Source organism: Pollutibacter soli (assembly GCA_029269725.1).
Lineage (GTDB): Bacteria > Bacteroidota > Bacteroidia > Chitinophagales > Chitinophagaceae > Pollutibacter > Pollutibacter soli.
In genome coordinates this window covers 350,279-407,949 of the sequence record JARJHS010000005.1, presented here as the reverse complement: position 1 = coordinate 407,949, position 57,671 = coordinate 350,279, and the positions used below count along the sequence as shown (strand labels likewise).

Below are 57,671 nucleotides of genomic sequence, written 5' to 3'. Positions count from 1 at the left end.
AATTCTGAGTTTTCAAAAAAATGACCGGCAACTTTACAGTGCCGGTCTGGAATCGAAGCTATTTTTCACAGCTCAATTCATTGTTAACTCTTCCTCATCTTCTTCAATATCATGGCCTTTTATACCTGCAGTCTTTATCACGATAGATCTGAATTCTTTGCGATATCCTTCTTTATCATTATTCATCACCCCTGATAAAATCTCCAGCACTTTACTATAACTGATATTTCCTTTGAATTCAGAATTCCGCAATAACATGCCATATCCTGCAACTGCAGATGCTAAACGAAAGTTTTCAGAAGTCTTTTTCCAATCGGTTCCTGAATACAATACCGGATGTACGAGCAATTTGCTTTGATCTTCATCGGGTTTCTTATACCTGATTTTGATATTCATCATCTCCTTCGCCCAGGTTGATTCCTGTTTTTTACTTTTATCTGTTTTTTGGTACTTCAGCGAATCAACACTCTCCAATTCACTTGCTTTTACTCCTGCCGGAATGATTTCATAAAGAGCTGTAACGGTATGACCGCTGCCCATATCGCCCGCATCTTTTTTATCATTATTGAAATCCTCTTTATTCAATAAGCGATTTTCATAACCGATAAGCCGATATGCCTGTACAAGGTTGGGATTGAATTCAATCTGGAGTTTCACATCTTTTGCAATCGTAAAAAGCGTACCACCGAATTCATTAACTAAAACTTTTTTTGCTTCGCTGAGCTGATCGATATAAGCATGATTACCGTTTCCTTTATCGGCAAGTTTTTGCATTTTGGCATCCTGGTAATTGCCCATTCCATAACCGAGCACAGTCAGAAATACGCCTGACTTTCTTTCCTTTTCAATCAATGTTTCTAGCGCATCATCACTGCTCTCGCCAACATTGAAGTCACCATCGGTACAGAGAATAACCCTGTTATTGCCGCCTTTTTTGAAATTCGCAAGTGCCGTATTATAGGCAAGCCTGATACCGGCACTACCAGCAGTTGATCCACCGGCTTCCAGTCTTTCAATTGCAGCCCTTATAGCTGCTTTGTTGGAGCCGGATGTAGAAGGAAGCACAAGTCCCGCAGCACCTGCATATACAACGATAGCCACATTATCCTGTTCGCGAAGCTGATCCACAAGCATCAGCAAACTCGATTTCACCAAAGGAAGTTTATTGAAATCCTGCATAGAACCTGAAACATCAATCAAAAAAACCAGGTTAGATGCAGGAAGATTTTCCACCGGGATCTTTTTCCCCTGTAGCCCGATCATCACCAGCTGATGATTTTTTTTCCATGGACTATTAGCAATCTCAGTATATATAGCAAACGGATCTTCGGTTACTGGTTGAGGGTAGTTATAATTAAAGTAATTGATCAGTTCCTCTATACGAACGGCTCCCGCAGGTGGAAGCGAACCATCATTGATAAACCTGCGTACATTGCTGTAAGACGCAGCATCAACATCAATCGAAAAAGTAGATAAAGGATTGTCAGTTACGCGCAGGTATCTGTTTTCAACTATATGATCATAACCTTCACGACTATATTCATCTTCAAAATATTTGTCTTGCTTTTGTTTCCTATGTGAACGGGTGACAGTCACTCCTGCTGCTCTACCCTGCAATTGGCTATGTAGAATAGGTTCAGCAATTAAAGTAGATACACTTCCTGTTACGTCGCTGACTTTTTTTGTCGCATAACCCGTCACCACAACTTCTTCCAGTTTCGTAGCAGATGGCTGAAGCATGATCCACTGCGTATTCTGATTTTTCACCATTACTTCCTGCGATGTATAGCCAACTCCGGAAACAATTAAAGTTGCCGGAAGCTGTGCAACAGTAATGGAAAAATTTCCATGAGCATCCGTCGTCACTGCATTCTTTGTTTTCTTTTGAACTACCTGAACGCCCGACAAAGGCGCACCTTTCTCATCAGTAACCATACCTTTTATCGTTACCGTTTCATTTTTGGCAAAGGAAAACGTGAGTCCTGCTGCGATGAGCAGGATAAATGTTATTATCCGCATAAAATTGATTTTAATAATCAGATGCCTGCCACGAATGCATTACATAATTCGACTGCATAATTTTTTTATATTAATTTTCCGGTCGTTTCTGCAATGAATTTTATTAGGAATATAGAAGCAAGCCAACTGACTGATGCTGAACTGGTGCACCTGTTTCAAAAAGAGCAGGACCTGAAAGTTCTGGCTCAATTGTATGAGCGCTATATGGACCTTGTATATGGTGTCTGTTTAAAATATCTAAAGGACACTGAAGAAAGTAAGGATGCGGTGATGCAGATTTTTGAATCATTGGTCGTCAAATTACCAAAACACGATGTAGAACAATTCCGCAGCTGGTTGTATGTACTTGCTAAGAATCATTGTCTTATGGCCTTGAGAGCCAGCAATAAACAAAAGACTTCAACAATTTCACCGGATCTTATGCAATCCGGGGAAAACGGGCATCTTAATGGTGCGCTGGAAAAAGAGGAGCAGCTGGAACAGATGGAAAAATGTATGGACTTACTGCCTGTCGATCAGAAAGAATCGGTGAAACTCTTTTACCTGGAGCAAAAAAGTTATAAAGAGATAGCAGATATCACTGGCAACGAATGGAACCGTGTACGCAGTTTGATCCAGAATGGCAGAAGGAATATGAAGATATGTATGGAGAAAAAACTAAAAGAGAAATCTGAACTTTAACAAAAAGACATAACATCGTAAATGTTCAATGGATAAGGACGAAACAAATAGCATCTCACAACAGGAACAGATCCGCAGATATCTTTCAGGAGAAATGACTGCAACTGAAATGTATGCGCTTGAAAAACAGGCGTTGCAGGATCCGTTTTTGGCTGATGCAATTGAAGGGATGGCTTCCATTGAAGAAAATAAGTTGAAGTCTGATCTCGTCGAATTGAGATCAAGACTTGCTGAAAAAACTGAAGGCAGGATTGTTCGGTTACCCCGCAGAGTAAGTTGGGGAAGAATTGCTGTTGCTGCAGCGATTTTTGCTATTGCAATTCTTTCCACAGTAGTATTAGTAAACCGGCAACTGGATTCAAATCAACTCGCAATAAATAAAGAAGAACAAGTCCGGAAATCTGATTCCGCTAAAAACCCTGAGGAGTCTGCAGTTGCTGATCGACAGGATACTGGAACAACGGCACCTGATGAATCTCTCAACAGGCAAATCGAAGACAGGCAGAAGAAATCATATGAAGAAACAAATAAGATAGCATTGACTTCTCCGGTTCCGGTAGAAAAGTCAAAAAAGGACAGATCCGATGAGAAGAAACCCGAAGCATTGGCCGAGGTTCAGAAAGCAGAAGCAAGCAAAATCGATATCAGCCATGATGTTTTGGAAAGCAAAGCAGCTGGAGTAGAAATAAAACCTTCCGTGGTAAAATCTACCTCTAATGAAGCTTTCCTGCGTCCTGCAAATGCAGACGAAAAGACTAATCCGAACAGGTTGTATTTTTTCACCGGCAAAGTAACCAATGCTGAGCAAAAGCCGGTTTCCTTTGCAAATATTGCGGTAAAAAATGCCAATAGTCTTACCTACACTGATGCCAAAGGTAATTTTCGGTTATTCTCTGCTGATAGCGTTCTTAATGTCGATATAAAATCGGTCGGGTACCTGACCAATTCTGTAGTGCTGAATTACAATCAGCCGCAACATCAACTGGTACTGAATTCACTGCCACCGAAAACCAAAAAATTTAAATCGTCCGACAAAAAAGTATCAGTCATTGATCATGAAAAGGAAGATTCTTTGCCGGTTGCAGACACTGGTTTTGTTTCTACTGAACCAGTAGCTGAGCCGGTTGATGGCTGGGGATTATATCACCTGTATCTGCTAAACAATGTTCGTCCTCAGCGAGGGACAGATGGGAAGAATATTGAAGGAAGCGTTGTACTTTCTTTTCTTGTAAACAATATGGGCTGGCTCTCCGATTTCAAAGTTGAAAAATCGCTCAGCACTGCCTGTGACCGTGAGGCCCTCCGGCTCGTTCGAGAAGGTCCGAAATGGGAACTGTATAATACGGAGAAGGCGATCCGGGTGAAGGTAACTGTCGTATTTTAAGGCTGAAAAAAAGCAGCTGGTCGCGGGCAGCAGATAAATTCGAATATCAAAGGAAATGGTATTGTGATTCATTGATTGAACCTTGAACAGCAAGGCCCAGGTTTCTGCATTCCTTCTATGGATATTGGCTTTTTACCAGAATTGCAGAGACGCCATGCCCTGGGCCTCAACAATTCTGACCATCAACGTTTCAATGTAACCGGTCTTTAAGCCGTTACCTATAGCTCATCGGATACTACCTCCTGGTAACGACCCGCTATCTACAGTCAGGTGTCTGCTGTCTGCCGTCTCCTTAATCGGCTGTTTCCTTTTGCCTTATGCCTCCTTAGTATTTCCTCGCCTTTTGCCTCTTTTCCCTACCTTCGCGGAAATTTACTTTCTTATGAAACGTATGCTATTGACTGTTGCCGTATGCAGTTTATTTTTCATCGCAGAAGCACAACTTAAAACGCCACAGGCTTCTGTCGGCCAGACCATCAAACAGGATTTTGCACTGACCAGTGTCGAAGTAAATTATTCAAGACCAAGTGCACGTGGTCGCAAAATTATGGGCGAATTGGTTCCTTACGGAAAAGTATGGCGTACAGGTGCCAACGCCGCAACTACAATTACCTTTAAAGATGATGTTATCATCAATGGTAAAAAAGTACCTGCCGGGAAATATGGTTTACTGACTATTCCTAATTCAGGCGATTGGACCATCATACTTAGCAAACAGACAGATGTTACGAGTCCTGCTGCTTATAAACAGGACCAGGATGTTCTGAGATTTACGGCCGCTGCTCAAAATCTTCCCGTAGCTGTTGAAACATTCATGATCACTTTTGACAATGCCAAAAACACTGGTATTGATTTAATGATGATCTGGGAAAACACACTCGTTGCATTTACAATTTCACAGGAAGTAGATGCGAAAGTGATGGCTGAAATTGATCAGCAGATGAAATCTGCCAAGCCGCCGTATTTTCAGGCAGCTATGTACTATATCGAATCTGGTAAGGATTTGAAAAAGGCGGAAGAGTGGTTAGGTAAAGCAGTAAAGGAAACTCCTGATGCTTTCTGGGTTTGGTATCAGCAGGCGAATCTCCAGGCCAAACTTGGCAAGAAAAACGAAGCTATCGCTTCAGCGAAAAAATCCATTGAGCTGGCAAAGGCACAGAAGAATGATGATTATGTAACGCTGAATAATAATCTTCTTGCAACACTGAACTAGTAAGAATTTTTATTTCGTGAAAAAGCCGTCGCATGACGGCTTTTTCTGTTTTTTGAATGTATTTCGCTACGAGACAAGAATTGATAGTTTCGTAATTTGAACAATCAACAGATAAGCATGGCGACCAATATCAAGTGCCCGAGTTGTTCTTTTGTTTTTCCGCTGGAAGAGTCTTTATCGGAAGATTATAAAAAGGACCTGAGGGAAAAAATGAATGAATACACTAGGAAAAAAGATGAAGAATATTCAAAAAGAGAGCAATTCCTAAAGCAGCAACTGGATGCAAAGGATCTGGAATATGGGAAACAGTTACAGATTGAAAAAAATAAAATACAGCAACAGCTCGAAGAGCAGATACGCAAGGCCGTAAGTTCCGATTATGAAACCCAGCTTTCCCTTTTGAAACAAAACAGTCGCGACCAGGAAGAAAAATTAAAACTTGCACGGGAAAAGGAACTGGAATTTCTTCAGAAAGAACAACAGCTGAAAAACAGGGAAGCTGAACTTGAACTCGATGTACATCGCAAACTCCAGGCGGAAAGAGAGAAACTTACAGAAGAACTAAGGAAGCAGGAAGAGGAAAAATCGCAGGTAAAAGAAACGGAGAACAAATTGCGGATGAAGGAGCTTGAAAAGCAGCTGGAAGATCAGAAGAAGCTGGTGGATGAAATGAAGCGAAAGGCGGAACAGGGGTCTATGCAGTTACAGGGCGAAGTACAGGAACTCGCGCTTGAAGAAATGCTGAAAAGTAGTTTTCCTTTCGATTTGGTAGAGGAAGTCGGCAAAGGTATTCGTGGTGCCGATTGTATTCTGGTAGTAAGAAATAGTATGGCTGTCGAATGCGGACGGATCATTTTTGAAAGCAAGCGTACAAAAGATTTCTCCAGGGACTGGGCAGAGAAACTGAAAACAGACATGCGTTCTCTGGGTGCAGACATCGCTGTGCTAGTTTCGGCTACAATGCCGAAGGATATGAACAGCTTTGGAGAAAAAGACGGTGTATGGATCTGTAATTTCGATGAGGTCCGGGCGTTGGTTCATGTGCTGCGCGACGGCATATTGCGTGTTGCAACTGTGCGTAAAGCCCAGGAAAACAAGGGGGATAAAATGGTGCTCTTATATAATTATCTCACCAGTAAAGAGTTTGGCGAACAATGGAAGGCGATCTATGAAGTGTTCATGAGTATCCGTGTTTCCATTCAGAAAGAACGTGACATGATGGAAAGGATCTGGAAAGCCCGTGAAAAACAATTGGAAAAAGCATTGTTAAATACGCAATATATCCGTGGATCGGTGGAAGGAATTGCAGGTCAGGACAGTATAAATCTAGAATTACCATGGGATTCGGAGGCAGATACTTTAACATCAGGTTAGAGCGTTATACCGAAAGGCTGCCTTCTGACCCTGATGGAAATAACCTGGCTGATCATATTAATCGCGGTGATCGTTTATACGATCTTCCGGGGAAAATCCCGGAAAAAAACTCTTTATTCAGATGACGCCGCCGGTGAATTACAATACAATAAAGAAGTCGGAGAAAATATTCACCTAAGCAGTCCGCTGGTTTACTATGGAGAGAATCTTGATTTCTCTGACGAAGTCATCAGGAAAGTTCTCATAAAATATTTCCCCTATTTCAACAGGCTGCTCCCACCCGACCAGGATAAATTTTTATCAAGGCTCAGGAAATTTATCAAAACGAAAATTTTCATCATTCATGACGTGAAAGGATACCGGGAGATGCCGATCCTGATCAGCGCGTCTTCGATACAACTTACGTTCGGTCTGGATAAATTTTTAATGCCGCATTTCAATATTATTCAGATTTATCCACAGGAATTTATTGCGCTGGAACCTATGCGCATTCTTATCGGGAATGTGAGTGGTAACACAATCAATATTGCATGGAAACAGTTCCTCGAAGGCTATAAAAACCGATTCGACAGCAGCAATGTCGGATTGCACGAAATGGCCCACGCTCTTTATTATCAAAATTTTGAAACTGAGGAGTATATCGACAGGAACTTCAAGAACTGCTTCCAGGTATTTACTGCGCTAGGCGACAGGATTTATTCCAAAGAAAAAGAGCGCAGCATTGGATTGTATTCTGATTATGCGATGAAGAATTTCCAGGAGTTCTGGGCAGAAAGTATTGAGCTCTTTTTCGAAAATCCTCAGCGGTTAAACTCACATTATCCGGAGCTGTACAATATTCTCTGCGACCTGCTTTGCCAGGACCCGCTTCGTTATCCTTATCACGATTATTCGGTGTAAGACCTGGCAGGTCTGATAAACCTCGCAGGTTTAAGACCTGGCAGGTTTTCTAAACCTGGGAGGTCTAAGACCTCCCAGGTCGCGTACATCATTCTCAAACCTTCCCGATATTAAACCTTTCAGTTTTGTATTTGAAGTAGTCTTGGGCAATCCTCATCGTCAGGTTTTGTGAAAGCTTTTCATTTAAACAAACCTCGCAGGTCTAAAACCTGCCAGGTCTTGTAAACCTCGCAGGTTTTTTATACCTGGGAGGTCTCAGACCTCCCAGGTTGGGTACGTCTATCTCACTTCTTCCTAATTAAACCTTTCAGTTTTGTATTTGAAGTATTCTTGGGCAATTCTCAATGTCTGGTTTTGTGAAAGTTTTTCATTTAAACAAACCTCGCAAGTCTAAAACCTGGCAGGTCTTTTAAACCTCGCAGGTTTTTTATACCTGGGAGGTCTTAGACCTCCCAGGTTGGGTCACATAAGAAAGACACAATGTTTCAAAAACCTGGAAATATACTACAAGACTCACCGGCTGACTTTTCAAAAACTGGCACCTTATCGTACCGTGCACGGTAGGGTCGATGGAAGAAAAAACAATATGATCACTGAAATCAATACCGCCGAGGCCATACCATTTGTACACCGATTCCTTTGCTGACCAGAATAAGGTCAATAGTATCCAGGGGGATTTCATTAGTGGATGCTGTGGATCGAGAGAACGGATAGTTTCCTCCACTAAGTCCTCTTCAGAAGTTTGCAGAAATTTACCTCTGATCCTTTGTATTTTGGGAGTGGATTCTTCAACATCAATTCCCACGCGATCAGTCCTGCTCACAATTGCAGCGGCATAATCTCCGCAGTGAGAGATTGAAAAGTGATAAGCTTCATTTTCCAGAAAAGGTTTTCGTGTATCGGCTATCCTGATGAGTTCATAGGGGAAATCAGGAAAAAGTATCCGAAGCAGAAATCTTCCGGCAAGATGTTGCAATCTTTTGTGCGGATGAGTTATTTCACGTTGCAGCGGAACTTCACGGAGAAAAAAATCTTCGGTCTCCGTGATCTTCCAGATACCCAGGCGGGTGGTCGCGTTAATATCTTGTTGATAAAACAGGGGCATAAGAAAAGTCTGATAGACGAATTTCGGGTTTTGTTTACCGGGAGATAACTACAGCAAAATATGATTTTATCCGACACACGAATTCTTGAAGAAATTACTAAAGGCACCATAAAAATTCAACCTTACGATCGCGAATGCCTCGGAAGTAATTCCTATGATGTTCACCTCGGTAGGACCCTCGCCACTTATCGCGAGCATATTCTCGACGCAAAAAAACACAACGAAATAGAGTATTTCGAGATCCCTGACGAGGGTTTCGTTCTTTATCCACATATATTTTACCTGGGTGTAACCCTTGAATATACCGAAACGCATGCCCACGTTCCATTCCTCGAGGGAAAGTCGAGTACAGGTCGGTTAGGCATTGATATTCACGCAACTGCGGGAAAAGGCGATGTGGGTTTTTGCGGCAACTGGACGCTTGAAATTTCCGTAAAACAGCCCGTGAAAGTATATTATGGCATGCCCGTCGGTCAACTTATTTATTTCCCGGTTGACGGTGAAATTGAAGTGAAATACAATCAGAAAAAGAATGCTAAATACGCGGGGCAGATCAGCAAGCCGGTGGAGAGCATGATGTGGAAGAATAAATTTTAGCCGGTAGACGTGAGACAATAGAGGAACTTGTAAGGATACAACAGGAACAGCCGGCTTATACCGGAATCGGTCTGTTTATCAGATTCGATGTGTTATCGTTTGGCCGCTGGTCCTGATTTTGATATTTTATCGTTGGCTTTAGCCAATAAACTTAACACCACTGACCGCTAAATTTTTCCCTCTTTCCGATAATAGGCTAGCAACCACATAATAACTCTACTGTAACTTTTCTCACCGGAAGGTTGCTGATTTAATTTCAGGTATCGATCATAAAACGCGGAAACTGCTTTATCCACCGGGCCTTCATATTTTATCCTGAAAGCTCTCAACTCCACCAGGTCAGCTTTTGCTTCAGGGGCAAGTGCGCGCATATTAGCACGGTAAGCGGCAGTATCAAAAAGATACAATTCCGAATTGGCATAAAGGAACATTTCGAAATAAGCGGAATACCTGAAAGCAGTCTGACCGGACTTCTCAGCAGCAAGAAACCCTACGAAATTGGCTTCATTTTCCTTTGCGTAACCCAGCTGGTGGGCAATTTCATGGCAGGTAACAAAGGGCAGCACAGCAATGGGAACGGTATGATTTACCTGGGCCTCACCTGTAAAAGGATTGAAGTATCCCGAGTAACCCATATAATTTCCAATCACTCCAAACAGCGATTTTTTTACAGATGCAGGCTGATATTTAAGAAAGGGATATTCCGGACTTACCTGTTGATAGGCCAGATCAGCGCCGGAGAAAATCTGCTTTGTTGTTAAATTTTTCTTCCATTCCGAGAAACCGCTGCAGGCATTTGTACTGTCCAGAAGCAATAGGGTAAGTTTCCGAAGCTGATCCACCGGCTCCTTTTTTACGTCGAGCGCCAACTGGTAAGCAATGCCAGGCCGATTATAATTCAGTCCCCAGAAGATGTTGAAAATAAGATAAATCCAAATGGCCAACCGGAAATAACGAAAGCCTCCCAGCAGAAAAGAAGCTCTACTGAACTTTTTCCTTGCGAGTATTTTTATGAATTTCAAAAGCTTCACTACCAACCAGATAAAAAGGCCTATATAAAGCAAATCTCCAATACTGAAAGGCACCCAGCCCCAGGTATACCTGAATATTACTGAAAGCCCCTGGTACAATCCAAAGGTATACCCTTCTTCCACCCAAAACCGGTTTGAAGCAATGATCCGGATGATAAAAACCCCAAGAAGAAGAACAGAAGTGAAAACAATTTCACCAGTAAATGACCGAGCTGGTTTCATTGCCGGAAATTAATAACTGTAAGCCGGTATGGCTAAAGGATTCACGAAATTTGTACTTAATAATTGTAAAGCAGGGGTGTTTGCAGTTTGATTGAATTGCATTACCTTTGCCAGCCTTTAAATTGCATAGTTATGGCTGGACGCAGGGAATACGAAATTGCGTTTGTTGGTCTGAAGCCGGGTGTTCACGAGTTCAACTATACAATTGATGACAAGTTCTTTGCAGATTTCAATTTTCCGCAACAGGAGTTCAGCAATTGCCACGCGAATGTAAAACTCCTGCTGGACAGACAAACTTCATTTTTGATGCTGAAGTTTGAAGTCGGTGGAACCTGTGATGTAACCTGTGACCGTTGCGGAAATCCGTTGACGGTTCAGCTCTGGGATGATTTTAGTATGCTTGTGAAGATGGTAGATAATCCCGATGAACTGAATGCCCAGGATGAAGACCCGGATGTATTTTATATCTCCAGAACGGAAAGTCATATTGACGTTGCCGGCTGGATATATGAATTTATCAACCTCAGTGTTCCTGTTCACAGGATGTGCGACGATAAAGACATTGATGAAACAAAATGTAATGTTGAAGTGCTGAAGATGCTGAGGGGAATGAACGATGAATCAAAAGAAAATCAAAATCCGATCTGGAAAGGGTTGGATAAATTCAGGAATATTTAAAATATAAGATATGCCAAATCCCAAACGGAGGCACTCCCAGCAACGCAGTGCAAAAAGAAGAACTCACTATAAAGTTGAGCCGGTAACGTTGAGTAAAGACAGCACGACTGGTGAATTGCATGTTCGTCATCGTGCACACGAAAGCGAAGGCAAACTTTATTATAAAGGAAAAGTTGTAGCAGAGAAATCTCCTATCGCATAAGGTTTTACATAGAACGCGTTCCGGACACATAGGTTTAACAATAAACCTGTGTCCGGAATTTATTTTTTGCATAATTCTCATCATTTTTGCTCCATGATTATCGGACTTGATATGATGGGCGGCGATTATGCGCCATTGGAAGCTGTAAAAGGAATTCATTTGTTTAAGGCTGAAACCAATTCAAACACCGCCCTGGTATTGATTGGTGACGAAGAACAGATTAAAATTCACCTCGCCGAGCAACAATTTGATCCTGCAACTTTCAAAATCGTTCATGCGCCACAGGTAATCGGCATGCATGAGCATCCCACCAAAGCACTCAAGGAAAAACAACAGTCATCCATAGCCGTAGGCTTTCATCTCCTCGCAACGGGAAAAATTGATGCTTTCATCAGTGCAGGAAATACCGGCGCAATGATGGTAGGCGCACTCTTCAGTATCAAAGCAATTCCTGGAATACAAAGACCGACCATCGGAACTTATATCCCCAGGGAAAACGGCACTCCCGGTTGGTTGCTGGACGCAGGCATCAATGCTGACTGCAAACCCGAAAATCTTGTACAGTTTGCTATTCTCGGTTCATTGTTTGTGCAGCACGTATGGAATATCAGCAACCCTCGCGTGGGATTGGTTAATATTGGTGAAGAAGAAGGAAAAGGCAACCTCCTCGCGCAAGCTGCCTATCCTCTGTTAAAAGAAAATTCAAAAATCAATTTTGTTGGAAATATCGAAGGACGGGATATCCTTGCCGACAAAGCAGATGTGATGGTCTGTGATGGATTCACAGGAAATGTAATTCTGAAATTTGCAGAAAGCATTCATGATTTTACTTCGAAGCGTGGGATACAGGATGCCTATTTTGACAAATTCGATTTTGAACAGTACGGCGGTGTTCCTGTATTAGGCGTTGCCAAACCTGTGATTATCGGTCACGGGATCTCACACGGTCCTGCTTTCAAAAACATGATACTGATTGCTGAAAAAATCATTGGGCAAAAGCTATTGGAAAAGATCAAAGAACAATTCAGTGAAAACGGAACGGTGAGCTGATCAAATAAACACACTCCATTTGCTTAATTTGCAACTGATGAACTCACTTTTGCCTGCACAATAACAGGTGCGTTGATCATCATGATACATAGACAGCGACCACAATGCAATTATTTTTTGACATTTCCTGAGACCCTGATTTCCACATCTGAACCGAATTTTTATTTATCCAGGAAATCCTGAACAAGTTTCACAACAAAATTTTCCTGGTAACTCGCTGGATTTTTTTCCATCACCTCACCCAGGTATGTACCATGTCCGGCAGGAATTACAGCAAGTTCGCATTGAGGAATGAGCCTGTACATAGCAACTGCATGTTCGACAGTATTTACATCCTTGTCACCGCAGATAATCAATGATTTTGCTTTAATAGACTTCAAAACTCCATCATCCCAATCCTTGAAATTCTGCATGCGGGTAGCATCGCGTTCATACATGGTATGTAATGCGTTCGTATCGGGGTTCACCTTCAGAAATGCTGTTTTCAGATCGGCAGGCATATCATCAAAAGTCGATTTGTTCATCCCTTCCCAGAATCCGGCAATCATGCCCTCTCTCTTATAAAATGAAGATGCAATGATAATTCTGTTTACAAGACCAGGATGACGAACTGCCATTTGCATGGTCGTGTTCCCTCCGTTACTAAATCCAAATATATCAGCCTTAGAAATATTCAGATTTTTCAGCAGGGCGGCAACATCATCAGCATCCTGTTCAAAAGAACTCGGCTTTCCGCGATCTGAAGTTCGCCCATGAGCCTGCAGTTCCACACCAATGATTTGCCTGCCTTCAAACAATGGGATGATTCTTCCAAATGTAGACTGTATGGTAGAGCCTCCGCCATGTATTAGTACTAACGGCTTACCATGACCGTAAATTTCATAGTACATCCTAATACCATCGATATCTGAATATCCCGTTTTTACTTCGGCAGTATCTTTCACATTTACTGATTCATTATTTTTTTCCATTGCAGCGTTATTACATGAACTAAAAATCAATCCACTTATAAATAAAATCCGGCAGTATGTGTATACGTATCTGACTCCGGGCCTAATGAGATTGTTGTACATAATGATCCAGTTTTTCAATAATCTGTTCAAGACCTTCATCCGCTTTAAAAGTTTTAACGGTCTGGATTAACTCTTCCCTGCTTTCAAATAACATATGCCAGCTGATCAGAGTAGTTTTGCCCCTGTCTTCGAACTCAATGGTTGCAAAAAATTTTGGTCCGCTGACATGCTCGTACACAATTTTCCTATGCTTTACAATTTCCCTGAAAATACTTTTATTCCTGTAATCCGTTCCATCGGGCCCATGCATCACGAGATCCCATTCACCACCAGGCCTCATATCCATTTTTGTAATTGTATTTGTGAATCCATCCGGACCCCACCAGTTTTTGAGATGCGCAGGATCTGTCCATACTTCCCACACGAGCTCAATTGGAGCTTTTAGTTCACGTGAAATTCTCAGTTCCCGGTCAGCGGTATTTACGGGATTGTTTTGCATTTCGTTTCGATTTTTGAATTTTTGCGAGGTAGTTTTCAAGATTATCGAGATGACTTTCCCAATGTTTTTTATAGCGACTCACCCATTGTTCTACTTCATCAAGTTTATCCAGTTGAGGTTTACAAAATCTTTCTCTCCCCTGTTGCTCGATTACAATCAACCCGCACTCCACCAGAATCTTTACATGTACAGAAATTGCCTGCCGGCTCACATCAAAATTCTCTGCAATTGAATTCAGATTGTACTCTTTTCCTGCTATAAGATCAATGATCTGCCGCCTGGTTGGATCGGCTATCGCCTGAAATACGTCTCTCCTGGTTTCCATGGAATATCAATTTATGCAATCACCTGATTGCAAATATATGCGCAATCAGGTAATTGCACAAAATGTTTCTTTTTACTGAAGGATAACAGCTGCATACAACTTTATTTTGTTAATATTTCTTAATACTGCTCACCCTGGAGAAAGCCTCTGAATAGTTACAGGCTGATAGGATTTGACTAAATTTGCGTCATAATTTTTAAACGGCTATTATGGAATTTGGTATAGGAATGTTCGGCGACCTTGGATTGGAATCTTCTACAAAAGAATTCAAATCTGCACAGCAACGTTTTGCAGAAATGACTGAAGAAATTAAACTGGCAGATGAACTTGGAATTGATGTTGTAGCAATGGGAGAGCATCATCGTGCTGACTATGCTGTAGCGTCTACAGAAGTTTACCTGGCTGCCCTTTCATCCGTTACCAGAAACATCAAACTCGCCAGTGGTGTAACTGTATTAAGCTCTGCTGATCCTGTGAAAGTTTTCCAGGATTATGCTACACTCGATTTATTATCAAATGGTCGCGCTGAGATCATTGCAGGTCGCGGAAGTTTTACAGAATCATTTCCCTTGTACGGTTATGATCTCTGGGATTATGACGAGTTGTTTGTTGAAAAACTTGACCTGTTATTGCAATTGAATAAAGAACCCAAAATCACTTGGGAGGGAAAGTTCCGTAAGCCATTAAAAAATCAACCCATATTTCCGCGTCCGGTCAATAATCGTGAACTGCCCGTATGGATAGCCGTTGGTGGCACGCCTGCTTCCGTACACCGGGCTGCTGTTCTTGGTGTTCCTTTGATGCTCGCAATTATCGGGGGAATGCCAGCGCAGTTTACGGATTTCGTGAAGTACTACAAGAGAGTCTACCAGGAAAGCGGCCATGATATTGCAAAAATGCAATTGGGTGTACACAGCCACACGTTTGTTGCGGATTCATCTAAAGCACTTATCGATTCTTATTTTCTCTACTACGCTGCACAGATGGATCGTGTAGGAAAACAACGCGGCTGGCCACCTTACACAAAAATGCAGTTTGAAGGTGGGATGAGTGAACAGGGTGCATTATTCATGGGCGAACCCAAAAAAGTAGCTGAGAAAATTACAGGACTCATCAAAATGTTTGGGCTTACACGATTCGTTGCTCACATGGATGTAGGTGATCCCGGGCACGAAGCAATTATGCGATCCATTGAATTGTTCGCGAAAGAAGTCATTCCGATGGTAAAAAAATCACTCGCAGAATAATTGCTTTTATTTCAACTGATCAAATTCGATAAATTCATATTCAGGAGAACTTTCCAGGAGTTGACGAAGAACTGCGGCATGTCCGTTACCAAAAACCATTAGAATTCGTTCAGTTGGATCTTTTGATAAGCGTTGAAGATTTCTGAAAATTCTAAGGTTTCGGTTATACCACCAAACAGATAATATATCAGCACCGCGTGTGTCGTCTAATTTATAGTCGCCGATCAGGTACGCACCATAACCTAACCGGTGGCTTTCTTTGGAATTTATTCTTTTGAAATAGTCCAGCAGCGTCATCTTTGATGGCAACTTGTCTTCATAGATGAGCCATTTTTTGTACATCGCGTTGTAGGGATCGCTATTATCAAAATCATAATCTGCAAACAACTTTGTAAAATAATTTGTATCAAGTTTGCTGAGTTCATTATCGAATGATTCCGCATCAATGCTATAGAGCGTATCCAATTTCAGTTCGCTTGCCAGTCTCACCGCGATCTGAATTCGCTCATCTCTCTTATCCCGCAATCCTCCCTGGTTGTACTCCCGCAATTTATTTGTTGCATTCCAACCGGGAAATGCTTCGATGGCAATTTTAGTGGGTTTGAATTTTTTTAAGTACTCAACCAGCGCCGTCACCTCTGCTTTCTTGGGATCTTTTAATACATCGATCTTATCCTGATCATCGGTTTTATGTGCATCCAGCCCGGGATAATCCAAATGAAAAGTTCCCACAACCAGTACTTTTATTCTTTCCTTAGGAAAAAATGACCCCGGCGATTGAATGGCTTCTTTTTTCTGAGCAAACAGAATACATCCATGTACTACTAAACTGAAGATAAAAAACAAGCGTTTCATTTTGCAACAAATTAAGATTGGGTAATCTTCAATGCCACTGAAAATACTAAATCGCCTTTGATTTAATCGATTTGAGTCATTAATGTTAAGCGGCAACCACTTAAATAATTCAACTTCATTCTTTGCCTCATTTTTGCCAATTTCAAGCACAAACGAAAATTCATGTCTGTACAGGCAGCAATTTTTATTTTTGCATTAGGCGGAATGCAGGGTTTGCTTTTTGTCCTTTTCCTGCTGCAAAGGAAGCTTTACCGAAGCGGATATATTTTTCTTCTCCTGTACCTCGCATCCCTTCTACTGGTGATGACATTGAAGCTGATGAATAAGCTTTGGTTGATGGATAACCTGTCCGCATACTACTCGATGACGCATTTTGTTCCATTATTCCTGGGTCCATTGATTTACCTGTTTGTAAAATCAATGATCAGGAATGAAAAATTCGAACCGGTACAGCTACTTCACTTTTTACCCGTAATTATTATCGCTGTTTTATTTTCAACCGGGCTGACAAATACCAATTCCCTTGCAGCAAAACTATTTGATCCTGGATTAAGATTGTTTCTTCTTCTTCTGAGTATTTCGGTGTACCACTATCTGGCAATTGAAATTTTCAGAAACCGATTTCAGTACAATGACGATTCAATTGCCCGAAATACATTTCTTCTCAACTGGTTCAAACCTTTTATCTGGATGTCGTTTGTTGTCAGCTTCCTCATTGTCATTGCTTTGTATCTGTTGTTCGTAAATTACCCGTACGGATATAAATACCGGTATGGCTTTGTTGCCATCACTATATTTATGTACTGGATCAGTTATTCAGCCCTGAAACAACCGGCCATCTTTTCTGTGATCCGGGGTGGTGCACTTCCTCCCGAGTCGGCCACACCTGTATTGCGTGTGCACCGACCAATAAAAAAGTACGCCAGTTCTAACCTCTCTCCGGATGAAAAGGAACGCATTTGCCAGTCGCTGGAAGCATTAATGACCCAAACAAAGCTATATCTCCATGCTGATGTAACTATTGATCAGCTGGCGGATAAGTTATCCTGCAGTCGGCATGTTTTATCGCAGGTGCTGAATGAATGTGTACAACAGACTTTTTACAATTATATCAACAGTTTTCGTATTGAACATGCCAAGCAAATGTTGAATAATGCCCGGTATAACGATAATAAAATTGCTTCGATAGCATACGATTCGGGATTCAATTCGCTATCTGCATTTAATGAAGTATTCAAAAAGATGACCGGTACAACACCTTCAAAGTTCCGCACTGAAAAATTACCATCGTCGCAACGCCAGCGCATCTGATCATTTTCGCATCGGGAATCTCATCTAATCCTGTAAAAAACAGTGAAAAAATCAAATTGTTCTCCGGAACTATCGGTCTGGTAGGAATTCGTTGCTGTGGTATTTATTTTCAGATCAAATACGAATATCATGAGACCAATCATCTCCATTGCGACTGTTTATCTTTTTTTGCAGGCTTCAGGTGGCTCAGCGCAAAGCCAGGTTTTTTATCAGCAACTTCCGACAGGCAAATATGCGGTCGGCTTCACTATAATCACCCTCACCGATGATACGAGGATTGAAAAACCGGAATACAATTACCTGGGCGAAAAAAACGAAGGAGACCGAAGGAAGAAAGTAACAATCCACCTATGGTATCCTGCGCAGGCGGGGACAGGCAGTAAGGGAATACTGTACCAGGATTATTGCTACAACAATCAGATTTCCTCTACAAAAGAAAACCTGGACACCAAAGAAAAGCAGGAACGGCTTGCAGACAAGCGAAGAACGATTGAAAACTGGTTTGGTAAAGTGACTGACAGTATATGGACCAACCTGTTGAATCAGCAAATGCTTGCAGTCGCTGATGCAAGCCCATTGAAACAACAATTTCCATTGCTGGTCGGGATGTTAAGGTCGCTGTCAACTTCTCTGACAAATGAAATGCTGGCCAGCAATGGTTATGTCGTAGCGATGGTCAGGGAAACCGGACAGGGCTCACTCGCAACATCAGGATCGGATAATTTAACCGACATGCGATTTGCGATGACATTTCTTTTGAACAAGGGAATGATTGATGGCAATCGCATAGGAACTTTTGGATTCAGTGGATCTGGTTTCGCGCAGGTTTTATTGGCAATGAACGACTATCGGATAAAAGCAGTAGCTGATATCGAAAGCGGAATCTATATGGATCGGCTATACCAAAGTCTGGCAGCATCCAACTTTTATCAACCAGCCAATCTCAGCGTACCTTTCCTTCACATTTTCAGCAAGGATCTTTCAAAACAGGAAATATTTCTTTCGGATTTCGAAAACAAAACAAAATTTACAACCCGCTACAGGCTTTTGTTGAATCAACCAGCATTACACCATTGGGATTTTGCAGTTGAAGGATATGCTTCCTGCCTGTTTTTGAATAACAGGGGCGATGCAAATCAGAATATCCGCAGGAGTTTTGAGATATCCAATCTTTATCTTCTGAATTTTTTCAATGCTGTTTTGAAAGATGATGCAAAGGCAAAAACATTTATGGAGACCAAGCCAACAATAAACAATACTTCGTCTGCTTTATGGGATATTTATACTTTTGAAAGAAGTAAACGCGCACCGGATGTGACCGAATTTGAATACATCATCAGGAACAAAGGCATTAATGAAGCTATCGCCATTGCAGAAAAAACTTTACCAGGTGATACATTGAGTAACATAAACGTCGGATTTACACTGAACAACCTGGGCTATAAATTTCTTAATGAGAAAAAATACGACTACGCTATCGCGATTTTCAAACTCAACAGCAAAATGCATCCGGAAGATCCAAATCTCATGGACAGTCTTGCCGAAGGCTATGAAGTTTCAGGCGATAAGGCTAATATGAAAAAAGTATCGCAATGGGTATTCGACATGTTAAACACGAAATCCTCTCCTACAGATTTTGAGAAAAGTTTGAAAGACAATGCAATGAAAAGACTTAAATAATATTGCGCAAAGTACATTTTCATAGATAACCGACATCTTATAAAACCGGAGCGTTCCGACGTATATATCTATTTACATTAAAACGAAGAATCAACGGGATGAATGATTATTTTTATGATCATGACGACATCTCTTGTATCAGTCAATCCATGCCTGATTTCTCTCAGTACAAACAATTAGTCAATGACGAGCAGAATTGTTTTGCTGAAAGCTTCATCCCGTTGGATTATTTTATTTCTTGCACTGCCTGTATTTGCTACTTCGGTTAAAGCTCAAATATGTACCGGAAGTCTTGGCGACCCTGTCGTCAATATCAATTTCGGTTATGGCTCTGGTACCAGCACCGGCTACACGCCTACCAATGCCTATATGCTGGTTTCGTCCAACTGTCCGAACGACGGCCAGTACACGATAACCAACGCTACTTCAGGGTGTTTTTCGAATGCCTGGCACACCGTTACAAATGATCATACCGGCGGTGGAGGATTTATGTTAGTGAATGCATCTTTTACCGCAGGAGATTTCTTTGTTGCAACGGTCGGTAATCTTTGCCCGAATACTACTTATGAATTTGCGGCCTGGATCATGAACGTTTTAAACAAGGCTGGTATAAGACCGAATATCACCTTCAGCATTGAAACTCCTGACGGAACTATTCTTCAGGATTTTTCTACCGGTGATATTCCTGAATCCAGCAGTCCTTCCTGGAAACAGTATGGCTTCTTTTTCAAAACACCTGCAGATAATCCGAACATCGTTTTACGCATGCGAAACAATGCTCCGGGTGGAAATGGGAATGATCTCGCTTTGGATGATATCACGTTCAGACCCTGCGGAGAAAAAGTAATTGCTGATATCGTCGGCTCCAACGATACAATCAACATCTGTGAAAATATCACTGCCAGTTATTATTTTTCAGGAAGCGCTTCATCTTCCTACAACTCCCCTGTTTTCCATTGGCAGGTAAGTAAAGATTCAGGTACCCATTGGGAAGACATTCCTGGTGCTACAAGTACAAGTTATACATGGAACTCGGGATTACCTGCTGGCATGTATTGGTACCGGCTCTCTGTGAGTGAAGGGTCCGTACAGGATCTTAAAGCCTGCCGCGTGGCATCAGAAAATCTTGTAGTTAATGTGAGGGCCAGACCGGAAACAGATGCCGGCCCGGATCGTGTGTCATATCTTGGAAAACCTGTTACACTTCTGGCTGTTCCTACAGGCACACAGGATGCATACAACTGGTCACCACCTGATTTCCTCGATAACACAACGATTATAAATCCACAGGCGAATCCCCCGGTAAACAAGACTTATGTACTGAAAGCCACAACGCCTTTCAGTTGCGAACGTTCGGATACTGTGAAAGTAACTGTTGTGGCAGGAATTTTTGTGCCGAATGCTTTTACACCAAACGGTGATGGCCTGAATGATCAATGGCGCGTACCTACAATCGACCCCTCGCTTGAAGCTGAAGCAACAGTTTATAACCGCTGGGGAAAAATAGTTTATCGTGCAAAACAAACCGAGATATCATGGGACGGAACTTACAGGGGAAATCCTCAACCCGCAGGAAATTATACCTGGTATATCCGGTTTAACTCCAAAGACTTTCCGTCAATGAAAGGAATATTGACCATCATCAGGTAGAAAATTTGTTCTCATGAAGACATTACCCGCCGGATAAAAAAGTGCCGACCTTGTGCCGCCACCAAACTGAAAACCTAACCATACTAAAACATCAGTCATATCTTCTCCCGCGTGTGTAGAGAAAATCACGATAACTTAAACCAAGTGTGATTTGAAAATAATTTTCTTTTATTAGTCCATTGGTTGTTGTACCGTGGCTCCCAAATTCAGTCGCAATCGTGTACAACAGTTTATCTTTATAAGAACCTCCATATCCAAACGTGAACGCGAGACCGCTGATTTGCTGACCCTTCACCTGGAGATATGATCTGTTGCTGATTACGCCGGCCTGCAGAAATCTTTTCTCGTACACCTGCCCTCCCCATGCTTTTGCAAACCAGGCATGTTGAATACCAGCTGTAAACCGATCACTGTTGACATATCTCCACCCGTTATTTACGACGTTGAGATCTCCCCAGTATTCATATTTATAATCGGCAGAAACCGTTGTTCTTTTATTATGAACGACGGTGATACCTGCTCCATAGCTCAACGGGATATATTCTGTTCTGTTGGAAATAAATTTGTCGGCGATAATGGCAACATTATTCTCCAGAATATTTAATGTACGTTCAGCATTTAGCTGAACCTCGGGCGAGAATATTGTACCAGGCGAAACTTCCATCTTCCTGCCAAGGTTCGTAGAAAATATTGCCCCGTATTCCAATTTGAATCCGCTGTAGTAATCCTGCTGTTTTGTTACCAGTGTTGTTGATGAAGATGGATTGTCAATGGTAGTATTCTGATTGATCGAGCCTCCGATATAGGAAGCTTTTACGCCGAAAGAAACATGCTTATTTACGACGATGGAATTCGTCCAGTAAAAATCATTGAGGCCACCATTGCCATCACATGTTGCGTCAAGCGAATTGTATGCTCCTTCAACATATGGCTTTCCGGTGTATTTATAATTGACATTGGTATACTGATTAAACCCGATACTGCTTCCCCAGAAATTGAACATTTTTATCGGCAATGCCAGTCCCTTCAACCAGGCATCCCTGTCGGCGCTATTGGTGCTGCTGATTGGTGTTCCCGAATAGGTGGAAGAACGCCTAGCGAGCGACGCGTTCACTGAATAATAATTTCGCTGCAGGCCACTGATTCCTGCAGGGTTATTTATTGAAACCTGCGTCATTCGAAAAAGTCTATTAATTCGGCTAACCGGGTCCGCGAGTTGATCGAACAAAAGCAAGTGAAACAACAAAAACCCAAAGACTATTTCTTCATCAATGTGGCCCACAAAATGCACAAGATATTCTACCAGGATATTCTATATTTCGAAGGCTACAAAGATTACACAAAACTATATCTGTCCACTTCAACTTCTCCCCTGCTGATCCTTCACAACCTGAAATATTTTGAAAGTATAATGGATGAGTCTGAATTCATCCGGATACATCGTTCTTATATCGTCTCTGTCAGGAAAACAAATACAATTTCGCGAAAATCCGTCACTATCGGAAACATCTCTCTTCCGGTAAGCGATAATTACAGGGATAGTCTTTTTAAGAAGATTGAAGGACCAGGTACTGACGTTTAACGTATAAAGTTGAACGTTAAACGTATCCCTATGCGGTTTCGAACATTCCGACGAAATGCGGGAATGATAGTAAGTGTGAGTCGTTCTGCAATAGCAGTTAATGTGGTTGAGCGTTGTTCGTGCAACAATGCAGATGTCAACTTCTAAAAAATCAGAAACCTGGCTTTTACAATTCGCACTGTATCCGCATCGTCTGACGTTGAACGTTATACGTTCTACGTTCAACGCTAAGCTGCAACTAATGCAGTTTTTGCTGATGTCTTACTATCGGCTTTCATCCAGCGTTTGTACCATTCAAGAAATACAAACACCAGCCAGCGTGTGCGCCACTCCACATTTTTCACTGAGATGGAAGAAATGATATTTTCCGGGAAGACACCATCTTTCACCAGTTCTGCCAATAATACATGATCAAATTTTTCTTCGACATGTTTGATCAACTGTAACGGTGGCGGAGAGAATCCACGCTTGGTATCATCGTAAAAATCTTTAGGAACATATTTAAAGAGTATCTGTTTACTGCTCCATTTCAGAATGCCATTATTGATCTTGAAATGATCAGGCAGCTGTGCAGTAAACTCCACCAGGTCCTTATCGAGGAAAGGCTCACGACCTTCAAGACTGTATTGCATTGTTGCCTTGTCCACTTTGAACAAAACCTCATTATTCATGAAAGTTTTGTAGCAGGCGCTAAGCAGGCTACTGAGATCATTTTTACGAAGTTTCACATATTCCTTCCCGAAAAGAGTTTCAGGTGTTAAACCAAAAACATCTTTTACAACCGGATTTAACTGAAATTTGAAAAGCGTTTCGTAGATATCAAGACTGTTATCTGCCTGTAAAAATTCCACCAGTTTATCTGCCTGGTATTTTTTATTACTGAACTGCGGTAGCATTCCACCGGCACCGATGGCGCTTAATTCCATTGCTCTTTTTACTGAAGATGGGAAACGCGAAAAACGACGATAATAAGCTAAAGTTTTTGGAAAGCCCGGATAGCCGCAAAGCAATTCATCACCACCATCAGCAGAAAGAGCAACAGTAACCTGCTGGCGCGCGAAACGCGACAACAACATGGAAGGAATTACCGAAGTGTCGCCGAAAGGCTCGTCAATCACATCCGGCAGGAGATGCAACATTTCATTGAACTCCTTACCGGAGCAATACAGTTCGTTATGTTCAGTTCCCAGGTGTTGTGCAATTCGTTTGGCCTTCGGGGCTTCATCATATTCATTCTCGTCAAAACCGATCGTGAATGTTTTTAATTTACTTCCATTGGTATGCTGAAGTATAGCTGCGACAATAGAACTGTCAATTCCAGCGGAAAGAAACATGCCTACCGGAACGTCAGCTACCATGCGATAATTAAATCCTTTAATCATCAGTCGTTCCATTTCTTCCAACCCTTCCTTTTCTCCTACTTTCAGTTTTGGTTTTGAATAGTAATCTTCAATATTCCAGTACTGATGTTTGGTGATATTGATCTTATCATTCAGATCAATTTCAAGATAATGACCAGCTTCAAGTTTGTATGTGTTCTTAAAAATCGTGTGCGGTTCGCGGATATAATTAAACTGGAAGAACAAAGCCATCGCGGCTTTATTAATTTCTTTTTTGAAGTTGGGATTCGGACTGAAAGCTTTCAACTCTGATCCAAACAGAAACCGATCGCCGTCGTAATACCATAACATCGGTTTCACACCGCTGCGATCCCGGCAAAGTATCATCTTCCTGGTATCTTCATCATAGATTGAAAACGCCCACATGCCGTTGAATTTTTCAAAGGCCGCAATGCCCCAGCAATCATATGCTTTCAGTATAACTTCGGTATCTGATGAAGAAGTGAAACTGTAACCTTTCTCTAAAAGTTCCTTCTGGATCTCTGCGTAGTTATAAACCTCTCCATTGTATATAATAGTCTTTGATTTATAAATCATGGGTTGATGCCCATTATAACTGGTATCGATAATCGAAAGACGACGTTGACCCAACGCAATTGTCATTTCACCATTCTGCAAAAGCCTTTCTCCACTATCATCCGGCCCTCTTTTTTCCAGCATGGTCAACATATTGGTCAACACCGGAGCTGCAGTTTCTTTACTGCCTTTTCTCTCGATAAATCCGCAGATTCCACACATACTTTTAATTTTTGTATTTGAATTCCGCCGAAACGGATTTTCTGTTTTTGTTTTTAGTTTAATACATCATCATATAACCTGCTGTACTCTTTTGTCATGTTTGCCAGGTTGAAATGTTCTATAGCATATGTCCTCGCATAATTTCCCATCTCTTCCCTTTCCTTCGGATGGTTCATGAGGTATACAATCTTTTCTTCCAATTGTTCTTTTGAAAAAGCATCCACCAACAATCCGTTTTTCCCATCGATCACTTCATCTGTACCGCCACCACGACTTGCTATTACCGGTTTTGATCCTGCCATATACTCGATGATCGAATTGGAAACACCTTCACCATGCACTGATGAATTTGTCATGAGTATTCCGATATCAAACAATTGAATCAATGATTCCACATCGGGACGCGCGCCGGTAAAAATGATCTTTTTGTTGAGCATTGCCGGAGGCACTTTTGCCATCATTGCTTCCATCAACTCACCTTTCCCAACCAACATAAAACTCATCTTTGGAAAACGACTGCACAATTCCACTGCAGCATTCACAACCGTTTCATAATCTTTCCTGCGCTGAAATGCAGCCACCATTCCCACCACAAATGGCTTTTCATCTGCTTGTCCGAAAATCTCTGCCGCCAGTTGTTCCCGGTCTTTCAGATTTTCAAACCTCCGGAAATCAATTCCGTTATATACGCAAACCGATTTCTTTGCCGGCGCCTTATATGACCTGATACCTGCTTTAGAGTTTGCAATAACAAGGTCTGAAAAAGGAAAACTCATCTGCGTACGGAGAAATTCTTTGTCACTATAACCAGCACGCAACGGCGCGTCAGCGATAATTCCGTTTACAAATTTAGTACGCTGCCCTACCAATGTTGGAATCAGGAAAAAGCTGGCAAGCGAACTCCACGAATGAATGATATCCGGCTTCTTTTCTTTTACCAGTTTGTATAATCTTCTGAAAGCAGACAGATCGTATTTTGATTGTCTTTCGATCAGTACGAGGTCAATCGGCAATTGATGTACGTAGTCATATTCGACAATATCATTCAGGATCACCAGAGTGATGGAATAATTTCCATCTTTCAGTAATCCCTTGATCAGTTCCAGCAACCTGCGTTCCCGGCCGCCCTTGATCAGGCTGTCATTTATCATCAAAACAGATCGCATATCGACAATTGGTTAATAAACCTGAATTTTTTGTTACTCAGTTTCAAACTGCTGACTTGTCCGCATTTTCCGGTACCGGCAGATTTTTATAGGCACGATACCATTTTACAAAACGCCCTAAACCATCAGTCAATGAGGTATGTTTCATTTTTCCGATGATGGACTCCAAAGCGGATACATCGGCATAAGTGGTTAACACATCCCCCGCCTGCATAGGCTTATTGATTCGTATTGCTTCCAGCTGCAATTGTTTTTCCAGTTCTCTTATGAATGTATCCAACACCACAGGATCAGAATGCCCGATGTTCAATATCCGGTACAAAGCTGACCCTTTCACACCGGGTTCTGCTTCTTTTTCCGTTTCGGGTTTATTCACCAGCCTTTCGATGGCATCCACGATGTCATCCACATAAGTAAAATCCCTTTGCAGGTTACCATTGTTGAAGATCGAAATCGGCTCTCCGTTCGTGATTTTTTCAGAGAAACTGAAGTAGGCCATATCAGGCCTTCCCCAGGGACCGTACACTGTGAAAAACCGCAATCCTGTCAGAGGCACACGATACAGATGGCTATAAGTATAGGCCATCAGTTCATTACTTTTTTTGGTTGCGGCATAGAGTGACACCGGTTTATCCACGGGGATATCTTCGCGGAAGGGAACTTCTGTGCGGTTGCCGTAAACACTGGAAGAACTTGCGAAGAGCAAATGTTTCACGGGCCAGTGCCTGCAACATTCCAGTATGTTGTAAAAACCTGTGATATTACAGGAAATATATTCATCGGGATGGGTGATGCTATAACGAACACCGGCCTGGGCCGCCAGGTGCAGCACATAATCAAACCCTTCTGTGTTGAAGAGTTTTTCAAGAGCAGATTTGTCCCGGATATCCAATTTTGCAAACCGATAGGAAGGGAATTTTGCACTGGTGACAAGTTCATTTTCCTTCAGTGGCCCGGCGTTAATACCTGATTCAGCGAGACGGCCTTTTTTCAGCTCAGGATCGTAATAACTATTCAGATTATCAATTCCAACTACCTGGTAACCAGATGCGCAGAGTTTTTTCACCATATGAAATCCTATAAATCCGGCGGCACCCGTTACCAATATTTTTGGCGTCATTCTTTTGTGGTTTTGGCTTTATCAGCACTTCTTTTAAAACAGATAAAAAACCAAAATATCATTGTTTTTGGTTTTCAATAATTTCAGTAGAATTCCGCAGAATCTACCGATCACTTAAAACTCAAATAAAGGGCGTTTTAGTATACTTTCAGGTATTAAATGCGGTAAAATTCAGGCATTTACGCATCTGATCGATTTCACCCATGGGTTTTGAGGATTTTTCGCATGGAGATTGGGCTTAACGCGGAAGATAAACCCAAAAATAAGCTTTAGTCGCGGTTGTTGCAATAGCCCGGACCGGTCATTTTGCCCCGATCGAATCGAGGATCTGCCGGAGGATCCGGTTAAAATCGCCCGGTTTTTCGATCATAGGGTAATGCCCGGTTGCGTGAATGGGGAAAACCTGGAAAGAAGCGCCAGTTGCCCTCGCTAAGGAAGCCGTGTCCGTCTTATTCGCATCGCTGTTTAATAGATTCAATCTCAGCTTTAACTGTCCTAACTTTTCGGTTTCTTTAGGAGAATAATCGATGATCGCTTTCATGGCTTCCACCGATGCGCGGCGATTACAATTCAGTATATCCTCCTTCACTCTTTTTCTTACAGATGAATCTGTTGATTTATGAAAAAGCGACTGTTCAGCATATGGGATGACTGTATTCTGGTAATCAGCATTCATTTTCTGCATAAAATCTTCTATTTCTTTTTTCTCTTCCGCTGAAAATTCTTTTCCAGGTTGATTGAAGTTATCAATACCAATTAAGCCGATAATTTTTTCAGGATATCGTATTGCAGCTTCGAGAATTACGTCACCGCTCATGCTGTGTCCGATCAGTACAACATGTTTTAATTGCAATTGACTGATTACCGAATCAACATCAGCAGCATAATTCTCAATAGAGTAGCTGGTTCTGCTGGTGTCAGAATTTCCAAAACCAGCCTGGTCAATGGCAACAACATTGTATTGTGGAGAAAAAAATGCCAGCTGACTATCCCAATATGTTTTATTTATTGCCCAGCCATGTAAAAACAACAAAGTAGTATCCTTATCTCCAGAAATTATATAACTCAGCTTAGTGCCGTCACCGGCAGTAACGACGGCCGGCAATGCTTTAACATCATCGTGTAATTCAGTCTTTTTCTCTGAAGTAGTGCAGGAAAAAATTGTCGCAACACAGGCAAGAAAGAACAATCTTCTGTTTCGCATTTTATTCATGGTTTTCAGAAATTGAAAATACCAAAAAGAAAAGCGTCTTCAGGGCAATTATTTTTTCCGGCTCTCTTTGACTTTACTATTTCCAGATTGAATCATTTTTAATGCGTAAACTATCATGCCAATGCCGAATAAGAATATACCAATCGATCCTGTGATCGGAGGATTATCTTCTTTTATCAGATTAATTCCGCTTAATATCCCAAGAGCTGCCAATGCGCATCCACCAACAAAAATAACCACGCCCCGCCTCCTTATTTTTCTACCTTCTTTCAGCAGTCCGGAACCTGGTGAATGCTTCTCAAAACGGATATTTCGATTCGAATCATTCGTCGAACGAGTAAAATCCTGCAGCGGATAAAATGGTTTACTGAACATCGCTATCGACGGCAAAAATGTGTTCTGGCTATGCACCAGTTGCATTAAGACTAAAGCACAAATCAAAAGCAATATATACTTCATATCAATAGTTAATGCTTCTTGCGCTTAAGCAATTCTGTGAGATTAAAATTTAATTTCAACGCCGGATAATTTTTGAATTCGCTTTTTGAAATTTCAGGCATCGGGTATTGCTCATCTTCAAAGCTTAACCTTATTGCCTTTTTCCTGTTTTCATGACTATTGCCTAGTTGTAATGCTCCGATATAGTTCAACAGTAAACCAGCCAGACCCATTGCAAGACCCAGATTGGCCTTAGCCTGATCAGCGTCACTATAATCACCATAGCTATAAAAGTCGGGATCATATTTGCTGGTAATTATTCCGACGGTAACCACGCCTGCAACCACGAACGCAGTTCCTGTTGTCAGGCAGACTATTCCACTTGTTTTTTGTTGTTTTGATTTCTTTAGTAAGGCAGACACTTCGTCGGTCAATGTTTCCTGGCAATACACAGAAAGAAACATTGAAGAAAAAGAAATAAACATAACGAGAAATTTGACTTTCATAAATGGTGTTTTGAAGGTTTATTAAAGTGCAAATGACAATCCCACAGAGGGAATGTATTTCGTAAATTGAGGTAGAGGTTGAATTGGTGTTGTTTTGAATGTGAGTCTTACCCTGCTCCTATTTATCTTATTGTGCGAACCAATAAGCACAGGAATGGACGCGATCATTGCTCCTGCGCCTGCAAAAAAGATGATCACACCGACATATAATGGAGCATCACTATAGCTATAAGCATATCCTAAAGCAGCTGTTACTAAACCCAATGTCACAGCGCCACCTCCTACTGTTAGTAATAATATGCCTTGTTTGTGCTGTTTTTTGCCTTTGAGGTACAAACTGGAGTCGACGATACTATATTTGGTATCGGCATCCCGAACCGATTTCTGCTGTGCAATTGTTTCAATTGAGTTGAATAAAATAATCAGGAGAAATAAACTCCATTTGAGCGGCTGTAATATTTGAAGAGAATGATTTGGTTCATGCATACAAAAAAGTTTTGATCCATTCGATTAATGGACTGTGTGAATAAAAATTGCAAATTTTTATTGATAGACTGAATTCAGAGTAGGATAGAAGCCGTTACTTATTTTTTCAAGCCCAGCTTCTGCATCACTTCTTCCTTCCTGGACTTAGACACAGGCAGTTGCTCTCCGGAACTAAGTTTAACATATCCTCCGTCAGTACGGATAAAATGTGTTACACAACGGATATTCACCAGGGTACTGTGATGTATCCTTTGAAATATTTCAGGCGCAAGTAATTCTTCAATATCGCCGAGCGATTTGGATACAAGGATATGTGTATTGTTATCGAGGTAAACTTTTGTATAAGCGCCTTCGGCACTACAGTAAATGATATGCTTAAAATCTACAAATTCATAGCCATCCCTGTTCGGTAAAGCAATTTTCTGATCTTCATCGCTTCGCCTGAAATTCTTCAATAAATTATCGATATGAATATTGTTGTTATCCTGGCTTTTTAGTTCTGCTTTTCTTACCGCTTCCTTCAGATCTTTTGAATCTATAGGTTTTAACAGATAATCGATAGCACTCAGGCGAAATGCACGGGCAGCGAACCGGTCGTGTGCTGTTGTAAAAATGATGCTGAAATCGACACGATCAATCATCTCCAGCATTTCAAAACCATTCATCCATGGCATCTCGATATCCAGGAAAACAAGATCTGGCTTTTCCTTTTTTATTGCCAGAATACCCTCCTTGCCAGAGGCACACATGCACATAACTTTCACGCCCGGGCAATGCTGCCTGATATCACTTAGAAGCATTTCTCTGCTCTGCAGCTCATCATCAATAATTAAGGCTTTCAACATAGTTCCTCATTGTTAAGCTACCAAATTACCAAACCGGTTGAAAAGGTATTTAGCTGGTGACCGGTTTGGCTTAACAGTTTGATCAACCAATCTGACAATATAATATTTCAATCCCGCAGAAAAGATGCCGACGTTTACCTGAGACTGAAAATAATTTTTACCGATGTTCCCCTCGCGTCAATCCCATCGTACTTATCCGTAATCTCAAGACTTGCTTCCGAATTTTTCAGTTTCTTTTCCAGTTCCAAACGGGCCTGGCTCAGACCGAGTCCGCGTGATTGGTGTGTAATATCATTTGCTGCTTTATTCTGCTTCGACATTTCTCTCCCGATGCCATCGTCATCGACTTCACAAACGACGGAATGCTGGTCACTGCTTACTTTCAATTCGAGCAACCCATGACCCTTGGGAGCGATTCCATGCCAAAGTGCATTTTCTATGAAGGGTTGAACGATAAGCGCTGGAACATAGATGGATTTAATATCGATATCAGTATTTATGTCAACAGAATATTTTAATCTCTCAGAAAAACGAAGTGCCTCGAGTTGCAAATACAATTTGCAGGTTTCTATTTCATCATGAAGGGAAATCTCTTTTTTGTCTGCATTGTTAAAAAGGTACCGGATAAGTTTCGAAAATGTTGTGAGGTAATCAGTAGCTTTTTCTGTTTCCTGTTGCGCAATTAAAGCTTTGATGGAATTGAGGCAGTTGAAAATAAAGTGCGGATTCATTTGTGCCCTCAATGCTTTTGCTTCCAGTTCCAGCAGATCTTTTTCATACTGAAGCCTTGTTTGGGCCGAGATTCGTACAGACGAAATGCGCCACTGTACAAATGCAAATACCACCAGAATAACTGCCAGTATACACGCCCATCGAAACCACAAAGTCTGCCACCAGGCGGGTAATATTTCAATTGAATAATCTACCGGTTGCTGATCCCACATTCCTCCCGTCATCTGTGCTTTTAAAAGGAAATGATAAGTGCCGGGAGAAAGGTGGTTATAGGTCACTTCCCTGTTGAAAAAATCGGCATACTTCCATCCCATATCAACGCCCGATAACTGGTACGCATACTCTATTCTTTCGGGGAAAACAAATTCCGATGTTGAAAAAGTCAGACTTATTGTTGACTCCGAATAAGGCAACACTATCTTTTTTGATACGTCCGGATTATTAAACCTCTGCGATGTGTCATATCTCATTGTGTTGAGAACCGGTGTATAATGAAATTCATTTCTATTAAATTCGCTATAGTCATAAAACTCAAAACGATTGGCGCCACCCAGCACCAATCGATGATTTGCATTAAGCATCGAAAACACCCTCGGATTTCCAAGTCCGTTATTCTTATCAAACATGAAAGATTTCTGCCCCTTATAGCTGTACGCCAGGATACCCCGTTCTCCTTCCAAAAACATCATCTCAAAATCACCACCGATAATATTTGTATAGTATCCGTTCATTAGACCACGCTCGCCCCATTTTATTGAATCAACACATTTTAACGAAACAGGATCGATGATGCGAAGGCCAGAATATCGTTTGATCAAAACGAGTTTACCGGAACTCATTAAAGCTACTTTGAGTATGTCCGTCTTTTTTGTTGTATCTCCTGTTATCTCCAACTCGGCAATTTCGTTTAGTTGCCCTTTGGTTAAATCATATTGAGCTATCCCGGCGTCTTTGACCAGGTAAACCAGGTTTCTGATACTATCATAAGCTAATGGTGAAAAGGTTATACGTACTTTCCGGTTTGCTGTAAAATCCGGGATAAACAAAGTATCTGCCCTCAGGTTTTTGTGACGTACAAAATAAACCCTTTGCCTTTCCGAGTGTTGTAACAGGATATCCCCTTCTTTGGTTGCAACGACATCATCAAATTCCCCTTGCGCATCCAACCATTTCAGTGAAGGAATAATTTTTCCGAGGGTAGCAAATTCATTTTGACCCGGCAATAGGATATTCATTTGCCATCCGGAAATCCACAATCTTCCCGAGCCATCTTTTGTAATTCTGTCGGTACAGGTTTCATTAAAAGCATAGGCTGTCCGGCAGAGATTACCATGAATCAGTTTTATGATCCTGAAAGTTGAATCAAGCACATATAAGCCCTGCGCAAATCTTACCGCGCAGTAGTACTGGGCCGAAGCCGGGTCAAAATAGATTCCACGAAGTTCGCGGGCATGCCTCAGCTCCTCATGGGTTTCATTGGGTACCATGGTCAGCTGAAGCCTGCTGAACAAGGGAATATTGATGTAAAGAAGACCATTGCGTAACACCCAGATATTTCCTTTCCTGTCAGTCTCAAAATAGCTGACCCTGTCAATTTCAGTTTCGTTGGAAGTGATGTGAAGGGGGATGAGTTTCTTCTCTGCCAGGTTAAACATTCCGCAACCGATGCTCCCATTCGATGCTCCCAGCAGATAGTTGTTCTGATCAAATTTTACAAAGGATGGAACAATGTATCCGGCAACCGGTTTTCCAGGATTTAGTTTTTCGTTTCTCAGGTATATCGTAGCGTCACCAGTGTTTGTATTGTATTTTGCAAATCCACCGTTCCAAATATTAAACCAGATTGTTGAATCGTCTGGTAAATCCATTTTCTGAACATCGTAGTATGTCTTATCTTCCCCAATAGCATTGTACAAAGGTGTTTGTACTGTAAACTTACGACTGATTGTTCCCGTGAGTTTATCAAATATCATGATTCCATTAAAGGTTCCCAGCCATAATTTTCCGTGATCTTTTTTATTCAACGCAATACACCTGACTGTATTCCGAAGCCGGTTATCCCAGTCAGGATTTTGCTTTTCTTCAAGGTTATAATGCTTAAGGTTTTTACTCCCGGGATCATATATAAAAAATCCCGCGGAAATGGCCCCGGCATAAACCACGCCATCGTCATCAATAAAGATAGAATTGATTGAACAAACCGGTGACCGTTTACCTTTCTCATCGAGGGGAATCGAAGTGAAATGTCCATTTTTCCGGTCGAAGTAAATCAATCCCGTAAATGTTCCGATATAGAGATTGTGTTGTTTGTCTTCAGCAATGGATATGATTGAACTCAGCTGGAATTTTCCAACCTCGCTTTCGTCAGAATACTGCACCGTCCCAGATCCGTCGAATGAGGTAAGTCCACGACTGGTCGAAAACCACATCAATCCATCTGACGTAAAATAGAAATAAGAAGAGGTGACGAGTGGAAGAAAGGGATAACTGATCTGCCGGAATGCGGGTGTCACAAAATCCTGTTGGGCAAAAACTTTGTTGACGATGATTAACAGGAAGACTCCGGTTATTCGAGGTATAAGTTTTAGAAGGAGGTCCATCCTTTTATACAGTCATTTTTGATCTCAAAAATTCAGTAACCAACTTTACAAATCAAATGTCAGTTTCACCAAAGTACCAGATGCAATTGTGCCATTATACTTATCTGTTATTTCCACCGCAGCAGTGCTGCTATTCAATATTTTCTCAAGTTCAAGGCGGGTTTGACATAGCTTCATACCCATCGATTCATGGATCTTCGCAGATTCTGGTTTATTCTGTCTCGATGTCACGCGTCCTATTCCATCATCCTCTATTTCACAAACGACATTCTTATTTTCTCCGTAAACTCTTACCCATAAGGTGCCAGATCCTTTTGGCATTATTCCATGCCAGATGGCATTCTCAATAAAGGGTTGGATAATCAAAGCAGGAACAAAAACAGATTTAAGGTCGATCCCTTCATCAATTAAAAAATGCCACCCGAGCTTCCCGTCCAGGCGCATTGATTCCAACTGAGTATATAAACGACAGGTTTCGATTTCATTAAACAACGTAATGTTCTTCTTATCGGAATTCTGGAAAACAACCCTGATAAGTTTTGAAAATGTGGTCAGATAGTCAACTGATTTCTGCTTATCTCCATTCAATATGTGAGCTTTTATAGAATTAAGACAATTGAAAATAAAATGCGGGTTCATCTGCGCACGAAGCGCTCTTGCTTCCATTTCAAGCAATTCCATTTCATATTTGGCTTTTGTTCGTTCCTGCTTACGAACAATTTTTACGCGCCATGTGACGATGATATAAATAATCAACGAGGCCCCGCCAATTATCAGAACCCAGAACCACCACTGCTTCCATAATTCTTTTCGTATCGTTATAGTTAGTTTTTCCTTGTGCTGAATCCATTGGCCACCCTCTTTTTTAACCCTGACGTACAAATGATATTCTCCGGGTTTTAAACTTAACGCGTTTACGAAATTCATTCGTTCATCGGCAAATGAAAAAGGCAAATCGTTCCATTCATCACTCAATCCTTCCAGTTTCCAGGAAAGAGTAATTTTATCCTCGTGCGAAAAACCCCGAACAACAAACATGAAACTCAGGTTATTTTCATTGCTTCGCAGATTGATATGGCCATTATCCCCAAGAGCGGGTGTGAAGCCATAAAGAGTTTCAAAACGTATGTTATTTACCATCAGATCCTCAAGCGCGACCTGCCTGAAATTGCTGTCTGGCTTTACCGATGCAAATGTTGGATTTGCTAAGGCCGATTTACTCCAATACATCCAACCTCCCTTAATCAGTATCAGATTCCCGGAAACATCAATTTTTATATCTGTTGTTTTATCAGGACTGTATTTGAAAGATGTATCATTGATAAGTTTATACTCGCCGCTATTGATATTAAAAATTGCGGGAAGCGACTCATTTAATGCAACAAAGAATTCATCATCAGATTTTCTCGCAAAGGCCGCGATCTGCTGTGTTCCGAATTCTTTATTTAATGGATAATATCGGATTTGATCGTTCATTTGATTAATACTTCCCATGCCGGATTCAAGTGTGCTAAACCAGGTCTTAATAGAATTCGGCCTCATTTCGATCTGGGTGACGGTAACATTTTGCTTATCACTGTTGGTGAATAAGGATATTGTTCGTCCGGTTGTTTTGTCATAAATAAAAATTCCATGATCGGTGCCCAACAAAATACTCTGTGGGTTGTGAGGGTCGTGCGCAAACGAATGAAAATGTATTCCCCGATCGATATGCAGTTTTTTAATTTTCTTTGCTCCTTCGGTGACAAACATATCAGCGGTGTCCAGCGATAGCTTGAAAGTATATTCTCTAAAAGGAATCCTGCCTCCTTCGATTTTTTTAGGAGGAGAAGGCGAAAAAATCTTTGTAGCTGATTCAACAATAAATAATGTATCATCAGAAGTGGTTACATATAAGTCTCCACCTGCATCCAACCAGATGTTGCGTACATTCTTTCCAGCGGGAAAATTAAATGGCGGTGGTTCGATTTGGTCATACGAAAATCTGGTATCGACAAAACCAAAATGATTTCCTTCTGACACTACATATAAAATGTTGTCGGGACCCTCAGCGACAGATTTTATACCGTTTTTATCCAGGTACAGATCTCTATTTATTCCCCTTAATCTTTGCCCCGGGATGGGTTTTCCAACACTATCATACACAGTCAGGGAGTGTCCGAATGTTACCTCCATATTATCAAGCACAACAAAAACAGGAGCAGAATGTGTTATTAATGCAGATCCTTTTGTAGTGGGAAAGATATTATAAAATCGAAGAGGTCGCTCTGTACTGTAAAGGCCTTCCGGAAATCTCGAGAATTGCTGCGCCGGACATATGAGGTGGCACACGATGTTAAGAAAAGTCAGCAAAGACAAATGCCTGGAGTTCATATACAAAACTATAGATACCATCAGGTGTGTCGCAGGGTATTTCACCCATCTCCATTTTCGATGTACAGGAAATAGATTTCATTTGGTACCTGGCCTTCGCTCAAAACACAGGATATTTCTAATGCGTTATAAATTAATGCTTTTTATCTGCTATCCCAAATCGGTCAACCGTAAAAACACTCTTTCATGGGTGATAGTCCTTATGTATTTTTATTCCTAGTCAAATAACAGAACTCTGGAATAAGTCGGTTATCCGGAACTGAAAGAAATAAAAGATGGTTCCATTCGTTCGAAAGGGCACTGATTTTGACTAAAATCCTGATTACAGGTAGTTCTGATGTAGCAACTGTTTTGTAGTTATTGAAAATCAATCCAGACTATGACGCTAACCCTAACCTCTAAACCAGTGACGGTGCTACATGTTTATATCTCCAATCTGAAAAATGCCAGGTTTCGAACATTGAGATTTTTTCTAGCGATGTGCCTGATCTCCCCTTTTAAAATGTTCGCTTCAGATACCGCAAATGTCAACCATACAAACAGCCACACTGAATCTGCAAAACCAAGAAGAATCAACCTGATCATTTCTCCTCGTGTCCGCAGGATCGATCCGGGAACAATCAGCTTACAGGTGCAGGCATTTATTCAGCGGGCGGTTCTGCGCAAGGAAACCAGGTTATTGGTAGTTGGCTCCAGTGAAGAGATGTATCAAAAAATCAAAAAGATCGCTGAAAAGGAAAAAGCGCTCATCGGTAACATCTGGTTCGATAGCCATGGACATTACAGTAAACGATACTCACTTTTTGAGATTGGCGATGAAGAGTTCAACTGGATGAACCTTACTGATGAATCAAAAATATACTGGTTACGCAGGGTCGCTGCTTACTGTGATCAAAAAACAAAAGCGGGTATTGGTGCCTGTTATAGTGGCGCCACCTATACCACACCAGCTATTGCTGACTACCCTCCTTCTGTTATGGGTGGCGATTCACTTATGGTGAGACTCAGCAGAATTTTAAATGATGCGGAAGTGTATGGCAGCGAAAGCTGGGTGATGACTAAACCCGGGTTATTTGATCGCAAGTATGGTCTATGTGGTTTCCCGCTAAATAAAAGATTCCAGGATGTTTTTCTTCGTCCTGCATGGGAACGTGTTGGCAGATGGAATGTGTACAAAGGAAGCACGGGCGAATTCAGGAGTGTTGAAGGAGTTTATCTTACTGGTGTTGGTGAAATCACAGTCATTGACAAAAGCTATCTCGACATCACCGGAAACCGGCAAAAAGTATCAAAGAAGATAAGGCATCTTAAAAAGGGAAATTTCAGTCTGGCTTACCTTCGACAGTGGGAGCAGTCTGGAGCCGGTAATCAATAGCTGGGAAAAGATAGCCGAATGTCCTGAGCCGGTGTCCTGACTTCAAGAGTCCTGAGCTGCGTTTTCTTACAAAACTTTAAACACATAACCGGCTGTTCAAACAGACCTGCCAACTGGCAGGCTCCGAACAATGAACCATGAAATGCCTTCGTTTTAACTTTTCTCCAACCCCCGCATTTATTAATTTTGCTCAACCATCATAACTGTGAAGAGATCATTCAATAAACTATATCTACCTGTTATGAAGCTCCGTTTCTTTTCACGTCCTGTCGTTTTTGTACTGGGTATTGTTCTTCTCCTGGTAGTTGCGTTGAACTCCTGTACGGCATCGAAAAAAATGGGAGGCTGCCCGATGTCAGGCAAAATGAGCGGATACCGTTGATCCGTTATCGTTGTATAAGTACAGCCGGGCCAACCAATCCTGAAGGTAATAATGTATTTTCCTTCCACCTGTATTGAACATAGTGCGGGTTCCCTTTTATTGCCTGACCGATAAACCCGTTTCTTCGTGTAGTCGCAACTGTGACCTCAATTTTATTCTGACCTTTTTTAAGCGCCCGGGTTATTTCTGTGGAATATGGCGCGAACAATCTGGTTTCGACCTTCTTATTATTCACACTAATTTCCGCGGTAAAATAAACTTCACCCAGGTCAAGGAAGTATTTTTTTGATTGATCGATATTGTCAAGGTTAAATGTTGTAGTATACAAAGCAGGTTCGCTGTTATACTTTAATGAATCGATTGTACGCCAATCGCCTGTCGTTGAATTGCCGAGCGTTACAGTGCCGGCTTCTATTTTCCAGTTTTTCAAAGTTTGCAGAACGGTTCCCGGTGATCTATTAATTTCTGTGATGGGTGAAAGCAAATTCTGCTGTATTTTTTTCGTAGAAGCATAAAATATCACTGAGCCATATGGCGGAAGTTCATAACTCAGGGTTGTCCCTTGCTGTTCTGCAATTTTGCCTGTCTCCGGATCAAGCCAGTAACTTCCGGCAAAAGATTTATTCAACTGTAATTTGATCGTCTGCCACTGCTCCGATTTATTCCAGATAAACCTGATCTGGCTGCTGTCGCTCATCTCACGACTGATCATCCGGGCAAAAGGCGCATGTTTTAAAAAGATAATTTTACGGTTGACAGTCGGAAGCATTTTAGGGTCAGAAACAATCCTGGAATTGATCATTTTCGTTGTTGCCTGGATTAACTCTGCCGTTACTTTGTCATTCTCTTTATAATTCAGGTATGAAGGTTGTTTTTGAGGAAGTCCGCCAATAAACCAGGTGTTCATGCCTGAACCTGCAAGTGAAAAAATTTTTTTCGCAGTTGATAACTGGATATAGGGAAGATTTGCGAGTACCAGGGTCTTGTAATTTTTCTCTTCAATCCTGATGAGTCCGTTTTCAATTTTTGCTTTCTGAAGAGCATCATCGTTAACAAATTCCCATGTAATTCCTTTAGCTTCCAGTTCGTTTACGATATCCCATAATTTGGTGTACCATGCATTGATCGGTGATTTCAAAGGTTCAAAAACGCCTGATCCTTTCAAGTCAGGTTCAACCCCGGTGAAATACCCACGATACAAAATCTCTTCAGGATTCAGCGCGATCTGGTTTTCCGTAAAGTCAATAAATGGCATGTAGATCAGCACATCCGTCTTCGGCTTTCCCGCTCGCAAAACATATTGACACCTGGTGAGGTATTTGTTCAATTGCCCGATATATTTCCAAAAGGGATCTGATTCATTCATCCCCGTAGAAAAATTTACGTATGGTTGATATGGAGAAGAGAAAGGATTCCATCCCTCTTTTCCATATTCACCATTATTGTAACGGTAAGGCGTACCATGGTAGATCAGCTGGTTGATTCCTGCCGCAAATGATTTATCCGCCCAGATCTTTATCTTTTGAGGCGTAGTCATTTCCGATCTGTGTATGGACACAAATGATTCCTGCGTAATTACCGGCCTGTTATTGAGATGCGCTCCCGAACTTACCAGTTTGAGATAGCCTTCGGAACCTTCAGCAAAAAGCTGCTCAGCTTCCGGTATATCCACCACACCTGCATTGCCGATCAGGTCAGTCGGAAACCCGTATGCCTGGTTCCGATGCATCATGCCTCTGCGTTGAAACCAGTTGTTGCTCGTCTGTATAAAATTTTTTCTGAATGCTTCGTTCAATGTACGGTCATAGTCATACATCATCCGCCACGCTTCCGGTTCGTCAATGGAAAATGGAGGCCTGGCATCCGGATACAATATGGCCAGGTAAGTCGGATGATTATACCCTTTTGTAAAAATCGTTGAAAGGTATGGGCTGATATCATATCCATTCTTCGATTTGAAATAATCGATAAAATCCGGTGAGATCAGTCTGTCTGTATGATATTCGTAACTATCATTAAACACTGCCCGAAGCGGCTGTTCATAATATTTGGTTAGCCCCGTACGTGCGCCGAAAAGATGATCGTAGGACTTTGTTACCATGGCAGGATCCATCGCATCAGTCACATACCCCGGATTTTTTGAAGCGACAAGTGAAGGCTTTTCTCCGGTAGGGATTGTCCATGATGCAATGATCACCCACTCCCCTTTTTCCGGTGCAGACCAGACAAGAAATTTTTGCCGGACTTTTAATGTGATATCAGTAATCGTCGACTTCTCAATAACGATCTGGTCTTTCTCTTTTTTCTTTACCCTCGCGGCGATAACATTTAAAAGCCGGGCATCTCCAATACCATTGTATTTTTTTGGTAACAGCATTGCCATCATTCCCTTGGCTGTTACGTCATGATTCTGCGGCATCGGCAGTTCACCAGAAAATTTCGCTCCTTCAGCAAGTAAGGTGTCGGAAATTGCCAGGGTCTTCATTCCTTCATTGATGTCGATGAATGATCCACCCATCGGCCATCCGCTGCCTGCATTGAGATCGACGGTTACTTTTTCCTGTTCGGCGGATTGCATCAGTGCTTCGAGATGTTTATAATACTCTGGTGAATCCCAGCTGTAAATCCGTTCCAGCTGTTCCGCTGGCGCATTTGGTTTCAGGCCCATGGTAAAAGGCTGCACTTCCACGCCAGCAAAACCGTTTTCGGCGAAAAGCGAGATCTCTCTTGAAATTTCTTTGTCGTTAATATCGTTACCTGGTAACCACCACCTGGTGAAGGGGCCATACTCACGCGGAGCTTCAGAAAATTTTGCGGGATTGAAATCGAAATAAGGAAACCATTCTGCAGGCGTTTTTACCGCATCCGGTTTTTTGTAGTGAGATACGCTCACAACAGCGATTGCTGCAACCAGCAGGGAAAGGTCAATGCGATACCGGGACCATTTCATATCAGCAGACAAACTTGAGGGTGCTAAAAATCAGGTGTAAGTCGTAAATATAGTGGCTAAAATTCAGTGTTACAAGCAATTCTGAATATTTGAACATTTAAAAAATCAGCAGGAAAAACAAGCCTTACAATAACATTCCCACTCCGGATAAAAATTCAAATCATATCTTACAAAACATTGGTATTCAATACATTGAATATTTAAGAAGCCGTCCCTTATGTTGGCGCTGATTTTTAATCATTGAAAAATTTATAATTGAAAAAATCAATCTTCCGACGATTGCGAATTTGATGGGTGTAAAGTTCCACCAGCAAACCATTCATAAAACTTAGGTTATCCGTGACTGATAGAAAAAAATCCGGGCAATAAATTTAAAAAAAATGCCCTGTACAAGGCATTTCAGAAGTAATTTTGTAAAGTCAACTCACTGTCTTTCTAAGGCAGGTTTTCATTTTCCGATTGCTGCCGTTTTCCAGTTCCTGCATTAAATCATTTGATATGGACGTGGAAATACTTTCCCGGATTCAGTTTGCTTTCACGATAGCATTTCATTATATCTATCCTCCTTTAAGTATTGGTCTTGGTTTGATACTCGTGATCATGGAAGGAATGTACCTTAAAACAGGTCAGAAGATTTACGAAGACATGACGCGTTTCTGGATAAAAATTTTCGCTTTGATTTTCGGCATTGGAGTGGCCACGGGGATCATAATGGAATTTGAGTTCGGTACTAACTGGGCCACCTACTCGAAATATGTGGGTGACATTTTCGGGAGTGCTTTGGCAGCGGAGGGAATTTTTGCATTTGCGGTAGAAAGTGGATTTCTTGGCATATTGTTATTTGGATGGAACAGGGTGAAACCGGGTGTTCATTTTTTTGCGACCATCATGGTATTTCTGGGTTCGATGTTCAGCGCGGTCTGGATAGTTGTCGCGAACAGCTGGCAACAGACACCAGCAGGTTTTCATATTGCAGGTGAAGGCATGAATGCGCGGGCGGAGATTACCGACTTCTGGGCAATGGTATTCAATCCGTCCAGCGTCGATCGTTTATCACATGTATGGATAGGCGCATTTCTTGCAGGTGCAACCCTCGTATTGAGTGTAAATGCGTGGTATATATTGAAAGGGCGGCATCTCAGTATTGCCAAACCTTCTTTTAAGATAGCCCTCGCTGTACTCACCATATCTTCCCTGCTGCAGTTGTTCACCGGGCATCAGAGCGCCGAAGGTGTGGCCGTGAATCAACCTGCGAAACTCGCCGCATTGGAAGGTCATTTTGATAGCAGTTCGGTGGCTCCTATGTACATTCTTGGCTGGGTCGACAAAAAAGATCAGAAGACAAGCGGTTTGAAAATTCCCGCAGGTTTGAGCCTGCTCGTTCACCGGGATCCCAACAAGCCCGTAACAGGTCTGAATGCTTTCCCGGAGGCAGACAGACCATCGCAGTTAAATGCCGTTTTTCAATTCTATCACATGATGATCGCTGTAGGATTATCGCTTATCGCTCTGAGCCTGTTTGCATGCTGGCATTGGAGAAAAGAAACATTATTTGATAAAAGATGGTTGATGTGGATTTTCGTTTGGTCGGTACTGTTACCGCAGATTGCCAACCAGGCCGGATGGTTTGCAGCTGAAATGGGAAGGCAGCCCTGGGTGGTATATAGATTACTCCGTACATCAGATGCATTATCGAAAGCAGTAAAGGCTGAGCAGGTGTTGATATCGTTATGCATGTTTGCGTTGGTCTACCTGATCCTCCTTATACTTTTTTTATATCTGCTGAATAAGAAAATTAAACATGGGCCGGTAATGTCTGTTCCTTTTGAAGAGGATGCTGAAGAGAAATACAGCATCAGGGAAAATCCTCTTATGAAATCATCTCCGGATAAAACAAATTAAATATGTTTCTCGGACTCGATTATAATACCCTCTGGTTCCTTGTTTTTGGCGGATTGATCAGTGGATACGCAATTCTCGACGGCTTTGATCTGGGTGCCGGGGCACTTCATCTTTTTCTGAAAAAAGAAAACAGCAGAAGGATTGCATTAAATGCAATCGGGCCGGTGTGGGATGGAAATGAAGTGTGGCTGGTAATTGCCGGCGGCGCTCTTTTTGCAGGTTTTCCTGTTGCATACGCAGCACTTTTCTCAGCATTTTATTTGCCGGTTTTTATCTTCCTGATCGGGTTAATCTGGCGCGCGGTAGCCATTGAATTCCGAAGCAAAGAGCCGGGCACTATATGGCGGTTAACATGGGATTTTATATATTCATTTGCATGCATCGTTGTTTCATTAATGCTGGGTCTGATGCTGGGGAATGTTGCGCTTGGCATCCCACTCGACGAGAATCATGAATTTACCGGTAATTTTCTTTCGTTTTTCAATCTGTTTTCAATACTGGTAGCTTTCACAACACTGGCCTTATTCATGATGCATGGTGCCATATACCTGGCAATGAAAACGGAGAACAGGTTATACACCAAGCTCACGATCCTTGCCAAAAACTTTACGATCTTCTTTCTTGTTGCATTCGGGATAACTACACTGTACACTTTGTTATATGTACCGCATCTGACTGATCGTATCCGAAGCAACCCTCAATATTTTATTTTTCCACTCATTATGTTTCTCGCCATCGCGAATATTCCGAGGCAACTGAAAAAGGGACAATACAGGTATGCATTTCTTTGTTCTGCTATTACAATTGCATCACTCTTAATCGCAGTTGCAGTTGAACTCTTTCCATATCTGTTATATGCCAGCAATAACGCAGCAAACAGCATCACCGTTGAAAATGCTGCATCTTCAAAAGCTACCTTGCGGATATTGTTGATTATAGCGCTGATCGGAACGCCATTGGTAGCAACTTATACCGGTTTTGTATTCTGGACATTTAAGGGAAAGGTGAAGCTGGATGAAAGCAGCTATTGACAGGAAGCAGGCAGCAGATATTTCGCAATAGGCACTTATTTTTCTTACTGCTTTCAGTTTTCAGTTTCAGATTTTCCTGTATTCTGTATCCATGTATTCCATATCCTGTATTCCGTAAACCGTATTCTGTATTCTGTATTCTGTATCCTGTATCCTGTATCCGGCCCCCAGGATAACTTAAAACCCATAACTTATCAACCTAAACCAAACTTTAAAATTTGAACCTTTACCTTTAACTCCTATGGCCAAATCTGCGAAACGCTCTCCTGCTGAACAGGTAACTCAACACATTAAAAACCTGGAACCAGGACTTGCAAAATCTGTACAGGCTTTGCGCGAAATAATTTTATCAACCGACAAAGAAATTGCGGAACAAATCAAATGGAACAATCCTGCATTTTATTTTGATGGAGAAATGGCGCCCTTCGACCCAAAAGAATACAAACGCGATATCGTAGTGATGAATCTTTTTAAAGGTCGAATCATGCTGGTGTTTCCTTCAGGCGCAAAAATTAAAAAGAATAAAAAATGGCTGGAGGGTGATTTCAAAGATGGAAGAAGAACAATCGTTTTTGCCGATATGGATGATATTAAATCAAAACAAAAAGACCTTCAAGCAATCCTCACAGAATGGCTGAGCCTGGTCGAAAAATAAAAAAGCGTAATTGCCGAAACAATTGCGCTTATACCCTTTGAACCAAACTACTATCCTCCTGAATATTTTCCTTTCTGACTGATTCTGACATTTTTATTCGGCAAGCCAGGCAGCTACGAATTTCCTTGCAGGTTCAACCACTTCTTTGCCAGCCCGATATGCCATCTTCCAACGATCGCTTTTCCTTTCATAAGCAGGGTTTACAAAAACCTTCATCCCATCCTTTTCTTTCAATTCCGCGCTGAAATCTATATCCTTTGTTTCATTCATAAATTCTTCCAGTCTTCTTTTGATATACACTTTTGCATCAGCAGGATATCTTTTTTCCCATTCTGCCAACTGATACTGATATCCAGTTTCCATACTCTTCATCATCCCTTCGTAATTCTTTGCATAATTAGCTATCTGTTTGTTGTTCGGATCCTCTGCATCTTTCAAAGCTTTCTTTGCATCCTCGAGTAATTTTTCAAACATGGGTTTCATATTTGCATCAGCAGTTTTGAGAGAAACTTCTGTTGCTTCGATGCTCTTTTTATATGCATCAACCATTGATTTACGCATTTCTTCCGCAGTCTGCACTTTTTGCATCTCGGGTTTATCATTCAGTTTCATTTCGGCATACTGTTTCAGGAATGCATCAGAGGAGAGATACTTCTTCGTATAATTGAGAAGATCATTTGTAACTGCCGTCCTGCTTGTTTTCACGATATTTTTTACATTTCGCAAGCCATAGGCATCGAGGCTTCCCCCTAATACACTGTTCGTTATTTTCTCGTCTGCAGCAGATTTATTTATTCCCAATTGCGCCAGGAAATCATCGGCCATTTTCTTTACCGTGAATGAGAAAAGGAAAAAGCTGGCGATAACAAGAATAAAAGTGACGATACAAATTCTGAGCATCACCATCTGCGATTTAAATGTTTTCGGTTTCATGATCCTGTCTGTTTTTCTGTTGATGACGTAAAGATGGATCAGAACTATTTTGGTGCAAAGGCAAGGATGTATGGAATGATTGAATCGCGGATGAATTGAGAAAACAAGGGGAATTCACTCTTAACCAACGGGGATTAATACATCCCCAAAAAAGAAAAAAACGGATTTTTGAATTGATCTGCCTGCGAAATTTGGCGAAAGTTCCCCGGTATCCGATACTTTCAAGTATCGGATACCGGGTGAAAAAATTTTCGGACAATGTTTTCCAGTTCATCCTTTTGTATCGGCTTCAGTAAATAGTGCTTGCTGCCAAGATCAAATGCTTTTATGGATGATTCATCATACGAAGTGGTGAAAACTACAGGTGAATCGATCTGTACGCGGCGGAAAATTTCAAAACTCTGACCATCGCTCAACTCAATATCCATGAAAATCAGATCCGGAACAGGATTTGATTTCAACCAGGCAACAGTTGAGACAATGCTGTCTGTAACGCCTGCGATATTCAGTCGCGGCTCAATAAGAGAGAGCATCTTCTGAAGTTTCCGTACGGCGAGATCCTCGTCTTCAACTATAAGTATTTGCATAAATTACTGAATCATTTTTTTTCGTTCGTCCGACTGAAAATTCCTGTTGCCGGAATCACTGGTGTTGTTCCAGATCAAAGGCAACACGACAGTAAAATTTCTTTCATCTTCCAGCACCTGAAAACCTTCCTGACCGAGCAATTCGTATTTTGCTTTAATATTTTCAAGGCCAACGTTATTACTGGGTGCCTTTACTGCTCTGCGCTGAAGGTTATTATTTACAACGAGCTTATTTCCTGCAGTAGTGAAAATATCTATCACCAATGGTTTATTTTTTGAAAGCGCATTGTGCTTTACCGCATTCTCTACCAGCAACTGTAAACTCAATGAAGGAAGAAGATAGGGCTTGTACATCCTGTCGATTTCCATGTTCAGCTGTACAGCGTCTCCATGCCTTGTCTGCAATAATCGAAAGTAAGAATCGATGAACCGGATCTCATTCTCGACGGTACTCAGTTCGCTCTGATTATTCCGCAGCAAGTAGCGATATACTTTACTGAGTTCATCCAGGAACTGCTCAGCTTTCTCTTTATCTTCCGAAATTAATGATGACAATGTATTAAAGCAATTGAAAAGGAAGTGCGGGTTCACCTGGTTTTTCAGCATATCAAATTCACGAAAAACAGACAGTTCCTGCATGACCCGTTTTTCTTCCACCGTTTCCTTGTACTTCCCGAGTGCATAATCGGCCTCAAACAAGGTTTCAAAAACAAGATTGATGGAGAACCCTACGAATATACCCTGCTTAATATCCTGTGCATTGATTTCGTAGCCGAGGATATGAAGGAAATCATAAAAAAAGAAAATGAGCAGAACAGATGCTGACATCGTAGGAATCACCAGCAATGCCATGATCATTATTCTGATACGTGTTTGTTCGAGTTTTGGATATCGATGCCTCACCCAGTTACCGATCGTTACATGCCCTCGCCAGAAAGCCAGGCAAAGTATAATGATCAACGGATACGAGATGATCCAGATATTGATATCGTCAAATATCCGGTTTCCATACAGAATATAGTTTGCCAGGAAAGCAACCACCGGTATGGAGTATACGAAAGAATAGATCTGGAGCCGTGTGGGTTTATACCATTCCTGCATCACTTCACCTCCGTTTTTTTAGGAATGAGTGGAATATGTATAATACGCTCTGTTGATGCATCTTCAATCACCAGTTGTCTGCTACCCAGCGCCTGGTATTTCTTCACAAGCAAATCAAGCCCCGCATCGAAATCGAGATTTTCAGTCAGCATTTTTGCCTTCACATTATTGCGGATCACCAGCGTTTGATCATCCTCTGCAAACAACGAAATCTCCAGCGGATCTTTTTTACTGATGGCATTGAGACTATATGCATTTTCAACGATCGTCTGAAGGGTCAATGGTGGGAGCAGCATTTCGCGTACCGGTTCTGAGAGTTCCACTTTCAGCTGCATACTATCACCATACCTGGCCTTTAATAAATGGAAATAGGAATGAAGAAAATCCAGCTCATCTTTTAATGGAACCAGATGATCAGTATCATTCCTGAGCATGTAACGATAAACTTTGCTCATCTCATTCAGGAATGTCTCTGCTTCGTCCTCATCTTCAGAGATCAGACTCGAAAGTGAATTCAAACTATTGAACAGGAAATGCGGATTCACCTGGTTCTTGAGCCCTTGCATCTGGCTCTGCTGATAATAATGCTGCAGCTGATGTGTCTCATCCAGCTTTCGTTTCCACTTATCGAATCGTGCAATGCCCTCCATTAAAAAAGTAATAAAAATGTTGATGATCGACTGACCGATAAATGCCCATATGAACGCATCATCGATTCCGTCCACACTCATGTAGGAGAGCCTGGTAAAAATATTGAAGAGCAACAGAAGATAAAGACCCGACAACAGGAGAAAAATGATGATCATTGCGGTGAGACGAATTGTATCCTGTGATTCATCACTGAACCTTTTCTTCAGACGTACAGCAACAGCACCACAAATAATAAAATATACAATGAAAGTGAGTATGGTAATAAGTGATGTTTCAGAAAATGTACTGTACTTTTCAAAGTATGCAGATCCTAAGATGACGCTGTTCAGCAAAAGGGTATACGGTACTATCACTGCTGCAAGCACCAGGTAATCTTTGCTGTTATATTGAGGTAGCGTCAAACGCATATTTTCATCAACATTTTATCTAACCCACATCCACCTGCAGGATTAAAGAAACAAACCTGCTGTCTGGTATAAACTCTACTGGTGCCTTTAATACTGCTGCCCTTTTCCTGATGTCTTTCAGGTGTATGCAATTCCTGTCAACCATCGAATCATCACATGATTTTTCAGCTCTCATTTTCAAAACAAGAATTTTACTTTCGATATCCATACTGATATTCACCTTCTCTCCCTTGAATCCCCTGATCATGCAGTTCATAGCATCCTTAAAAATGAAGAATAACTCCTGCCGCTTCAGCATATCCAGTTTTATCCTGTTCAGTTTCGGATCCATCTGCAATTCGATGGGGATATCAAATTCCTTTTCATAGCCCTGGGCAAACTCACGCATGCGCAACAGCATTTTCTCCATACTGTCATTTTCCGGATCGATGCTCCACAACACATCTTCCATGTTGTACATCATCTTCCGGCTCTTAGCATTGATCTGATCGATATATTCTTTTGATTTCTCAAGATCCTTATCTGCTTTCAACCTGGCTATTTCACTCAGAATCGTGATATTATTCAGCGTAGTCGTAACCTCATCATGCAAATTATCAGCAATTGAACTTCGCATTTGCTGTATCGCCGCATTGCGTTTCATCCTCTCTCTGTCAAACCAATACAATAGCAACACCGCCAATAAAGCGAGTATGGAATAGAACCACCAGGTCTGGTAAAATGGACGCAGGATTGTAAAATTGAATCTCGTCATCTTATTACCCGAAGTACCTTCTGCATTTTCGCTGCGTACAAGAAATGTATAGTTCCCCGGAGGCAGATAAGAATACACGGCCTGATAATGTTCATCAGCCATGAGCCAGTCCTGGTCAATGCCTTCCAGTTTGTATTTCACATCGATGTATGCTGTACCGAAAGTGAGCGAAGAGAATTCGAAGACTATTGAATTCAGGTGATGTTCAAATTCGACTCTCGGCAAATTGTTTAAAGAATCGACAAGCATGCTTTTATTGTGTACACGGATATCCGTGATCTTTATCTCCGGGAAAGAATTGTTGATATCAATCTTAGAAGGATCAAATACAACAAACTGATCACTTGCGCCAAAAACCATGCGACCATCAGGTAACATGCGGGAAGAACTCAGGCTGAAATTTTCATTATCAATTCCATCTGATTTCCGGAACCAGACAAACATATCATTGAGGATATTGTACCTGAATAAACCACCCGTTGTCGAAATCCATACATAGCCGTTTTTATCTTTTTCTGTGGACGCAATGAATACAGAAAGATCACGGAAATCATGTATGGTGATTAATTTATTCTGATCAGTTTTATATAGTAAAACATAAGTACCCGTGGTGATTATATATGTTTTCTCATCGTACTGCAGGATAGATGAAACACCGGGTTCAGGCAACTTACGCCAATCTGCCGCTTCTCTCGACAAATGCAATTTCAGGCTATCCGTTTTCGCATCAAAAACATACACACCGGATGTCGCCGTGCCGACCCAGATCTGGTCCTGCGTATCGTGGTAAACCTTGTTTACCAGCTCAAGATCAGGTACAGGCCTGATTCTTCTTACAGTATCGCCAATTAATCTGCCATTTTCATCTGCCTGCCATTTGAAAACTCCACCGTACTGCAAGCCCATCCAGAGACTTCCGGCATTGTCTTCAACAAGCTGCCTGATCGTTTTTTTTGAAACCGGATCAGGCAGAAAAAGCTGAAACGATCTTTCCTGCCGGTTGACTTTATAAATGCCCGGCTGCGCCGACATCCAGAAATAATTTTTATCCCGCGATGTCGCCATTGACCACATGGATGGAGGATCGGAAATATCATATTTTTTCAACGACAACGGAAGAAGATTAAAATCCATATCGTATTCATAGAGTCCATCCGACCAGGCACCGGTGAATACAGTTCCCCAACCTGTAGGCATAACCGACATTACGGTGCCTGTACCCTGCTGACCTGTCTTTCTGTTGATGTGAGGAATATTCAGGAAAAATTGCTTTTCGGGATTAAATCTGTACAAACCATCATTTGTTGTGCCGACCCAGATATTTTTCTTTGCATCTTCATACAGGCATTGAACTCCATCGAAACTGATACTCCTCTCAGTACGATGACTGTTCTCTACATGACGAAACCTGTTATTCTTTTCATCATACCAGGCCATCACTCTTGCCCCCTTTGCCCAGATTGTGCCATCGCATTGCTGAAAAAATCCGTTGACTTCGTAATAGGTTTTTAGTTCTGTGTGAAACTCTGCTTTATTCAAAATCCATTTCTGATTTTTCAGGTCCCAGCAATAAATGAGCGGAATACCTGGCCCCCAGGAAGTAAACCAGAATCGGTCATTGGTATCAAAAAACATAAAAGACGGATGCAGGCCCTCAATATCCTTTTCGAGGATTTTCAAATGTGGCTCATGATCTTCCCGGGTGTTGAGTTTCCCGGTAGCACGATTGTAAACTGCGAGATGCCCACTCTGCAGGGCGATCCAATAGTACGATGTACCCGGTTGGTGAACGAAATCGGCGGGATAGCTTTTGTCTGGCACACTGAAAAAATTACCAGCCTGTGAAAATGTATTTGTCTTCCGGTTTAAAGTCAGCACTTCAGCCCCACCCAGCACAAGAAAAACATGGTTAGAGTCGTCCTTAACGAGGCGCATAACCGAAGTCTTCAGCGAATTGATATTATCAGGAACGACTTTCGATTCTGTGAATTTAAAGTTATGTGTGTCGAACAATCCAACCTTTCCTTCATTGAACAGCAGCCAGAGATTGCCGGTATAATCCATTATCACCTGGAAGATGAGATTGTTTGGGAAAGAACTGCTGTCTTCCCTGTTAGATCTGAAAGTTTTGAACCGGATACCGTCGTAGCGTTGTAACCCACCCGAACTTCCAATCCAGATATACCCGTTTTTATCCTGGACGACGGAGTGGATGGTGTTGTTCATCAATCCATTGGTCGTTGTAATATGGGCAAATGAAAAATTGCCCGGCTTCTGAGCCAGGCTTTTCAGTGCAATAAGGGCGAAAAATGCAACGCTAAAAATCCCTGTAAAAAGCGATATCTTTTTGATAATCAAATTTAACGCACCGAGCCCAGCCTTTCGCCCAGTTGATTCGTCGATTTTTACAATTCATACGTCGATTTCGTCAATTCATACGGACAGACAGTACACGGTAGACGGCGGACAGTAGTAGTTTTTGCGAGTTTAGGAGATCAGCAGACTATGGTGATGTTACATTTTCCCGGAACGTGACTATTGTTTGTTGAAATAAGTTCAAAGGAAATCAAATTGAAAACCTTCATTTTTTATCCGTAGTTGCCGCGCTTTTGAATTCCTTCTCTCCCGGGCCAAAGCCCGGATTCTTTTATTTCCCTTCATCACAGCTGAAGCCCGGGGCAATTGAATCCTCCTGGTATTTCAATGCATGATTTGCGTCAAAAATCCTATTTCCTTGTACCACATGAATGAAATCATGGCTATGAGATCATCGTTCGTATAGGACTTTTAATCGGCGTCTGTTTCCTTTTGCCCGTTGCCTATTACCTATTGCCTGAATTCCCCGGATTCAATCAATTCCCTTAATTGATTCCTATTTCTCTTTACCCATCTGCGGAACGATGTCATTGCCGGGTTAAGTCCATAACTTTCGATCAGCTCACGACTTCTGCTTTTTATAAAAATTCTCTGTACATCAAACATATCCGCCCACTCTGCCGAACCGCCATTGAGGATATATTCAGTATTCGACATATTCCTGTACTCCACATTCACTTTTAGAATTTCTGAAAATATCGAAGCATATTCTGTGCAGCTTCTTTCATCTCCAACAATTCCTACTACTCTGCCGACATATTGTTCGGGAAACCGAAATATCATTGTCACTACCTGCCCGATATCTTTGATCGAACACATCGCTAAGGATGTTTTTCCCTGTGGAAATCCGAAATACAGTTTGCCCGTTTTATCTATCCGAAGAAATTTGTCATCAAAGAAATGTTCGAAATAAAAAGAAGGATGAATAAATGTCGCATTGATTCCGATGGTTCTGCAATAATGTTCAAGCAACGCTTTTGTATCAAAATTAGGTACACTGAAAACACTGTTGCTGATCGCGTGATAGGCCGGCCTTGATTCAAAAACGAAATGATTCACATCGGCTATTTTCACAGCATCAATCAACTTCTTACCGTATTCAAATTCATTTTTATGATAAGCACGATCCGTAGTTGTTCCAAACACTGCGTCATAGCCTCTCATCGCATCAGCAAGAAGATTTGTTTCCCAGGCTGTAAGTTGTCTTGAAAGAATTCCGTTCATCTCCAGCTTTTTCAATTCCGTTGTTTCATCTCCTGTAAACAATACGCTTACTGCAAAACGTCCATCATTGTTAAGTGCTGATGCAACGATTGACGACACGCCCGTATATCCTGTCACCAAAATCTTCTTCCTGTTTTTCATAACCACAATTTAAATAAAGCTCATTTGCTGGTCCCGACAAGCTTAGCCACCAAACAAGCTCTGCCTTCGAATAAATTCATCCACCTGAAATTTGCTATCGAATGTCTGCAACCTGTTTAGGCCCTGGCACTACATTAGCAACAGCAGGTACAGTTTTGAGATAAGCAAAAATGGATTTCAGATCATCGTCTGTCAGATTTCTGTACACAAACCAGGGCATAGGCGGGAGAATCGCGCGACTATTCTCCAGTCCTTTTAATTTGCCCTTCCTGATGGCATATACAAACTGATCCTCCGTCCAGTTGCCGATACCACTTGCATCAGACGTGAGATTAGCTGCGAAGCTCATACCCCATGGACCTGCAGCAGAAGTCAGGTCGGTACCAAACAACATCCATCCTTGTTTGATTACATTACTGTCTGGCTTTTGAATGGATCTTGAAGACGGGTATCCGGATAATCGCAGTTCAGAGATAACCTCCGGCTCACCGTTGGGACCCAATTTTTTGGGAGAATGACAATCGTCACAACCAATGGAGCTCACGAGGTATTCACCGCGTTTTACTTTTTCTTCCTGGGTAATTGGTTTTGGTTTTTCATCTTTAGCACGGCTGTCAAGACAGGAGTAGATGCCTGTCATTGCGATTACAATGGTAACTGCCGTCAAAATTTTCCTGTTGCGCATGGTTTGATTTTTTTATTTGTACAGTGTTTAATCCATAGCAATTTGAATCAACTGTATCGCAAGAGGAAGTTCAATGGTAATGAAATGCCAAAAAAAGAAGTTGAATTGCGGGAATCAACTGATTAATTCCGGCAACCAATTTTGTATAACAGCAGGAGCTATTGTGAAACCTTTTGTTCCAAGTCCATTCAACCAGAATACATGCTGATGATTGCCGACATGAGAAGCAAAGACCTGTTGTCCGGCTGTAGTCGGTCGCTCAGCTGCAAGATGCGACTCAACTTTGAAAGGAAGTTTCAGCCAGTTTGTCAAAGCCTTTTCTGTATGAGTACGCCACTCAGCATCTGGTTCCAGGGTTTCAAATGACCATCGATAATTACTGCCCAGCCAGAACAATTCATCTCCCAGAGGTATGAGGCGATAATCCTTCTGAAAAATATTTTCCGTTTTAAAACCAGGTATACGTATAATTAAAACATCTCCACGATTTTTTACAAACGAATCGGTTTTTAAAAATGGATCAGCAAGAGCCCCTACCCCTTCGCAAAAGATTATTTTTTTGGAGTGAAGATTTTTATACTTAATTGAATCAGGAAAAATCTTACAATCGCTGTAATCAAAATGTTCTTCGATCAGCAAATTGTTTTGAAGAAGAAAATTTCTCCAGGATGAAAGCAAATGCTGGTTATTGATTTTCCAAACAGGTGAAACTGAAATATAGCCATGGGTATTGTAAAAATATTCTGCAACTTCCATATCGGGTGAAGCTGACAAACTTTCTTTTACTGCGGAAAGGCCAGTACTACTTTCCAGATTAATTAATTCCTCTTCGGATCCGGCAAACTTTACAAGTGTTGTTTTGCGGATAAAAGCACGACTGAGTTTATCGCCTAATTTTTCGTAAGTGTCTACTGCGATTTTTATCTGCTTGTTTCGTTCTGTTGCATTTTTTCTTCCTTTGAAAACGATCGGATTCAAAACGGCACCTGCAACATTGCTTGCACTATTTGTCTGAATCTTATCGATAACAATCACTGAGTATCCCTTACTCAGAAGTTCAAAGCTCAGCAGCGTTCCTGCTATCCCCTGACCAATAATTAGAAAATCAACATTCATTTATTATTACGGATAGATAGTCATTCCAAAATTGATGACTGGCACAAAACACTAATTTTCTAAAACCTGCTTGCGGCAGTCAGGCTTTTACCTTGTACTATCTACTGACTGTTTTAAACATAAGTGATGGTGATGTACCACATGGTATATTGTAAAATACATCATCTCTCGAATAGTTAACTTCCCGAGCAGCGGATGCGGTAGTATATATCGATCAAGGTCATTTTCGTTCCAGTTTTTCAGTTTATTCACCAACCCGGTGATGGCTTTTTCATATTCCTTATTGATCATCGCAAGTTGCCGGGAGGAAATTTTTTCCGGTACAAATCGTCCTCCTGCTTTTCCTCCATCTTTAAGCTTTGTCTGATATTTTTCAACGAGCGCATCGAATGTTCTTGAAGGTCGATTTGCGAGGCCAAACATAAAACGAAAAACAAATTTCGGAAGTCGCATGGCCTGGGTGACTGCGCCTGTTGACCTTCGTATATGATCAAAATGCTGAGCGGGTGTCCACTTACCTTCGGGTGCTGAAACCAACAATTTCTCATCCAGGCTTCCTATATAATCTTCAAAAGCTTTGTGGTTTTGCAGAAGATGAAAACTGAGTTCCGCCGCATTCATACCAGTGAAATTTTGGGGAAACTACGGAATTCCTTTCTCAGTCTTTACTAAATAGTTGATGTAATTTTTGTAATGAATATTCTGTTATGAATACATCATCCGCCTTATTCCCAACTCCAATCCCCTAAGCTCTGCCAACCCGCGTAATCTCCCGATGGCAGAATAACCCGGATTTGTTTTTTTCGAAAGATCATCCAGCATCTGGTGACCATGATCGGGCCGCATGACTATTCGCTCTTTGCGGCTATCAGATAAAACGATCAACTCCTTCATAACCGAAAACATGTCAGTATTTCCATCCAGATGATTGTCTTCAAAAAAGTCACCTGCTTCATTTCGCTTCGTATTTCGTAAATGGAAGAAATAGATACGATCAGCAAATTGCCTGATCATTTCCGGAAGATTATTATCGGCACGGACACCATAGGATCCCGTACAGAAGCAGATCCCATTTGCTTTGGAAGGAACAGCGTTCATTAATAACTCAAGATCGACAGCAGTACTTACTATTCTCGGCAAACCAAGTAGCGGGAACGGAGGATCATCCGGATGCACAGCCATTCTTGCGCCGACTGATTCTGCAACAGGTATAATTTCCTGCAGAAAGAGAATAAGATTTTCTCTCAGCTGTTCAGGAGTTATTCCGTCGTAAGCTTCTATAGTGCTTTTAAATTGTTCCAATGTGAATGCCTGCTGATAACCAGGAAGACCGGCAATAATATTGTTTTGAAGTTTCTGCAGTTCTTCCGCACTGTGTTCATTCAGGTACTGCTCAGCCTTTTTGATCGTTTCCGAAGTATATTCATTTTTTGCATTCTTTCTTTTCAGAATAAAAATATCAAAACAGGTGAATGCTGTACGATCGAAACGCAATGCTTTTGAGCCATCCTCAACTTTGAATTCAAGATCAGTACGACTCCAGTTCAAAACTGGCATAAAATTGTAGGTGATGGTTTTTATTCCGCATGCAGCCAGGTTCCGAATTGATGTTTTATAGTTTTCGATATACTCATAGTAATTCCCGTTCCGTGTTTTAATGTCTTCATGTACAGGAATACTTTCCACAACATCCCAATCCAGCCCTGCATCAGTGATTTTCTTTTTTCTTTCGATGATATCATCCTTAGTCCAGACGCCGCCGAGCGGGACATGATCAAGTGCAGTGACAACGCTTGTTGCACCTGCCTGCCGTATGTCCGGCAACTGTACAGGATCGTCGGGTCCATACCATCGCATACTTTGTATCATTGGGTACTCGTTGCTGTTAGTCATTAAGTTGTAGGTTTTAAGATATAGGTAATAAGTTATCGTTTGATGGGAAAGTAAGTTGTCAAAAATGTATAGTTTTCTGTATTTATGTCCATGGAAGCAGGATAGAAATCTTTTCATTTCCTGAGATGATAGTCAATTGCCTTCCTTCAATATTCAACGTTATCTCATCCAGAATTTCAAATGAAGGCCGAACCAGGAACGACCAGTACTTTCTTGTTTTGAATTCACCTGCATCGATATAATCAAAAGTCTTCTGACCAAATACTTCAAAACATCCCGTAGTCATAATTTCACTGAATGGCTGATGAACTCCGCTTGTACCAAACTCCAGTCCGCGATACCTGATGGCTCCTTCATGATAATCCCGCCACAAATTGATCCATGGATATTCAGATCTTTTCCAGATATATCCCAGCAACAACTTACTTACCGGCGACCAGGCCAGTATCCAACCCCACTCATCCGATTCGTCAACGACGTAAGAATGAACGGACGTAACTGATGGAAGTGAGCTACGCATATCTGTTTCAGAAAGAATATCCATTCTAGCCATTGGCCATGTTGAACTGAATTGTTCGATCTCTTTGTGATGCAAAAAATGAAAACCTCTTTCAGCATTGCAATACACCCGTGTCTGTTCATTTAAAAATGGTGCCGCGATCGTAGGATGCTGCACCATGTTGTACACTTTTCCGAGCGGTGTTGGGTTATGTACAGTTTCAGTACATACATATATCGATTGTTCCGGATCCAGTGTTATTTTCCGATCCACTGACAATCCCTCAAGCTTACTTCCCGCAGACATGTGAACATATAAACTTGTACTATCATCAGATTGCCATTCCTGGTTCGCAAATTGTCCGTGATCAGGTAAGCCGGCTGCTTTCTCCCCCGGGGAAGGTTCACCCCATCTCCCTAAACATAAAAAATGACCCTGGTAAGCGGCACCATTTTTATTTCGTACAGGCATCTGGTCTTTTGAAAAACGAAAAGTCAGCGGATTGATGTTGTCTGAAGTCAGATGAAAATCGGTTATGGCTCCACCATCTAAAGCAATTTGTAGTCGTGTCGCTGGATTATGCAGTATTATCTCTCTCCGTTTGTATGGCATCGTATGTTTATCGTTCAATTCCGATCTTCATTGGGCAAACAACGGGCTTTGTAAATCTGTTCACACTGATTTTCAGAAATCCTTTTCTGCGAAAACCTGCGTGTATTTAATCTGCGTGATCTGGGAAAATCGGGCCTTTTGAATTTGGCCCTCAACCTCTTC

General features: G+C 41.5%; 51 protein-coding genes (2 of these 51 running past the window's edge). 20 read left to right on the top strand and 31 right to left on the bottom strand.

Annotation, left to right across the window (positions count from 1 at the left end; all coding sequences use genetic code 11):
• Positions 1-24, top strand: partial view of a M1 family metallopeptidase gene (locus P2W82_RS15165; protein ID WP_336516751.1) — the final stretch only. The gene continues 1,665 nt to the left of window position 1, outside the view; only the last 24 of its 1,689 coding nucleotides appear in the window; the start codon falls outside the window, past its left edge; its stop codon occupies positions 22-24.
• Between the two features lie 48 nt (positions 25-72).
• On the opposite strand, the gene P2W82_RS15160 is transcribed toward P2W82_RS15165, so the two are convergent.
• On the bottom strand, positions 73-2,019 hold the full coding sequence (locus tag P2W82_RS15160) for a vWA domain-containing protein (RefSeq protein WP_336516750.1): 1,947 nt from the start codon (positions 2,017-2,019) through the stop codon (positions 73-75).
• Between the two features lie 93 nt (positions 2,020-2,112).
• Here P2W82_RS15160 and P2W82_RS15155 point away from each other — a divergent pair, with 93 nt between their 5' ends.
• From P2W82_RS15155 to P2W82_RS15135, 5 genes are all read left to right on the top strand, one after another.
• On the top strand, positions 2,113-2,700 hold the full coding sequence (locus P2W82_RS15155) for an RNA polymerase sigma factor (RefSeq protein ID WP_336516749.1): 588 nt from the start codon (positions 2,113-2,115) through the stop codon (positions 2,698-2,700).
• A 28-nt stretch (positions 2,701-2,728) separates the two neighbouring features.
• A complete protein-coding gene (locus P2W82_RS15150; protein WP_336516748.1) occupies positions 2,729-4,084 on the top strand; it encodes a carboxypeptidase-like regulatory domain-containing protein in 1,356 nt (451 codons plus the stop codon).
• A 382-nt stretch (positions 4,085-4,466) separates the two neighbouring features.
• Positions 4,467-5,297: a DUF2911 domain-containing protein gene (locus P2W82_RS15145; protein WP_336516747.1), complete on the top strand. Its 831-nt coding sequence runs from the start codon at positions 4,467-4,469 to the stop codon at positions 5,295-5,297.
• Positions 5,298-5,414: 117 nt separating this feature from the next.
• Positions 5,415-6,671 carry a DUF2130 domain-containing protein gene (locus tag P2W82_RS15140; RefSeq protein ID WP_336516746.1) on the top strand — a complete coding sequence of 419 codons (1,257 nt, stop codon included), beginning with the start codon at positions 5,415-5,417 and terminating at the stop codon, positions 6,669-6,671.
• A 33-nt stretch (positions 6,672-6,704) separates the two neighbouring features.
• Positions 6,705-7,571 (top strand): zinc-dependent peptidase, encoded by an 867-nt coding sequence (locus P2W82_RS15135; RefSeq protein WP_336516745.1) that lies wholly within the window; start codon positions 6,705-6,707, stop codon positions 7,569-7,571.
• 427 nt (positions 7,572-7,998) lie between these two features.
• On the opposite strand, the gene P2W82_RS15130 is transcribed toward P2W82_RS15135, so the two are convergent.
• Complete coding sequence (locus P2W82_RS15130; RefSeq protein ID WP_336516744.1) at positions 7,999-8,676, bottom strand: 4'-phosphopantetheinyl transferase family protein; 678 nt, start codon at positions 8,674-8,676, stop codon at positions 7,999-8,001.
• Between the two features lie 60 nt (positions 8,677-8,736).
• Between P2W82_RS15130 and dcd the strand changes: the two genes are divergently transcribed.
• Complete coding sequence (gene dcd / locus P2W82_RS15125) at positions 8,737-9,273, top strand: dCTP deaminase (protein ID WP_336516743.1); 537 nt, start codon at positions 8,737-8,739, stop codon at positions 9,271-9,273.
• Between the two features lie 167 nt (positions 9,274-9,440).
• Here the strand turns inward: dcd and P2W82_RS15120 are convergent, their stop codons facing one another.
• Positions 9,441-10,526: a DUF3810 domain-containing protein gene (locus P2W82_RS15120; RefSeq protein ID WP_336516742.1), complete on the bottom strand. Its 1,086-nt coding sequence runs from the start codon at positions 10,524-10,526 to the stop codon at positions 9,441-9,443.
• Between the two features lie 132 nt (positions 10,527-10,658).
• On the opposite strand from P2W82_RS15120, the gene P2W82_RS15115 reads away from it, so the two are divergent.
• The 3 genes from P2W82_RS15115 (at position 10,659) to plsX (ending at position 12,456) form a co-directional block, all read left to right on the top strand.
• Complete coding sequence (locus P2W82_RS15115; RefSeq protein WP_336516741.1) at positions 10,659-11,204, top strand: YceD family protein; 546 nt, start codon at positions 10,659-10,661, stop codon at positions 11,202-11,204.
• A gap of 10 nt (positions 11,205-11,214) precedes the next feature.
• A complete protein-coding gene (rpmF, locus tag P2W82_RS15110; protein ID WP_336516740.1) occupies positions 11,215-11,406 on the top strand; it encodes a 50S ribosomal protein L32 in 192 nt (63 codons plus the stop codon).
• A 93-nt stretch (positions 11,407-11,499) separates the two neighbouring features.
• Positions 11,500-12,456: a phosphate acyltransferase PlsX gene (gene plsX / locus P2W82_RS15105; RefSeq protein WP_336516739.1), complete on the top strand. Its 957-nt coding sequence runs from the start codon at positions 11,500-11,502 to the stop codon at positions 12,454-12,456.
• 161 nt (positions 12,457-12,617) lie between these two features.
• Here the strand turns inward: plsX and P2W82_RS15100 are convergent, their stop codons facing one another.
• From P2W82_RS15100 to P2W82_RS15090, 3 genes are all read right to left on the bottom strand, one after another.
• A complete protein-coding gene (locus P2W82_RS15100; protein WP_336516738.1) occupies positions 12,618-13,427 on the bottom strand; it encodes an alpha/beta fold hydrolase in 810 nt (269 codons plus the stop codon).
• Between the two features lie 82 nt (positions 13,428-13,509).
• Positions 13,510-13,968 (bottom strand): SRPBCC family protein, encoded by a 459-nt coding sequence (locus P2W82_RS15095; protein ID WP_336516737.1) that lies wholly within the window; start codon positions 13,966-13,968, stop codon positions 13,510-13,512.
• The gene (locus P2W82_RS15090; RefSeq protein ID WP_336516736.1) at positions 13,940-14,293 is read right to left on the bottom strand and encodes an ArsR/SmtB family transcription factor; all 354 of its coding nucleotides are present in this window, start codon (positions 14,291-14,293) and stop codon (positions 13,940-13,942) included. The genes P2W82_RS15095 and P2W82_RS15090 overlap by 29 nt, the downstream gene beginning before the upstream one ends.
• A 209-nt stretch (positions 14,294-14,502) precedes the next feature.
• Between P2W82_RS15090 and P2W82_RS15085 the strand changes: the two genes are divergently transcribed.
• Positions 14,503-15,540, top strand: coding sequence for an LLM class flavin-dependent oxidoreductase (locus tag P2W82_RS15085; protein WP_336516735.1), 1,038 nt, complete (start codon positions 14,503-14,505; stop codon positions 15,538-15,540).
• Between the two features lie 6 nt (positions 15,541-15,546).
• Here P2W82_RS15085 and P2W82_RS15080 read toward each other — a convergent pair whose 3' ends face one another.
• Positions 15,547-16,395 carry a DUF5694 domain-containing protein gene (locus P2W82_RS15080; RefSeq protein WP_336516734.1) on the bottom strand — a complete coding sequence of 283 codons (849 nt, stop codon included), beginning with the start codon at positions 16,393-16,395 and terminating at the stop codon, positions 15,547-15,549.
• 162 nt (positions 16,396-16,557) lie between these two features.
• Between P2W82_RS15080 and P2W82_RS15075 the strand changes: the two genes are divergently transcribed.
• The 3 genes from P2W82_RS15075 to P2W82_RS15065 all read left to right on the top strand — a co-directional run bounded on the left by P2W82_RS15075 (position 16,558) and on the right by P2W82_RS15065 (position 21,036).
• Complete coding sequence (locus P2W82_RS15075) at positions 16,558-17,706, top strand: helix-turn-helix domain-containing protein (protein WP_336516733.1); 1,149 nt, start codon at positions 16,558-16,560, stop codon at positions 17,704-17,706.
• 129 nt (positions 17,707-17,835) lie between these two features.
• On the top strand, positions 17,836-19,386 hold the full coding sequence (locus P2W82_RS15070) for an alpha/beta hydrolase family protein (protein ID WP_336516732.1): 1,551 nt from the start codon (positions 17,836-17,838) through the stop codon (positions 19,384-19,386).
• 183 nt (positions 19,387-19,569) lie between these two features.
• The gene (locus P2W82_RS15065; RefSeq protein WP_336516731.1) at positions 19,570-21,036 is read left to right on the top strand and encodes a T9SS type B sorting domain-containing protein; all 1,467 of its coding nucleotides are present in this window, start codon (positions 19,570-19,572) and stop codon (positions 21,034-21,036) included.
• A gap of 91 nt (positions 21,037-21,127) precedes the next feature.
• Here P2W82_RS15065 and P2W82_RS15060 read toward each other — a convergent pair whose 3' ends face one another.
• Complete coding sequence (locus tag P2W82_RS15060) at positions 21,128-22,213, bottom strand: hypothetical protein (protein ID WP_336516730.1); 1,086 nt, start codon at positions 22,211-22,213, stop codon at positions 21,128-21,130.
• A gap of 108 nt (positions 22,214-22,321) precedes the next feature.
• Here P2W82_RS15060 and P2W82_RS15055 point away from each other — a divergent pair, with 108 nt between their 5' ends.
• Positions 22,322-22,618: a LytR/AlgR family response regulator transcription factor gene (locus P2W82_RS15055; RefSeq protein ID WP_336516729.1), complete on the top strand. Its 297-nt coding sequence runs from the start codon at positions 22,322-22,324 to the stop codon at positions 22,616-22,618.
• A gap of 227 nt (positions 22,619-22,845) precedes the next feature.
• On the opposite strand, the gene asnB is transcribed toward P2W82_RS15055, so the two are convergent.
• The 10 genes from asnB to P2W82_RS15005 form a co-directional block, all read right to left on the bottom strand.
• A complete protein-coding gene (asnB, locus tag P2W82_RS15050; RefSeq protein WP_336516728.1) occupies positions 22,846-24,756 on the bottom strand; it encodes an asparagine synthase (glutamine-hydrolyzing) in 1,911 nt (636 codons plus the stop codon).
• A gap of 53 nt (positions 24,757-24,809) precedes the next feature.
• Positions 24,810-25,922, bottom strand: coding sequence for a glycosyltransferase (locus P2W82_RS15045; RefSeq protein ID WP_336516727.1), 1,113 nt, complete (start codon positions 25,920-25,922; stop codon positions 24,810-24,812).
• Positions 25,923-25,965: 43 nt separating this feature from the next.
• Positions 25,966-27,042 carry an NAD-dependent epimerase/dehydratase family protein gene (locus tag P2W82_RS15040; RefSeq protein ID WP_336516726.1) on the bottom strand — a complete coding sequence of 359 codons (1,077 nt, stop codon included), beginning with the start codon at positions 27,040-27,042 and terminating at the stop codon, positions 25,966-25,968.
• A 301-nt stretch (positions 27,043-27,343) separates the two neighbouring features.
• Positions 27,344-28,246, bottom strand: a complete 903-nt coding sequence (locus P2W82_RS15035; protein WP_336516725.1) for an alpha/beta fold hydrolase — start codon at positions 28,244-28,246, stop codon at positions 27,344-27,346.
• Positions 28,247-28,303: 57 nt separating this feature from the next.
• Positions 28,304-28,714 (bottom strand): hypothetical protein, encoded by a 411-nt coding sequence (locus P2W82_RS15030; protein WP_336516724.1) that lies wholly within the window; start codon positions 28,712-28,714, stop codon positions 28,304-28,306.
• A gap of 8 nt (positions 28,715-28,722) precedes the next feature.
• Positions 28,723-29,199, bottom strand: coding sequence for a hypothetical protein (locus P2W82_RS15025; protein WP_336516723.1), 477 nt, complete (start codon positions 29,197-29,199; stop codon positions 28,723-28,725).
• A gap of 21 nt (positions 29,200-29,220) precedes the next feature.
• The gene (locus tag P2W82_RS15020; RefSeq protein ID WP_336516722.1) at positions 29,221-29,685 is read right to left on the bottom strand and encodes a hypothetical protein; all 465 of its coding nucleotides are present in this window, start codon (positions 29,683-29,685) and stop codon (positions 29,221-29,223) included.
• Positions 29,686-29,783: 98 nt separating this feature from the next.
• Positions 29,784-30,530 carry a LytR/AlgR family response regulator transcription factor gene (locus P2W82_RS15015; protein WP_336516721.1) on the bottom strand — a complete coding sequence of 249 codons (747 nt, stop codon included), beginning with the start codon at positions 30,528-30,530 and terminating at the stop codon, positions 29,784-29,786.
• A gap of 134 nt (positions 30,531-30,664) precedes the next feature.
• Positions 30,665-33,862 carry a histidine kinase gene (locus tag P2W82_RS15010; protein WP_336516720.1) on the bottom strand — a complete coding sequence of 1,066 codons (3,198 nt, stop codon included), beginning with the start codon at positions 33,860-33,862 and terminating at the stop codon, positions 30,665-30,667.
• Between the two features lie 45 nt (positions 33,863-33,907).
• Positions 33,908-36,280 carry a sensor histidine kinase gene (locus tag P2W82_RS15005; RefSeq protein ID WP_336516719.1) on the bottom strand — a complete coding sequence of 791 codons (2,373 nt, stop codon included), beginning with the start codon at positions 36,278-36,280 and terminating at the stop codon, positions 33,908-33,910.
• Positions 36,281-36,614: 334 nt separating this feature from the next.
• Here P2W82_RS15005 and P2W82_RS15000 point away from each other — a divergent pair, with 334 nt between their 5' ends.
• Entirely contained in the window at positions 36,615-37,610 is a 996-nt protein-coding gene (locus P2W82_RS15000) for a hypothetical protein (protein ID WP_336516718.1), read from the top strand.
• Positions 37,611-37,851: 241 nt separating this feature from the next.
• Positions 37,852-37,992 (top strand): hypothetical protein, encoded by a 141-nt coding sequence (locus P2W82_RS14995; RefSeq protein WP_336516717.1) that lies wholly within the window; start codon positions 37,852-37,854, stop codon positions 37,990-37,992.
• Positions 37,993-37,996: 4 nt separating this feature from the next.
• On the opposite strand, the gene P2W82_RS14990 is transcribed toward P2W82_RS14995, so the two are convergent.
• Positions 37,997-40,942 carry a glycosyl hydrolase gene (locus P2W82_RS14990; RefSeq protein WP_336516716.1) on the bottom strand — a complete coding sequence of 982 codons (2,946 nt, stop codon included), beginning with the start codon at positions 40,940-40,942 and terminating at the stop codon, positions 37,997-37,999.
• A 498-nt stretch (positions 40,943-41,440) separates the two neighbouring features.
• On the opposite strand from P2W82_RS14990, the gene P2W82_RS14985 reads away from it, so the two are divergent.
• From P2W82_RS14985 to P2W82_RS14975, 3 genes are all read left to right on the top strand, one after another.
• Positions 41,441-42,844 (top strand): cytochrome ubiquinol oxidase subunit I, encoded by a 1,404-nt coding sequence (locus tag P2W82_RS14985; RefSeq protein WP_336516715.1) that lies wholly within the window; start codon positions 41,441-41,443, stop codon positions 42,842-42,844.
• A 2-nt stretch (positions 42,845-42,846) separates the two neighbouring features.
• Entirely contained in the window at positions 42,847-43,875 is a 1,029-nt protein-coding gene (gene cydB / locus P2W82_RS14980; RefSeq protein WP_336516714.1) for a cytochrome d ubiquinol oxidase subunit II, read from the top strand.
• 241 nt (positions 43,876-44,116) lie between these two features.
• On the top strand, positions 44,117-44,530 hold the full coding sequence (locus P2W82_RS14975) for a DUF1801 domain-containing protein (protein WP_336516713.1): 414 nt from the start codon (positions 44,117-44,119) through the stop codon (positions 44,528-44,530).
• A gap of 93 nt (positions 44,531-44,623) precedes the next feature.
• On the opposite strand, the gene P2W82_RS14970 is transcribed toward P2W82_RS14975, so the two are convergent.
• The 12 genes from P2W82_RS14970 to P2W82_RS14915 form a co-directional block, all read right to left on the bottom strand.
• Positions 44,624-45,463: a hypothetical protein gene (locus P2W82_RS14970; protein WP_336516712.1), complete on the bottom strand. Its 840-nt coding sequence runs from the start codon at positions 45,461-45,463 to the stop codon at positions 44,624-44,626.
• Between the two features lie 221 nt (positions 45,464-45,684).
• Positions 45,685-46,050 (bottom strand): LytR/AlgR family response regulator transcription factor, encoded by a 366-nt coding sequence (locus P2W82_RS14965; RefSeq protein ID WP_336516711.1) that lies wholly within the window; start codon positions 46,048-46,050, stop codon positions 45,685-45,687.
• Positions 46,051-46,053: 3 nt separating this feature from the next.
• Positions 46,054-47,151, bottom strand: a complete 1,098-nt coding sequence (locus P2W82_RS14960) for a sensor histidine kinase (protein ID WP_336516710.1) — start codon at positions 47,149-47,151, stop codon at positions 46,054-46,056.
• Positions 47,151-48,209 carry a sensor histidine kinase gene (locus tag P2W82_RS14955; protein WP_336516709.1) on the bottom strand — a complete coding sequence of 353 codons (1,059 nt, stop codon included), beginning with the start codon at positions 48,207-48,209 and terminating at the stop codon, positions 47,151-47,153. The genes P2W82_RS14960 and P2W82_RS14955 overlap by 1 nt, the downstream gene beginning before the upstream one ends.
• A 19-nt stretch (positions 48,210-48,228) precedes the next feature.
• Entirely contained in the window at positions 48,229-51,321 is a 3,093-nt protein-coding gene (locus P2W82_RS14950; RefSeq protein WP_336516708.1) for a ligand-binding sensor domain-containing protein, read from the bottom strand.
• 468 nt (positions 51,322-51,789) lie between these two features.
• On the bottom strand, positions 51,790-52,704 hold the full coding sequence (locus P2W82_RS14945; RefSeq protein ID WP_336516707.1) for an NmrA family NAD(P)-binding protein: 915 nt from the start codon (positions 52,702-52,704) through the stop codon (positions 51,790-51,792).
• A 94-nt stretch (positions 52,705-52,798) separates the two neighbouring features.
• Positions 52,799-53,389, bottom strand: a complete 591-nt coding sequence (locus P2W82_RS14940) for a c-type cytochrome (protein WP_336516706.1) — start codon at positions 53,387-53,389, stop codon at positions 52,799-52,801.
• A gap of 114 nt (positions 53,390-53,503) precedes the next feature.
• Positions 53,504-54,505 carry an NAD(P)/FAD-dependent oxidoreductase gene (locus tag P2W82_RS14935; protein ID WP_336516705.1) on the bottom strand — a complete coding sequence of 334 codons (1,002 nt, stop codon included), beginning with the start codon at positions 54,503-54,505 and terminating at the stop codon, positions 53,504-53,506.
• Positions 54,506-54,592: 87 nt separating this feature from the next.
• Positions 54,593-55,126, bottom strand: a complete 534-nt coding sequence (locus P2W82_RS14930; RefSeq protein ID WP_336516704.1) for a DinB family protein — start codon at positions 55,124-55,126, stop codon at positions 54,593-54,595.
• An 84-nt stretch (positions 55,127-55,210) separates the two neighbouring features.
• A complete protein-coding gene (gene uxuA / locus P2W82_RS14925; protein WP_336516703.1) occupies positions 55,211-56,398 on the bottom strand; it encodes a mannonate dehydratase in 1,188 nt (395 codons plus the stop codon).
• A gap of 82 nt (positions 56,399-56,480) precedes the next feature.
• Positions 56,481-57,509 carry a hypothetical protein gene (locus P2W82_RS14920; RefSeq protein ID WP_336516702.1) on the bottom strand — a complete coding sequence of 343 codons (1,029 nt, stop codon included), beginning with the start codon at positions 57,507-57,509 and terminating at the stop codon, positions 56,481-56,483.
• A gap of 151 nt (positions 57,510-57,660) precedes the next feature.
• A protein-coding gene (locus tag P2W82_RS14915; RefSeq protein WP_336516701.1) for an FAD-binding and (Fe-S)-binding domain-containing protein crosses the window boundary here: on the bottom strand, positions 57,661-57,671 show its end. It continues 2,827 nt past the right edge of the window; only the last 11 of its 2,838 coding nucleotides appear in the window; its start codon lies beyond the right edge, outside the window — the gene reads right to left on this strand; the stop codon is at positions 57,661-57,663.

Bases quoted from the DNA above. Each gene is read 5' to 3' on its own strand.
- P2W82_RS15045 (WP_336516727.1), bottom strand. From the start codon at position 25,922: ATGCGATCTGTTTTGATGATAAATGACAGCCTGATCAAGGGCGGCCGG.
- plsX (WP_336516739.1), top strand. From the start codon at position 11,500: ATGATTATCGGACTTGATATGATGGGCGGCGATTATGCGCCATTGGAA.
- P2W82_RS15145 (WP_336516747.1), top strand. From the start codon at position 4,467: ATGAAACGTATGCTATTGACTGTTGCCGTATGCAGTTTATTTTTCATC.
- dcd (WP_336516743.1), top strand. From the start codon at position 8,737: ATGATTTTATCCGACACACGAATTCTTGAAGAAATTACTAAAGGCACC.
- P2W82_RS14985 (WP_336516715.1), top strand. From the start codon at position 41,441: ATGGACGTGGAAATACTTTCCCGGATTCAGTTTGCTTTCACGATAGCA.
- P2W82_RS15140 (WP_336516746.1), top strand. From the start codon at position 5,415: ATGGCGACCAATATCAAGTGCCCGAGTTGTTCTTTTGTTTTTCCGCTG.
- P2W82_RS15090 (WP_336516736.1), bottom strand. From the start codon at position 14,293: ATGGAAACCAGGAGAGACGTATTTCAGGCGATAGCCGATCCAACCAGG.
- P2W82_RS14975 (WP_336516713.1), top strand. From the start codon at position 44,117: ATGGCCAAATCTGCGAAACGCTCTCCTGCTGAACAGGTAACTCAACAC.
- P2W82_RS15025 (WP_336516723.1), bottom strand. From the start codon at position 29,199: ATGAAAGTCAAATTTCTCGTTATGTTTATTTCTTTTTCTTCAATGTTT.
- P2W82_RS15000 (WP_336516718.1), top strand. From the start codon at position 36,615: ATGACGCTAACCCTAACCTCTAAACCAGTGACGGTGCTACATGTTTAT.
- P2W82_RS15030 (WP_336516724.1), bottom strand. From the start codon at position 28,714: ATGAAGTATATATTGCTTTTGATTTGTGCTTTAGTCTTAATGCAACTG.
- P2W82_RS14930 (WP_336516704.1), bottom strand. From the start codon at position 55,126: ATGAATGCGGCGGAACTCAGTTTTCATCTTCTGCAAAACCACAAAGCT.
- P2W82_RS15115 (WP_336516741.1), top strand. From the start codon at position 10,659: ATGGCTGGACGCAGGGAATACGAAATTGCGTTTGTTGGTCTGAAGCCG.
- P2W82_RS15085 (WP_336516735.1), top strand. From the start codon at position 14,503: ATGGAATTTGGTATAGGAATGTTCGGCGACCTTGGATTGGAATCTTCT.
- P2W82_RS15150 (WP_336516748.1), top strand. From the start codon at position 2,729: ATGGATAAGGACGAAACAAATAGCATCTCACAACAGGAACAGATCCGC.
- P2W82_RS15075 (WP_336516733.1), top strand. From the start codon at position 16,558: ATGTCTGTACAGGCAGCAATTTTTATTTTTGCATTAGGCGGAATGCAG.
- P2W82_RS15065 (WP_336516731.1), top strand. From the start codon at position 19,570: ATGACGAGCAGAATTGTTTTGCTGAAAGCTTCATCCCGTTGGATTATT.
- P2W82_RS14955 (WP_336516709.1), bottom strand. From the start codon at position 48,209: ATGCGTTTGACGCTACCTCAATATAACAGCAAAGATTACCTGGTGCTT.
- P2W82_RS14935 (WP_336516705.1), bottom strand. From the start codon at position 54,505: ATGAATGTTGATTTTCTAATTATTGGTCAGGGGATAGCAGGAACGCTG.
- P2W82_RS15060 (WP_336516730.1), bottom strand. From the start codon at position 22,213: ATGACGCAGGTTTCAATAAATAACCCTGCAGGAATCAGTGGCCTGCAG.
- P2W82_RS15100 (WP_336516738.1), bottom strand. From the start codon at position 13,427: ATGGAAAAAAATAATGAATCAGTAAATGTGAAAGATACTGCCGAAGTA.
- P2W82_RS15015 (WP_336516721.1), bottom strand. From the start codon at position 30,530: ATGTTGAAAGCCTTAATTATTGATGATGAGCTGCAGAGCAGAGAAATG.
- asnB (WP_336516728.1), bottom strand. From the start codon at position 24,756: ATGTGTGGAATCTGCGGATTTATCGAGAGAAAAGGCAGTAAAGAAACT.
- P2W82_RS15160 (WP_336516750.1), bottom strand. From the start codon at position 2,019: ATGCGGATAATAACATTTATCCTGCTCATCGCAGCAGGACTCACGTTT.
- P2W82_RS15080 (WP_336516734.1), bottom strand. From the start codon at position 16,395: ATGAAACGCTTGTTTTTTATCTTCAGTTTAGTAGTACATGGATGTATT.
- rpmF (WP_336516740.1), top strand. From the start codon at position 11,215: ATGCCAAATCCCAAACGGAGGCACTCCCAGCAACGCAGTGCAAAAAGA.
- P2W82_RS14990 (WP_336516716.1), bottom strand. From the start codon at position 40,942: ATGAAATGGTCCCGGTATCGCATTGACCTTTCCCTGCTGGTTGCAGCA.
- P2W82_RS15130 (WP_336516744.1), bottom strand. From the start codon at position 8,676: ATGCCCCTGTTTTATCAACAAGATATTAACGCGACCACCCGCCTGGGT.
- P2W82_RS14940 (WP_336516706.1), bottom strand. From the start codon at position 53,389: ATGCGCAACAGGAAAATTTTGACGGCAGTTACCATTGTAATCGCAATG.
- P2W82_RS15035 (WP_336516725.1), bottom strand. From the start codon at position 28,246: ATGCGAAACAGAAGATTGTTCTTTCTTGCCTGTGTTGCGACAATTTTT.
- P2W82_RS15020 (WP_336516722.1), bottom strand. From the start codon at position 29,685: ATGCATGAACCAAATCATTCTCTTCAAATATTACAGCCGCTCAAATGG.
- P2W82_RS15040 (WP_336516726.1), bottom strand. From the start codon at position 27,042: ATGACGCCAAAAATATTGGTAACGGGTGCCGCCGGATTTATAGGATTT.
- P2W82_RS15070 (WP_336516732.1), top strand. From the start codon at position 17,836: ATGAGACCAATCATCTCCATTGCGACTGTTTATCTTTTTTTGCAGGCT.
- P2W82_RS15135 (WP_336516745.1), top strand. From the start codon at position 6,705: ATGGAAATAACCTGGCTGATCATATTAATCGCGGTGATCGTTTATACG.
- P2W82_RS14995 (WP_336516717.1), top strand. From the start codon at position 37,852: ATGAAGCTCCGTTTCTTTTCACGTCCTGTCGTTTTTGTACTGGGTATT.
- P2W82_RS15010 (WP_336516720.1), bottom strand. From the start codon at position 33,862: ATGGACCTCCTTCTAAAACTTATACCTCGAATAACCGGAGTCTTCCTG.
- P2W82_RS14960 (WP_336516710.1), bottom strand. From the start codon at position 47,151: ATGCAGGAATGGTATAAACCCACACGGCTCCAGATCTATTCTTTCGTA.
- P2W82_RS15120 (WP_336516742.1), bottom strand. From the start codon at position 10,526: ATGAAACCAGCTCGGTCATTTACTGGTGAAATTGTTTTCACTTCTGTT.
- P2W82_RS15095 (WP_336516737.1), bottom strand. From the start codon at position 13,968: ATGCAAAACAATCCCGTAAATACCGCTGACCGGGAACTGAGAATTTCA.
- P2W82_RS14920 (WP_336516702.1), bottom strand. From the start codon at position 57,509: ATGCCATACAAACGGAGAGAGATAATACTGCATAATCCAGCGACACGA.
- uxuA (WP_336516703.1), bottom strand. From the start codon at position 56,398: ATGACTAACAGCAACGAGTACCCAATGATACAAAGTATGCGATGGTAT.
- P2W82_RS14970 (WP_336516712.1), bottom strand. From the start codon at position 45,463: ATGAAACCGAAAACATTTAAATCGCAGATGGTGATGCTCAGAATTTGT.
- P2W82_RS15055 (WP_336516729.1), top strand. From the start codon at position 22,322: ATGCACAAGATATTCTACCAGGATATTCTATATTTCGAAGGCTACAAA.
- cydB (WP_336516714.1), top strand. From the start codon at position 42,847: ATGTTTCTCGGACTCGATTATAATACCCTCTGGTTCCTTGTTTTTGGC.
- P2W82_RS15155 (WP_336516749.1), top strand. From the start codon at position 2,113: ATGAATTTTATTAGGAATATAGAAGCAAGCCAACTGACTGATGCTGAA.
- P2W82_RS14965 (WP_336516711.1), bottom strand. From the start codon at position 46,050: ATGCAAATACTTATAGTTGAAGACGAGGATCTCGCCGTACGGAAACTT.
- P2W82_RS14945 (WP_336516707.1), bottom strand. From the start codon at position 52,704: ATGAAAAACAGGAAGAAGATTTTGGTGACAGGATATACGGGCGTGTCG.